The organism is Trinickia soli, from assembly GCF_002879855.1.
In the GTDB taxonomy this organism is placed as follows: Bacteria; Pseudomonadota; Gammaproteobacteria; order Burkholderiales; family Burkholderiaceae; genus Trinickia; species Trinickia soli.
In genome coordinates, this window is the sequence record NZ_PNYB01000002.1 from 1 (window position 1) to 55,654 (window position 55,654).

General features: G+C 63.9%; 55 protein-coding genes and 1 tRNA gene. 29 read left to right on the forward strand and 27 right to left on the reverse strand.

Annotated features, from left to right (window positions below):
- Positions 1-241: 241 nt before the first annotated feature.
- From C0Z19_RS02280 to C0Z19_RS02290, 3 genes are all read left to right on the forward strand, one after another.
- A complete protein-coding gene (locus C0Z19_RS02280) occupies positions 242-739 on the forward strand; it encodes a heme-degrading domain-containing protein (RefSeq protein WP_102608189.1) in 498 nt (165 codons plus the stop codon).
- Between the two features lie 3 nt (positions 740-742).
- Positions 743-1,081, forward strand: coding sequence for a DMT family transporter (locus tag C0Z19_RS02285; RefSeq protein ID WP_102608190.1), 339 nt, complete (start codon positions 743-745; stop codon positions 1,079-1,081).
- A gap of 181 nt (positions 1,082-1,262) precedes the next feature.
- On the forward strand, positions 1,263-2,429 hold the full coding sequence (locus C0Z19_RS02290; RefSeq protein ID WP_102608191.1) for an enoyl-CoA hydratase/isomerase family protein: 1,167 nt from the start codon (positions 1,263-1,265) through the stop codon (positions 2,427-2,429).
- A 35-nt stretch (positions 2,430-2,464) separates the two neighbouring features.
- Here C0Z19_RS02290 and C0Z19_RS02295 read toward each other — a convergent pair whose 3' ends face one another.
- Positions 2,465-2,899 (reverse strand): hypothetical protein, encoded by a 435-nt coding sequence (locus tag C0Z19_RS02295; protein WP_102608192.1) that lies wholly within the window; start codon positions 2,897-2,899, stop codon positions 2,465-2,467.
- A 192-nt stretch (positions 2,900-3,091) separates the two neighbouring features.
- Here C0Z19_RS02295 and C0Z19_RS02300 point away from each other — a divergent pair, with 192 nt between their 5' ends.
- Complete coding sequence (locus C0Z19_RS02300) at positions 3,092-3,289, forward strand: HAD family hydrolase (protein WP_102608492.1); 198 nt, start codon at positions 3,092-3,094, stop codon at positions 3,287-3,289.
- A 159-nt stretch (positions 3,290-3,448) separates the two neighbouring features.
- On the opposite strand, the gene C0Z19_RS02305 is transcribed toward C0Z19_RS02300, so the two are convergent.
- Both C0Z19_RS02305 and C0Z19_RS02310 read right to left on the reverse strand, forming a co-directional pair.
- Positions 3,449-4,702: an MFS transporter gene (locus tag C0Z19_RS02305; RefSeq protein ID WP_102608193.1), complete on the reverse strand. Its 1,254-nt coding sequence runs from the start codon at positions 4,700-4,702 to the stop codon at positions 3,449-3,451.
- Between the two features lie 11 nt (positions 4,703-4,713).
- Complete coding sequence (locus C0Z19_RS02310; RefSeq protein ID WP_158242936.1) at positions 4,714-5,691, reverse strand: PRC-barrel domain containing protein; 978 nt, start codon at positions 5,689-5,691, stop codon at positions 4,714-4,716.
- A 228-nt stretch (positions 5,692-5,919) separates the two neighbouring features.
- Here C0Z19_RS02310 and dusA point away from each other — a divergent pair, with 228 nt between their 5' ends.
- The 4 genes from dusA to C0Z19_RS02330 all read left to right on the forward strand — a co-directional run bounded on the left by dusA (position 5,920) and on the right by C0Z19_RS02330 (position 8,950).
- Entirely contained in the window at positions 5,920-6,918 is a 999-nt protein-coding gene (gene dusA, locus C0Z19_RS02315; RefSeq protein WP_102608493.1) for a tRNA dihydrouridine(20/20a) synthase DusA, read from the forward strand.
- A gap of 82 nt (positions 6,919-7,000) precedes the next feature.
- Positions 7,001-7,076: transfer RNA gene (locus C0Z19_RS02320), tRNA-His, on the forward strand.
- Between the two features lie 305 nt (positions 7,077-7,381).
- Positions 7,382-8,392, forward strand: a complete 1,011-nt coding sequence (locus C0Z19_RS02325) for a hypothetical protein (protein WP_102608195.1) — start codon at positions 7,382-7,384, stop codon at positions 8,390-8,392.
- Between the two features lie 135 nt (positions 8,393-8,527).
- Complete coding sequence (locus C0Z19_RS02330; protein WP_102608196.1) at positions 8,528-8,950, forward strand: hypothetical protein; 423 nt, start codon at positions 8,528-8,530, stop codon at positions 8,948-8,950.
- 40 nt (positions 8,951-8,990) lie between these two features.
- On the opposite strand, the gene C0Z19_RS02335 is transcribed toward C0Z19_RS02330, so the two are convergent.
- Together C0Z19_RS02335 and nodI are read right to left on the reverse strand one after the other, a co-directional pair.
- On the reverse strand, positions 8,991-9,836 hold the full coding sequence (locus tag C0Z19_RS02335; protein ID WP_102608197.1) for an ABC transporter permease: 846 nt from the start codon (positions 9,834-9,836) through the stop codon (positions 8,991-8,993).
- Positions 9,837-9,976: 140 nt separating this feature from the next.
- Positions 9,977-10,891 carry a nodulation factor ABC transporter ATP-binding protein NodI gene (gene nodI, locus C0Z19_RS02340; protein WP_102608198.1) on the reverse strand — a complete coding sequence of 305 codons (915 nt, stop codon included), beginning with the start codon at positions 10,889-10,891 and terminating at the stop codon, positions 9,977-9,979.
- A 247-nt stretch (positions 10,892-11,138) separates the two neighbouring features.
- On the opposite strand from nodI, the gene C0Z19_RS02345 reads away from it, so the two are divergent.
- Positions 11,139-11,639, forward strand: a complete 501-nt coding sequence (locus C0Z19_RS02345; RefSeq protein WP_102608199.1) for a universal stress protein — start codon at positions 11,139-11,141, stop codon at positions 11,637-11,639.
- Between the two features lie 19 nt (positions 11,640-11,658).
- On the opposite strand, the gene C0Z19_RS02350 is transcribed toward C0Z19_RS02345, so the two are convergent.
- The 3 genes from C0Z19_RS02350 to lexA form a co-directional block, all read right to left on the reverse strand.
- Positions 11,659-12,300, reverse strand: a complete 642-nt coding sequence (locus tag C0Z19_RS02350; RefSeq protein WP_102608200.1) for a DUF2939 domain-containing protein — start codon at positions 12,298-12,300, stop codon at positions 11,659-11,661.
- Positions 12,301-12,401: 101 nt separating this feature from the next.
- Entirely contained in the window at positions 12,402-12,731 is a 330-nt protein-coding gene (locus C0Z19_RS02355; protein WP_102608201.1) for a hypothetical protein, read from the reverse strand.
- 24 nt (positions 12,732-12,755) lie between these two features.
- Positions 12,756-13,403: a transcriptional repressor LexA gene (gene lexA, locus C0Z19_RS02360; RefSeq protein WP_102608202.1), complete on the reverse strand. Its 648-nt coding sequence runs from the start codon at positions 13,401-13,403 to the stop codon at positions 12,756-12,758.
- A 325-nt stretch (positions 13,404-13,728) separates the two neighbouring features.
- Between lexA and C0Z19_RS02365 the strand changes: the two genes are divergently transcribed.
- Positions 13,729-14,655 (forward strand): CysB family HTH-type transcriptional regulator, encoded by a 927-nt coding sequence (locus C0Z19_RS02365; protein ID WP_102608203.1) that lies wholly within the window; start codon positions 13,729-13,731, stop codon positions 14,653-14,655.
- 87 nt (positions 14,656-14,742) lie between these two features.
- Entirely contained in the window at positions 14,743-15,774 is a 1,032-nt protein-coding gene (locus C0Z19_RS02370; protein ID WP_102608204.1) for an asparaginase, read from the forward strand.
- Positions 15,775-16,146: 372 nt separating this feature from the next.
- Here the strand turns inward: C0Z19_RS02370 and C0Z19_RS02380 are convergent, their stop codons facing one another.
- The 3 genes from C0Z19_RS02380 to gcl form a co-directional block, all read right to left on the reverse strand.
- The gene (locus tag C0Z19_RS02380) at positions 16,147-17,052 is read right to left on the reverse strand and encodes a 2-hydroxy-3-oxopropionate reductase (protein ID WP_102608206.1); all 906 of its coding nucleotides are present in this window, start codon (positions 17,050-17,052) and stop codon (positions 16,147-16,149) included.
- 77 nt (positions 17,053-17,129) lie between these two features.
- Positions 17,130-17,924 carry a hydroxypyruvate isomerase gene (gene hyi, locus C0Z19_RS02385; RefSeq protein WP_102608207.1) on the reverse strand — a complete coding sequence of 265 codons (795 nt, stop codon included), beginning with the start codon at positions 17,922-17,924 and terminating at the stop codon, positions 17,130-17,132.
- Between the two features lie 100 nt (positions 17,925-18,024).
- The gene (gene gcl / locus C0Z19_RS02390; protein ID WP_102608208.1) at positions 18,025-19,800 is read right to left on the reverse strand and encodes a glyoxylate carboligase; all 1,776 of its coding nucleotides are present in this window, start codon (positions 19,798-19,800) and stop codon (positions 18,025-18,027) included.
- Between the two features lie 243 nt (positions 19,801-20,043).
- Between gcl and C0Z19_RS02395 the strand changes: the two genes are divergently transcribed.
- Complete coding sequence (locus C0Z19_RS02395; RefSeq protein WP_102608209.1) at positions 20,044-20,970, forward strand: LysR family transcriptional regulator; 927 nt, start codon at positions 20,044-20,046, stop codon at positions 20,968-20,970.
- On the opposite strand, the gene C0Z19_RS02400 is transcribed toward C0Z19_RS02395, so the two are convergent.
- Positions 20,967-21,686, reverse strand: coding sequence for a phosphatase PAP2 family protein (locus C0Z19_RS02400; protein ID WP_102608210.1), 720 nt, complete (start codon positions 21,684-21,686; stop codon positions 20,967-20,969). The two genes, C0Z19_RS02395 and C0Z19_RS02400, sit on opposite strands and share 4 nt — an antisense overlap.
- A 502-nt stretch (positions 21,687-22,188) precedes the next feature.
- Here C0Z19_RS02400 and rpsF point away from each other — a divergent pair.
- The 7 genes from rpsF to C0Z19_RS02435 all read left to right on the forward strand — a co-directional run bounded on the left by rpsF (position 22,189) and on the right by C0Z19_RS02435 (position 28,133).
- The gene (rpsF, locus tag C0Z19_RS02405; RefSeq protein ID WP_102608211.1) at positions 22,189-22,566 is read left to right on the forward strand and encodes a 30S ribosomal protein S6; all 378 of its coding nucleotides are present in this window, start codon (positions 22,189-22,191) and stop codon (positions 22,564-22,566) included.
- Between the two features lie 51 nt (positions 22,567-22,617).
- A complete protein-coding gene (gene priB, locus C0Z19_RS02410) occupies positions 22,618-22,917 on the forward strand; it encodes a primosomal replication protein N (protein ID WP_102608212.1) in 300 nt (99 codons plus the stop codon).
- Positions 22,918-22,919: 2 nt separating this feature from the next.
- On the forward strand, positions 22,920-23,195 hold the full coding sequence (rpsR, locus tag C0Z19_RS02415; RefSeq protein WP_102608213.1) for a 30S ribosomal protein S18: 276 nt from the start codon (positions 22,920-22,922) through the stop codon (positions 23,193-23,195).
- 27 nt (positions 23,196-23,222) lie between these two features.
- On the forward strand, positions 23,223-23,675 hold the full coding sequence (rplI, locus tag C0Z19_RS02420) for a 50S ribosomal protein L9 (RefSeq protein WP_102608214.1): 453 nt from the start codon (positions 23,223-23,225) through the stop codon (positions 23,673-23,675).
- Positions 23,676-23,831: 156 nt separating this feature from the next.
- A complete protein-coding gene (gene dnaB, locus C0Z19_RS02425; protein WP_102608215.1) occupies positions 23,832-26,246 on the forward strand; it encodes a replicative DNA helicase in 2,415 nt (804 codons plus the stop codon).
- A 231-nt stretch (positions 26,247-26,477) separates the two neighbouring features.
- A complete protein-coding gene (locus C0Z19_RS02430) occupies positions 26,478-27,104 on the forward strand; it encodes a DUF47 domain-containing protein (RefSeq protein ID WP_102608216.1) in 627 nt (208 codons plus the stop codon).
- A gap of 18 nt (positions 27,105-27,122) precedes the next feature.
- Positions 27,123-28,133, forward strand: a complete 1,011-nt coding sequence (locus tag C0Z19_RS02435; protein WP_102608217.1) for an inorganic phosphate transporter — start codon at positions 27,123-27,125, stop codon at positions 28,131-28,133.
- A gap of 26 nt (positions 28,134-28,159) precedes the next feature.
- Here C0Z19_RS02435 and C0Z19_RS02440 read toward each other — a convergent pair whose 3' ends face one another.
- The 11 genes from C0Z19_RS02440 to C0Z19_RS02490 all read right to left on the reverse strand — a co-directional run bounded on the left by C0Z19_RS02440 (position 28,160) and on the right by C0Z19_RS02490 (position 40,055).
- Positions 28,160-29,044, reverse strand: a complete 885-nt coding sequence (locus C0Z19_RS02440) for a C40 family peptidase (protein ID WP_102608218.1) — start codon at positions 29,042-29,044, stop codon at positions 28,160-28,162.
- 323 nt (positions 29,045-29,367) lie between these two features.
- Positions 29,368-31,188, reverse strand: a complete 1,821-nt coding sequence (locus C0Z19_RS02445) for a PhoH family protein (protein WP_102608219.1) — start codon at positions 31,186-31,188, stop codon at positions 29,368-29,370.
- A gap of 330 nt (positions 31,189-31,518) precedes the next feature.
- A complete protein-coding gene (locus tag C0Z19_RS02450) occupies positions 31,519-31,980 on the reverse strand; it encodes a peroxiredoxin (protein ID WP_102608220.1) in 462 nt (153 codons plus the stop codon).
- Positions 31,981-32,080: 100 nt separating this feature from the next.
- Positions 32,081-32,977: a polysaccharide deacetylase family protein gene (locus tag C0Z19_RS02455; protein WP_102608221.1), complete on the reverse strand. Its 897-nt coding sequence runs from the start codon at positions 32,975-32,977 to the stop codon at positions 32,081-32,083.
- A gap of 42 nt (positions 32,978-33,019) precedes the next feature.
- Entirely contained in the window at positions 33,020-34,096 is a 1,077-nt protein-coding gene (locus C0Z19_RS02460; RefSeq protein WP_102608222.1) for a bifunctional UDP-4-keto-pentose/UDP-xylose synthase, read from the reverse strand.
- Positions 34,093-35,091 carry a formyltransferase gene (locus tag C0Z19_RS02465; protein ID WP_102608223.1) on the reverse strand — a complete coding sequence of 333 codons (999 nt, stop codon included), beginning with the start codon at positions 35,089-35,091 and terminating at the stop codon, positions 34,093-34,095. The genes C0Z19_RS02460 and C0Z19_RS02465 overlap by 4 nt, the downstream gene beginning before the upstream one ends.
- A complete protein-coding gene (locus tag C0Z19_RS02470) occupies positions 35,088-36,158 on the reverse strand; it encodes a glycosyltransferase (RefSeq protein ID WP_102608224.1) in 1,071 nt (356 codons plus the stop codon). Before C0Z19_RS02470 ends, C0Z19_RS02465 begins: the two co-directional genes overlap by 4 nt.
- A 6-nt stretch (positions 36,159-36,164) precedes the next feature.
- Positions 36,165-37,319: a DegT/DnrJ/EryC1/StrS family aminotransferase gene (locus C0Z19_RS02475; RefSeq protein ID WP_102608225.1), complete on the reverse strand. Its 1,155-nt coding sequence runs from the start codon at positions 37,317-37,319 to the stop codon at positions 36,165-36,167.
- Positions 37,320-37,421: 102 nt separating this feature from the next.
- On the reverse strand, positions 37,422-37,793 hold the full coding sequence (locus C0Z19_RS02480) for an SMR family transporter (protein WP_102608226.1): 372 nt from the start codon (positions 37,791-37,793) through the stop codon (positions 37,422-37,424).
- A gap of 51 nt (positions 37,794-37,844) precedes the next feature.
- Positions 37,845-39,584 carry a glycosyltransferase family 39 protein gene (locus C0Z19_RS02485; protein WP_102608227.1) on the reverse strand — a complete coding sequence of 580 codons (1,740 nt, stop codon included), beginning with the start codon at positions 39,582-39,584 and terminating at the stop codon, positions 37,845-37,847.
- Positions 39,585-39,680: 96 nt separating this feature from the next.
- The gene (locus C0Z19_RS02490) at positions 39,681-40,055 is read right to left on the reverse strand and encodes an Mth938-like domain-containing protein (RefSeq protein WP_102608494.1); all 375 of its coding nucleotides are present in this window, start codon (positions 40,053-40,055) and stop codon (positions 39,681-39,683) included.
- A gap of 419 nt (positions 40,056-40,474) precedes the next feature.
- Here C0Z19_RS02490 and C0Z19_RS02495 point away from each other — a divergent pair, with 419 nt between their 5' ends.
- The 6 genes from C0Z19_RS02495 (at position 40,475) to moaE (ending at position 46,868) form a co-directional block, all read left to right on the forward strand.
- Positions 40,475-41,722, forward strand: a complete 1,248-nt coding sequence (locus C0Z19_RS02495; RefSeq protein WP_102608495.1) for a pyridoxal phosphate-dependent aminotransferase — start codon at positions 40,475-40,477, stop codon at positions 41,720-41,722.
- 80 nt (positions 41,723-41,802) lie between these two features.
- Positions 41,803-43,128: a homoserine dehydrogenase gene (locus C0Z19_RS02500; protein WP_102608228.1), complete on the forward strand. Its 1,326-nt coding sequence runs from the start codon at positions 41,803-41,805 to the stop codon at positions 43,126-43,128.
- Positions 43,129-43,162: 34 nt separating this feature from the next.
- The gene (gene thrC / locus C0Z19_RS02505; RefSeq protein WP_102608229.1) at positions 43,163-44,614 is read left to right on the forward strand and encodes a threonine synthase; all 1,452 of its coding nucleotides are present in this window, start codon (positions 43,163-43,165) and stop codon (positions 44,612-44,614) included.
- A gap of 169 nt (positions 44,615-44,783) precedes the next feature.
- A complete protein-coding gene (locus C0Z19_RS02510; RefSeq protein ID WP_102608230.1) occupies positions 44,784-46,040 on the forward strand; it encodes a molybdopterin molybdotransferase MoeA in 1,257 nt (418 codons plus the stop codon).
- Between the two features lie 40 nt (positions 46,041-46,080).
- On the forward strand, positions 46,081-46,338 hold the full coding sequence (gene moaD, locus C0Z19_RS02515; RefSeq protein WP_102608231.1) for a molybdopterin converting factor subunit 1: 258 nt from the start codon (positions 46,081-46,083) through the stop codon (positions 46,336-46,338).
- A gap of 47 nt (positions 46,339-46,385) precedes the next feature.
- The gene (gene moaE / locus C0Z19_RS02520) at positions 46,386-46,868 is read left to right on the forward strand and encodes a molybdopterin synthase catalytic subunit MoaE (RefSeq protein WP_102608232.1); all 483 of its coding nucleotides are present in this window, start codon (positions 46,386-46,388) and stop codon (positions 46,866-46,868) included.
- Between the two features lie 55 nt (positions 46,869-46,923).
- Here the strand turns inward: moaE and C0Z19_RS02525 are convergent, their stop codons facing one another.
- Positions 46,924-47,502: a group III truncated hemoglobin gene (locus C0Z19_RS02525; RefSeq protein WP_102608233.1), complete on the reverse strand. Its 579-nt coding sequence runs from the start codon at positions 47,500-47,502 to the stop codon at positions 46,924-46,926.
- 245 nt (positions 47,503-47,747) lie between these two features.
- Between C0Z19_RS02525 and C0Z19_RS02530 the strand changes: the two genes are divergently transcribed.
- From C0Z19_RS02530 to C0Z19_RS02545, 4 genes are all read left to right on the forward strand, one after another.
- Entirely contained in the window at positions 47,748-48,242 is a 495-nt protein-coding gene (locus tag C0Z19_RS02530) for an Rrf2 family transcriptional regulator (RefSeq protein ID WP_102608234.1), read from the forward strand.
- A gap of 156 nt (positions 48,243-48,398) precedes the next feature.
- A complete protein-coding gene (gene clpB / locus C0Z19_RS02535; RefSeq protein ID WP_102608235.1) occupies positions 48,399-50,996 on the forward strand; it encodes an ATP-dependent chaperone ClpB in 2,598 nt (865 codons plus the stop codon).
- A gap of 134 nt (positions 50,997-51,130) precedes the next feature.
- Positions 51,131-51,631, forward strand: coding sequence for a MerR family transcriptional regulator (locus C0Z19_RS02540; protein WP_102608236.1), 501 nt, complete (start codon positions 51,131-51,133; stop codon positions 51,629-51,631).
- On the forward strand, positions 51,541-51,957 hold the full coding sequence (locus C0Z19_RS02545) for a carboxymuconolactone decarboxylase family protein (protein ID WP_102608237.1): 417 nt from the start codon (positions 51,541-51,543) through the stop codon (positions 51,955-51,957). Before C0Z19_RS02540 ends, C0Z19_RS02545 begins: the two co-directional genes overlap by 91 nt.
- Before the next feature lie 6 nt (positions 51,958-51,963).
- Here the strand turns inward: C0Z19_RS02545 and C0Z19_RS02550 are convergent, their stop codons facing one another.
- From C0Z19_RS02550 to C0Z19_RS02560, 3 genes are all read right to left on the reverse strand, one after another.
- Positions 51,964-53,340 (reverse strand): MATE family efflux transporter, encoded by a 1,377-nt coding sequence (locus tag C0Z19_RS02550; protein ID WP_102608238.1) that lies wholly within the window; start codon positions 53,338-53,340, stop codon positions 51,964-51,966.
- Positions 53,341-53,358: 18 nt separating this feature from the next.
- Positions 53,359-55,113 carry an ArnT family glycosyltransferase gene (locus C0Z19_RS02555; protein ID WP_102608239.1) on the reverse strand — a complete coding sequence of 585 codons (1,755 nt, stop codon included), beginning with the start codon at positions 55,111-55,113 and terminating at the stop codon, positions 53,359-53,361.
- 208 nt (positions 55,114-55,321) lie between these two features.
- Positions 55,322-55,585, reverse strand: a complete 264-nt coding sequence (locus C0Z19_RS02560; protein ID WP_102608496.1) for a type B 50S ribosomal protein L31 — start codon at positions 55,583-55,585, stop codon at positions 55,322-55,324.
- Between the last annotated feature and the right edge of the window lie 69 nt (positions 55,586-55,654).

Sequence of the window (55,654 nt, forward strand, 5' to 3'; positions counted from 1 at the left end):
AGTCCACAGCCGGTGCTCAGGCCGTTCTATCGAACAGCCTGAGCACAAGCACTACCTAGTCTAGCCCGCCGCCAAAGGGGACATCTCTATCTTGGGCAAAAGGGGACATTTCAATTTTGGATTGACACCGAATTTGGCGACGCACGCCAAACACATGACGGGTTTGCCAACGCGTCGCTGGATCTGCGTACGCTAAAATCGGCGAGCACTTTTTCTCTCTTCGCGTTTTTCCTTCCCGCCTATGAACTTCGACCACGATCTGCAAGCTATCGCCAGGCAAGAACATACGCTCGTGTTTCCCCGTTTCGATGCGGCACGCGCCTGGAAGCTCGGGACGTTCTTGCGTGAGTTGGCTCTTGCGCGCAGCCACGCGGTCGCCATCGACGTTCGCACGTTCGGGCTGCCGCTGTTCTTTTGCGCGCTTGACGGCACCGCGCCCGACAACTCTGCCTGGGTGCGGCGCAAGAGCAACGTCGTCGCGCATTTCCGACGCAGTTCGTATGCCGTGGGCCTGCGTCTGCAGCAAACGGCCGCGACGCTCGTGGACAAATACGGGCTGCTCCCCGCCGAGTACGCGGCCGCCGGCGGCGCGTTCCCGATCACGCTCGCGGGCCTTGGCGTCATCGGCTCGGTCACCGTTTCGGGGCTCACGCAACGCGCCGATCACGAGTTGATCGTCGAAGCCTTGTGCGCCGAGCTCGAGCACGATTTCGCCACGCTGGCGCTCGACAAGGTGTGAGCGATGCGCGGCTCATCGTACATCTGGCTTGCGGTCGCGATCGTCGCCGAAGTGATCGGCACCTCGGCCCTGCGCGCCTCCGAGGGCTTTACGCGGCTGGTGCCGGTGCTCGTCGTCGTGGCCGGTTATGGGCTCGCTTTCTACTGCTTGTCGATGACGCTTAGGACGATGCCGGTCGGTATCGTCTATGCGATCTGGTCAGGGGTGGGCATTGTGCTCATCACCCTCGTGGCGATGGTCCTTTACCGGCAGGTGCCCGATGTGGCTGCCCTGGCGGGGCTGTCGCTGATCGTCGCAGGCGTGGTTGTACTGAACCTGTTTTCCGACATGAAGGCGCATTGACGATGGCTTGTTGGTGCGCGCGTCGGTAAGCTTGCCGGCAAATATCCGAGCATAGCGGCGGCGCTTGCGAGGCCGGCGGCCACGTGTCGTCCACGCAATAAATCGCGCTCGATCGGCGCGGTTCCGCGCGGCGGCCGCGCATGCTACCTTGTGCGCTCCTCGACCTTCTTGTGCCGCGCTCATGTCTACGCCAGTTCCGATGCTCGTCGAAAGTGACGAGGTGCGCACTCGTATCGTTAACCGCATCGGCTTGATCGAACTGAATCGGCCGCAGGCGCTCAACGCACTCTCCCGTCCGATGATTCAGGCAATGCACGCCGCGCTCGACGCGTGGCGCGATGATCCGCGCGTTCTTGCCGTCCTCGTTCGCTCGTTGCATCCGCGCGCATTTTGCGCCGGCGGCGACGTGCGGTTTTTCTACGAAGCCGGTCGACGTGGGGACGTCGCCGCACGCGATGGTTTCTTTACCGACGAGTACGCGCTCGACCATGCCATCTTCACGTATGAGAAGCCCTATATTGCGCTGATGGAGGGCGTCGTGATGGGCGGCGGAATGGGGATTTCGCAAGGTGCCCATCGTACGGGCGGCCTGCGCATCGTCAGCGAAACGACGAAGATGGCGATGCCCGAAACGCGGATCGGCTTGTTTCCCGATGTCGGTGCGGGATGGTTCCTCGCGCGCACGCCCGGTGCGATCGGCCGCTATCTGGCCGTGACGGGAGCGACGATCGGCGCGGCAGACGCACTCTATGCGGGGTTGGCCGACACCTATATCGATACGTCGGCGATGCCGGCGCTACTCGATGCACTAGGTGCGGAACGGTTTGCCGATGCAGCCGAAGTATTGGCTTGCATCAAGCGCCTGACGAGCCGCACGGCGCCCGCGCGTCAATCCGAACCGGCCGCGCGCGGCGCTCAGAGCGCCAGCTCTGCGCCTTCGCTTGCCACACTGCGGCCATGGATCGATCGGCATTTTGCGCACCCGGATGTCGCCGGCATCATTGCGTCGCTCGAAGCGGAGAGCGAGCCCGATGCGCGCGAGTGGGCGCAACAGACGATTCGTGCGATGCGAGAGCTTTCGCCGTTATCGATGGCGGTTTCACTCGAGGTTGTCGCGCGCGCGGAAGGCCCGATGTCCGATTGCCTGCGTCGCGATCTCGATTTGACTCGCTCGATGTTCGATCATGGGGATGTTATCGAAGGCATCCGGGCGCGGATCGTCGACAAGGACAATCGCCCGGTTTGGCGCATTGCGCGTATCGAGGATGTCACACGCGCCGAAGTCGAACACATGTTCGTGAGCCCCTGGACGCCCGAGACGCACCCGTTGCATGCACTTGTCGGATGAGGGCGGACGACTGACCGAGCGGGCCGGGTCGACGTTCAGTCGTCGTCTTCGTCTGGTGCGGCGCCCATGAACGCGCGCATGAATACGAGCGCACCCCAGCCCCACATCGCGTTGCCCGCAAAGCCCACGGCTAGGCGCGGCAGCATGTTTCCGCTCGGCCAGATGCCGCGCGCCGGGTCGACGCCGAAAATCCGGGCGGCCGTCAGCACGATGCCGCCGAACACGAACGCTTGAACCCACGGGGCCGCCCGTTCGGGCGAGATGCGCAGCAACCAGGCCATCAGGACAGCCCAGGCGGCGCTCCAAATCGCGTTGGCGATAAATTCGGGCATGCCTAGAGGCGCGAACGGTTCCGTGGAAAAGCCCGTTGCGTCGATCAATCCGGCCGCATGAAGCAGGGCGAGCGTGGCTTCGCGAAAAAACAACGCCGCGAGAAACCCGGAGACGAAAGGCAGAATGATTTTTTGCATGAAGTGCAGGGCGGGCGCGCGGCGATACGCTGCGCACGGCGCAGCACGCACCCACGCGGGCACGCTGAATCGGAACGAGCGACATTATAGGCGGGCTTCCCGCAAGTTCCGTTCGGCGCACGGCCGGGGACAGGCGTTGCGCCGCGAAAGTGCTACATTGAATTGGCGAACGGCATGCACAAGGAGGGGGCCATGTCCAAATCCCTGAGTCCTGAAGCGATCGAAGCGCTGCGGCGCTTGAACGAGGTCGGCATCGGCCAGTCGCCGCCGCTCGTCTCGACGTCGATTGCCGCCGAGCTGCTAGGCGCGGGCCTTGCCGACGAAAACGGCAACGGCGCGATCGAGATCACTTGCGACGGCCGGCGATATTTGTCCGGCGATTGCGATTGATGCATACGATGCGCTTCGCTGCGCCGCCAGGACGCTAACCTCGCGCGAGCGGGCGGGTCCGCGCGTAAGCCGTTTCGAGACGCGCATCGATCAGTGGGAGGTTGCCATGGAACCGAACGGTATCGACATGGGCGATTATGTCGAGCGTTATCGCGGATTTCATGTAGTCGAGGGCTCGCGCGCCGGTTCGGGGTCGGCCTCGGCGTCCTCGCGCGTTTCCGGCAGCGCAGCCCAGACGAGCATGACCGCAAGCGCACCGGCCGCGGCGAGTCCCATGAAACTCACGGTGTTGCCGAACCGGTCGGCCACGAACCCCGCCGCGAGCGTGCTCAGCGTCGCGCCAATGCCCGCCGTCAGACCGAACAACCCGATACAGAGGTTGTAATGTCCTTTCCCGCCGGCGACGTCGGCCGCGATGAGCGGCAGCATGACACCGAAGACCGCCGCGCTGATGCCGTCGAACAGTTGCACGGGCGCAAGCAGATAGGGGCTCGAGATGCCGGCGAACAGCAGCGCGCGGATCGGCAGCGCAGCAAATCCGAGTAGCAGCAACGGCCGCCGCCCCCAGCGCTCGGCCGAGCGCCCGACCCACGGCGACAGCGCGGCCACGACCATCTGCGGCACGATGATGCAGGCCGCGATGACGAGCTGCACGTTATCGCTCATGTGCGCCGTGACTTCGCCTGCGGCCAGATTCAGCATCGCGGCATTGGACAGGTGAAACAGCGCGATGCATGCGGCGAACACGAGCACGCGTCGGTCGCGCAACAATGAGCTGATGCTTTCGCGGTGCTCGGGCTCGGCGGCCGCCGCCCGTCCGCCCGGCTTACCGGATGGCCGCGCCGGATAGGTTGGGGCGCGCGCGGTGTGGTCGATCATCGAGAGCGCGATCAGCGCCGGCACTGTCAATGCAGCCGTCAGCCAGAAGACGGCGCGTGCAGACGAATATTCGCCGAACGCTCCCATCGCGGCGGCTGCGAAGGCGCTGCCGATCGAGGCGAAACGTGCATTGCGGCCGAGCCGGTCGCCCAATGCCCGGTGGCCGACGAGCGCGAATGAAATGGCTGCGATCGCCGGCGTAAGCATGCAACTGGCGAACCCGTGGAAAACTTCTGCGGCCAGCACGGGCAGCAGCGTGGGGCTCGCGGCAAGCAGCAGCGCGCATGCTGCGATGGCGATGATCGCGGCGGCACCGGCGGTTTTCTTGTCGCGCAGCGCGTCGATGAGCGCGCCGGCCGGGACCTGGCTCAACATCGCGGTGGCCGTGCCTACGCTCAGTGCGACGCCGATCTCGCCCTGTGTCCATTTGTTGGCGGTCAGATAGGACGCGATGAACGGCCCGAACCCGGTCTGCACATTGGCGAGAAAGAAGTTGAGCCAGTCGAGCGCGCGAAGACTTCGAGAAATTGCCATCTGCGCGTTCGTTACCTTGTTGGGGGCGCGGCGGAAGCCGCCGCAGTGGCCGAGGCGGGCGCAACGGCCCGCGCCGGTTCATTGGGGGTGTACGGCGGGGCCGCATTGACCTGGGCGTCGGATAGCTCGGTTTGCAGCGAAAACGCGTCGCCCTTGCTGACGATGCGCAGCGCCGACCACTGCGCCGCGATGCTGCGCCGCTCGTGAATCAAACTGCCGACGTCGACGACCGCGGCTTGCGGCTGGCCGCGATTGTCGATCAGCACGTCGATGACACGGCCCACACGCGTACCGTTGGCGCGCTCGGCCGTCGCATCGATCACGCCGAGCAAATGCGCATCGTCCGCCGCAGCGCCCGCCCCTTTGGCGTTCGGCTTGTCCTGGTGCTTCGCCGATGCGGCCGCGGGCGGTTCGCCGGGGGGAATCGCGAGTGTGATCGGCGCCTTTTTCTGCGCGGCATCGAATTTGAAGTCGGTCCAGGGAAAGCGCATCTTGCGATCGCCGATGCCCATGAAGCCCGCCAGGTTGACGAGCAGCTCGCGCGGCTTGCCGGCCGCGTCGACGAACATGTCGATGGCGCGACCGATGACGTGTCCATCCGGACGCTGGACGCGCGCATCGAGCAGGGCGTGCGTGTCGTTCACCGCGAGCGTGCGCGTCGTGATCAACGGCGGCGGCGCGGTCGGAGCCATTTGCGTCGGAGCCGGTGCGGGGCGCGGCTTCGATGGCCGCCGATAAGTCGGTTTCGGCGCGACGTGCCTGGGCTCCGGCGCTTCGCGCGGCGGAGCGGCGGCGATGGGCGCCGAGGCCGCTGCCTCGGAGGCGGGCGCCGGCGGCGCCTCCTCGACGGGGGCGGGCTCAGGGGCCGGTTGCTCGGGCTGCGGCGCCGGCGGCGGCGCGAACCAGGTGCTGCATCCGGCGAGCATCGCGAGCAGCGCGACGAGAAGGATGCGCCCGGTGAGGTACTGACGGGTCAATCCGCCGTTCATCGATTGGAACTCCTTAACCTTAAAGCGGACGCGGTGGCGCGCAGGCGCGCCGCGGGGTTTTTCGCGGCCTCCATTCTATCTGGGACATTCCCGCGCGCGCAGATAGATGTCATTACATTGCCCGTGGCGCACATGCGTATCGGGGCACCGTGGGTTGCCCGGCCAGCCGCGGCCGGCCGATGCGGTAAAATTGCGAACCTGCCGTTTGTGCCGTTTGCCTTGTTCGCCATGTCGCTACCCAACCCACCCAGTCCGCGCCGCCTGTCCGTGGCCCCCATGATGGACTGGACCGATCGTCACTGCCGTTACTTCCATCGGCTTATCTCGCGCCGCACGTGGCTCTATACCGAGATGGTGACGACGGGGGCGTTGCTGTTCGGCGATGTCGCACGTCATCTCGCGTTCACCGCCGAGGAGGCGCCCGTTGCGCTGCAGTTGGGTGGCAGCGAGCCCGACGATCTCGCGCGCGCCGCCAAGCTCGGCGAGCAATGGGGGTACGACGAGATCAATCTCAATTGCGGCTGCCCCTCCGAGCGCGTGCAGCGCGGCGCATTCGGCGCGTGTCTGATGAATGAGCCGGCGCTGGTTGCCGATTGCGTGCGCGCGATGCGCGATGCGGTTTCCGTTCCGGTGACGGTCAAGCACCGAATCGGCGTCGATGCCATGGAAGATTACGCTTTCGTCCGCGACTTCGTCGGGACAATCGCGGAAGCGGGCTGCGAAGTCTTCATCGTTCATGCGCGCAATGCGATCCTGAAGGGGCTTTCGCCGAAGGAAAATCGCGAAATTCCCCCGCTGAAGTACGAGTACGCGTACCGTCTCAAGCGTGATTTCCCCGCGCTCGAGATCATCATCAACGGCGGCATCAAAACGCTCGATGAAGCGCAGTTGCATCTGGAGCATGTCGACGGCGTGATGCTGGGCCGAGAGGCCTATCACAATCCGTTCGTGTTGGCCGATGTCGACGCCCGTTTTTACGGCGGTGAGGCGGCGAAGACGCGTGAAGAAGTGGAGGCGGCGCTCATCGACTACTGCGCCGCCGAACTGGCGCGCGGAACGTTCCTGGGTGCGGTCACCCGCCATGCGCTCGGACTCTATCGCGGCGTGGCGGGTGCGCGTGGGTGGCGGCGCGTGCTGTCGGACAACAAACGACTCGCGAAAGGCGAACTCTCGATTTTCGATGAAGCACGCAGCTACTTGCGCGAACCATCGGAAATAATCGACTAAAGGGACTAGGCAAGCCGCGTTTCTGTTCGTATAATCTCGCTTCTTCGTTGGTCACGCCGGCGTAAGAGCAAGCGGTACAGTGGTGGCTGTAGCTCAGTTGGTAGAGTCCAGGATTGTGATTCCTGTTGTCGTGGGTTCGAGTCCCATCAGCCACCCCAAAGCATTCAAGCACTTAGCCCAGCCCTAGCCGCTGGGCTTTTTGTTATCCGGCTGGCATCCGCATCAACACCGGCGAGCACGCCGCCGCGTCCCGCATACCGGGTCGCCGGCCCGTTCTTTCGTGCAAATTTTCGTGCATGTACGTTGTCCTGCGTCGACCATAAGCTTTCAGATGCGGTGCCAGGTGGCGTATGCGACCACTCGTCGATGTTGAGCGGCCATGTTTCGGTCTCGGTGAAACCGAGCGGCACCGAAGTTGGGCCACGCTAAGCGTCGGGCACCGCCTGTTGACCGGGAGTTGCCGATGTTCGATACCTTTGCTCGTCGTTCGGCTCGCACACGTCGCCAGTCGTCGAGCGGCCGCTGGCCGCGTGTGGGCTCGATCTTGCGCTCCTTCGCCCGCGCATTTCGCCGGTCCGGCGGCTATACGCTGCGCAGTCCCTATCCGGTCAATTCGGTGTTGACCGATGCCGCTCAATTCGAGGCGCTGGGGTTGCATCCGCGCGAGCCAGGGGCTTTTCAGCGGCTTGCCGATCGGCATCGATACGAGATCTTCGTTCGCACGAGCCACGTTTCGCGTGTGGCGAACGTCGGCCGCGTCGGCATGCGGCCCAAGCCTGAGGCGCTTTACCGGAAGACGGGACGCGCGGCCTCCGTGCCCGGAATGATCGTCTATGCGGATAGCGAGATCGAGCAGGCGGAGCGGGATCTGGCCGCTATCCATCATCCGGATCAGTTGCACGCATCGCTTGCGATGCGCGTACTCGCGACGGAAGGCCTGCGGTTGCGGCCTCTGGGCGACGGTATCCACGGCGTTCGCGACGGCGCCGGAAATTTCTTTTATGGCGACATCGATATCCATGGCGTTTATCAACGCACCGGGCCGAATCGCGCTCGACAGGTGAATGCAGGAACGTTCGTGCCGCTCTTTAACGCCGAGTTGGCCGCGACGGGACTGTACTCGGCTAATCTGCTCGAATACCGCACGCCGATGCTGGAGAAGGATTTCGGCGTGCTGCCGTACTTGCCGATTCAGCATGGCGCGCACGACGAATGGGCCCGGCGCAACGATCCCTTCTACGCGGGCGGCGTCAACATGGGACCGCTGCCCGGCGTCATTCATTTTCGGCCCGGCGAGAAGCCGCGCCACGTTTCCACGGTCGCTCATTACCGGGACATCCTCGCGTCGCTGGGACAGGAGAGGGTCTACTCGGCCGAGGCGTGGGACCACGGTCGCAATCGGTTGGCCGCGGTTCGGTACGTGCGACGCAATTCTTCGCCGATGCCGGAGGAACCCACCTCGACGCGTCTCTGAAGCGTCGCCGCGACGTGCCTCGTAACGGCAAGATGCGGCCCGACGCGATGCTGGTGGTACGATTCGCCCATAGGGCGGCGCATTCCCTGGGCGCCGGCGACGAACAACCGAAAATCGAGCCAACACCATTTCATCATGGGCACAAAGAAGACCCACCCCAAACTCGAGCAGGCGCTGACACGCGGCGACCTCGCGATCCGACAAGCCAACTCCGTGCGTGCTACGGCTGTCTTGCAGGCGCTCGGCAAAATGGTTGTCGATGCTTGCGCGACGATCGGTGTGGAAGCGTTCACGCTGATTCCCGACGGCGACCGCATTTACGACCCCGACGCAGGCATTTGGCCGCAGACGCTTTTGATTTCGCTCGACGGCCCCGTCGAGGATGCCGATCCCGATGAGATCCGCAAGGTGTGGCTGGTGGCGGATACGCCGTCGGTCGTCTTCCGTGTCGAATGGCAACGAGCGGACGGGAAGGTGGGGCGTCACGAGGCGCGTCCGTTCGCGACTGTCGCGTTTCTCAGCGACGTCGAGATTCCCTGGAGCGACGACGAGGAGTGAGCGCGGCGCGGCGCAGCGCGCACCCATCGGTGCGCTGCCGTCAACGCATTAATCGGCGTCTGAACAGCGCGGCGCAAATAAAGAACGGTGCGATCGCGTAGGCGACAAGGACAGCCACGTGTAGCGCAATGTTGCTGACGGGGCGCCCCAGCATCGCCGCTCGAATCAACTCCACCGCGTGCGCCAGCGGCAGCGCCATTGCCGCATGGCGTATGGCTTCAGGTAGCTGCGTCAGCGGGAAAAATACACCGGACAGCAACAGCATCGGCGTAAGCGCCAGTGTCTGGTAGAACATGAAAAAGTCGTACGAAGGAGCGAGCGCCGTCACGATCATCGCAAGGCTTGCAAAAGCGAGTCCCGCCAACGCAACGACGGGCAGCGCAAGCAGCATCGACGGGAACGTGGCATAGCCGAGTGCGCCGGCAACGAGCATGATCGCGGCGCCGGACAGCACCGCCTTGCTCGCGGCCCAAACGATCTCTCCCACCACGACATCGCCGAGCGTCAGCGGCGTATGCATGATCGCTTCCCAGGTGCGCTGCACGTGCATGCGCGAGAAGGCCGAGTACATCGACTCGAACGAGGCCGACATCATGACGCTCGATGCGACTGTGCCGGCCGCCAAAAATGCGATATAAGAGACGCCGTCGACGTGCCCGACCATGAGGCCGAGGCCGAAGCCCAGGCCGAACAGATAGATCATCGGATCCGCCAGGTTGCCCAGCATCGAAGCAGCCGCGAGCTTGCGCCAGACCAGATAGTTTCGACGCCACACCGCAATCCAGTTCGTTGCGTTGGCAGGGAGCGCCAGCAAGTGGCGGCGTGCGCCGTCCGTCGGGACGGCATGACGCGTCTGAGTGTGCGTGTCGTACGGCGGCGCATCCATCTTTCTTTGCCCTTGATTTCCGTGACGGCCGGCCCGAATTCCACGTTGCGCGGCATATCACGATGTTCGGCCCGGCATATGTGCGGCATTCGCCGCTTGCTTGCGTGCCTGCAGTTTCGGCACGTCGCTTCAATGGCGGTTCAGTCCTGCATCTCCCGCCCCGTGAGTCTCAAAAACACATCTTCAAGGTTGGCTGGCCGGTGCAAATAGCGCAGGCCCTGACGACCGGCCAGCCGTGCGTGTATCGGCTCCGCATCGCGCACGTAGCAGAACAGCGTTTCGCCGCTGATTTCGGTGCGCGTGGCGAACGGCGAGAGTTCATCGCGTAGCGCCGTCGGCGACGGGCCGTACACTTCGATGACGTCGCACCCGATTTCGCTTTCGACCAGTTCGCCCGGTGTGCCTTCCGCAATTTTGCGACCTTCTTCGATAATGCAAAGCCGATGGCAAAGGCGCTCGGCTTCTTCCATGAAATGGGTCGTCAGCAAGATCGTCTTGCCGCGCGCCAGCAGCGAGCGCAGCCGGTCCCAGATCAGATGGCGCGCCTGCGGATCCAGGCCGGTCGTGGGTTCGTCGAGAATCAAGACGTCGGGATCGTTGATCAGCGAGCGCGCAAGGGTAAGCCGCCGCCGCATGCCGCCCGACAGCTCGCCCACACGCGCATTCGCTTTGCTTTCGAGTCGAGCAAATTCGAGCAATTCAGGGACCATGGCGCGCGTCTTGCTGGCCGATAGGCCGAAGTAGCGGCCAAACACGAGCAGATTCTCGCGGACGCTGAAATCCGGGTCGAGGTTATCGAATTGCGGCACTACGCCTACGCGCTGACGCGCGAAGCGTGCACCGGAAGGGATTGCGTGCCCACATAGCGAGATCGCGCCCGCACCAGGTTCGACCAAGCCCAGCAGCATCCTCAAGGTGGTGGTTTTCCCCGCGCCGTTTGGACCGAGCAGGCCGAAACATTCGCCCGCGCGAACGTGGAATGACAAGGCATCAACGACGGTCTTGTCGCCGTACCGCTTGAAGACCTCGCAAAATTCGATCGTATTGTTGGACATGAAGACGAACGTGAGTGACCGCACAAGTTGCCAGCCGACGGCGCTTCATTCTATTGCATCGGGCGCCGACGCCTTGCCCAGCCTTGCAAGCCGTTGCTGGTGCGGTGCAACGTTCGAGAACGACGGGAAGTGTCGGGTGGCGGTCGAGGGGGCGCGGGCTAGGCGTTTTCCTAGCCTTGCGCGTCCGAGTGCGTCGCACCATGATGAAACGGATGAACCGCGATTGGCGCGGACTGGGAGGCCAACGATGGCAAGCTACAAAAAAATCCTGCTGTGCTACGACGGCACACGCGAGGGGCGCAAAGCGCTACGTTGCGGGGCCGACCTCGCTCTCGAGCTGAAAGCGGAGACGCACTTGCTGTCGGTCGTCGATATGCGCACGAGCATTGCGCAAAGCGCCGGGCTGCTGACTGACGTCGCATGCGGCCGTTTCGAAGACGCCGCCCGCGAGATCCTGCAAGAGGGTGTCGATTGGCTTACCGAGCGCGGGGTACTGGCGCACGGCCACTTCGCGTTCGGCCACCCGATCGACGAGATCACCAATCTTGCCGAGGAACTGAAGGTCGATCTCGTCGTGGTGGGCCATCGGTCGCGCAGCGGCCTGTCGCGCTGGTGGATGGGTTCTGGCAATACGCCATTACTCGACCGCGTCTCCTGCAGCATCCTCGTGGCAGTCTGCACCGCGCATGAGCAGGAACCTGCCGCGATCGCACCCACAGCGGCTGAGGAGGGCGGCGTCGCTCGCTGAAAGCGACGCTTGCGGTTCGCTAGGAAGGCAATTCGACGGCGTCGATTTGCCACGAAAACCAGCCGCGCCGGTGAAAGATGACGCTGTAGGGCAGGCTATCGCCGCTGCGCGCATACGTGACCTCGAACGTGTCCATATCGCGATAGCCGGCGCTGCTGGACGCACGCGGCGCGGGGGCTTGAGCGGCGCGTTGCGACGCGCCGGCAGCCGTGGACGATGGCGCTTCCTGCTGCGGCGCCTGGTCCGCCGGCTGCTCGCCGACAGGAGGCGGCGTTTCGCCCGGCGTACCTTGCGGCGGCATACCTGCGAGCAAAGCGGCTACGCCGTCTGGCGTTGCATAAGCATCGACAAGCGGATCGACGAGCGCCATGCCGACGAGTGCGCCCAGTGCGGCAAAAGGATGTTGTAGCTTTTGCGTTTCAACGCGCCGGCTCAGCATTTGCGTGACCTGCTGCTTGAGGCTCGTGCGCAACGCGGGATAGTCGACATAGCGGTCGATCATTTGCGCGTTACGTTGTTGCACGGCGTCTCGCAGCCGGCTCAACACAAGATAGGGCGATGCATAGGCCAGGACGATCAATATCAGGACGATGATCGCAATGCCCGAAGCGACAACGGCAGCGAGCGGTTTTCGGGCAGTCGGACGGTTTTGGGTTGTCATAAGAAGTCGGCCTTAATCGGTGTGTAATCCTAATCGACAACGATCGAGCCGAAACGATCCCTGGCAACGATAACAGTGGCCGCGGGCAGTCCCCGATCCCATCAAAGGGTTGCGCCCGCGCGCTCATCGGCAATGCATCGATCGATCATCTTGCAGACGGCGTCGATCGTCCCCACCAGAATGACACGCGATGCGCCATGATAGACGCGCACAGGCGCGCGCCGGGCAGGCTCCGCATGCAGTGCGCTATTGAGCGACACCCGGGCGAAGGCAGGCAGCGCCGCGGGCTGCATGCCGGCCCGCGAACCGGCGTCGCGCGGGAGCGCGGACGGCGCGCAGACCGTTTCGAGCGGGGGACAGGGGACGACGCCGCGCAGATGACGCAGACGGCCGAAAGTGCGAAAAGGCATGAGGCGGGCAAGGCGATCCATAGCGTCTCCTAAACGTATCCAGAGTCAGAATTCCGTCGGACGGATGAGCCCGACGGCAATGCCTTCAAGCGCGAAATCTGCGCTGCCGGCCTGCACGAAGATGTTTTCGTAATCCGGGTTTTCGGCGATGAGCTCGACACCGTTCGGGCGCCGTTTAAGGCGCTTGACCGTGACGTCGTCGCCCAGGCGCGCGACGATGATCTGCCCGTCCTTCGCTTCGCTGCGCTTCTGCACGGCAAGCAGGTCACCATCGAGAATGCCCGCGTCGCGCATCGACAGCCCGCGCACCTTCAGCAGATAGTCGGGCTTGCTCGAAAAGAGCGCCGGGTCGCACGCGTAGTGTTGCGAGATGTGCTCTTGCGCGAGGATCGGGCTACCTGCAGCGACGCGCCCTACGAGCGGCAGAGACAGTTGCATCAATGCCGGATGCGGCAGCGAAAACTGGTGCGGCATGTCCTCTGCCGCCAGCAACCGGATGCCGCGCGACGCGCCGGCGGCCAGCTCGATCACGCCCTTGCGCGCGAGCGCACGCAAATGCTCCTCGGCCGAGTTCGCCGACGAAAAGCCGAGCGCCGCCGCGATTTCAGCCCGGGTAGGCGGGAAGCCGCTGTGTTCGATCGATTGGCGGATCAGGTCGTAAACCTGTTGCTGCCGGGCGGTAAGTTTGGTCATTGGGCCACTGTATAGATAGACAGGTTGCTGTATTTTTATACAGTACCCGAAGGAATTCAAGTGCGACGTTGCGACCCCGCATCGTTCGGCTTAGCAGAAATTTGCATTAAAAAATGAAAAATCATTCTTTCGAGGAATAAGCGACGCCGGCTAGACTGGCCGGATCAACCAAAAACGAGCGCCGCCGCTCCGGCCGGGAGATATCGGTCGCAGCCGGCGCATACGTCCGCGTCCGCGTGACGGTGCGAGGCGGGCGAGGGTGCGTGGCACCGCTGCTTCGCGCCGACCGATCGCGGGCCGGGCCTTGTCGAAGAGAGAATCAGCGATGAATTTTCAGCAACTGCGCTACGTGCGCGAGGCGGTACGTCGCAATCTGAATCTGACAGAAGTGGCCAACACCCTGTTCACGTCGCAATCGGGCGTGTCCAAGCAGATCAAGGATCTGGAGGACGAACTGGGCGTCGATATCTTCGTGCGCCGCGGCAAGCGGCTCACCGGGCTGACCGAGCCGGGCAAGGCCGTGCATCAATTGATCGAGCGTATGCTGCTCGATGCGGAGAACATGCGCCGAATCGCTCGGCAGTATGCCGACGAGGACACCGGCCATCTCGTCGTCGCGACCACTCACACGCAGGCCCGATACGCGTTGCCCAAGGTGGTGCGCGAGTTCACCCGCGCTTTTCCGAAAGTGCAGCTCGCGCTGCGTCAAGGCAACCCGCAGCAGATCGCGCAGATGCTGATCGACGGCGAAGCCGACATCGCCATTTCCACCGAGGCGCTGGACCGTTTTGCGGAAATCGTCACGTTTCCGTGCTACTCCTGGCATCACGTCGTCGTCGTGCCCCGGCGGCATCCGCTCGCAGGCGCGCACAGCGTCGCGCTGGAGGATGTGGCCGAATACCCGATCATCACCTACGACCGCGATTTCACGGGGCGCTCGCATATCGACGAGTCGTTCGCAAGAGCGGGCCTGCTGCCCGACGTGGTGCTGACGGCGATCGACGCCGACGTCATCAAGACCTACGTGGAGCTCGGCATGGGCGTGGGCATCGTCGCAGCGATGGCGCACGATCCGAAGCGGGACACCGAACTCGTGGCCCTCGACTCGCAGCATCTGTTCGAAGGCAGCACGACGCGCGTGGGCTTGCGCAAAGGCGCATTCATGCGCGCTTACGTTTACCGCTTCATCGAGATGTTCGCACCGCAGCTTTCCCAGGCCGGAATGGCCGCGCAATTGCGCGAGGCGGCCTGAAGCGGCCCCGGCCGCCCGGAAGCAGCGATGGCTCACGGCGCCGTTGGCGCTGCATGAGCAGGTGCGCACGCGTGCGGCGCGGTTAGAATGGCGCCCATGACTACGACCCATTCTTCCGCTTCCCCCGCGGCCCTGCCGCGTATCGCCGTACTCGCCACGGGCGGCACGATCGCCGGCTCCGCCGCAGATGCCGCGCAGACATCGGGCTACCAGGCCGGCGTCGTCGGCGTCGATCGGTTGTTGGCGGCCGTGCCGGCGCTCGCCCACGTTGCCCGCATCGAGGCGCACCAGATTGCGAGCATCGATAGCAAAGACCTCGAGGTCGCGCTTTGGACGACGCTTGCCGAGCGGATCACCGAACTTGCGGCGCGCGACGACATCGACGGTGTCGTCATCACGCATGGCACTGATACGCTCGAAGAGACGGCCTATGCACTGCATTTGACGATCAAGACGGGCAAGCCCGTCGTGCTGACGGCGGCGATGCGCCCGTCGTCCGCGCTATCCGCGGACGGCCCGTTGAACCTGCTCGGCGCCGTCACGGTCGCGGGCTCGAAGGCCGCGCACGGGCAGGGCGTGCTCGTCGCGTTCAACAATCGCATCCACTGCGCGCGCGACGTCGTCAAGACCAGCACTTATGCCGTCGATGCGTTTCATTCGCCTGAAATCGGCGCGCTTGGGTGGGTGCAAGACGGTCGCGTGGAGTTTCAGCGTCGGGTCGTACGGCCGCATACGGCTGCGACGCCGTTCGTTGCCGGCGTGTCCTGGCCCGTCGTCGAAATCGTCGCGAGCTACGCGGGTGCGTCGCGCACGACCGTCGATGCGCTCGTGGCCGCAGGCGTCGGCGGGATTGTCGTCGCGGGCACCGGCAACGGCTCTATCCATACGGCCGTGCAAGCTGCGCTGGCCGACGCGCGCGCACGCGGCATCGCCGTCGTCCGTTCTTCGCGGGTCGGCTCCGGACATGTCATGCGCAACGGGGCGGCGCCTGACGACGCTTGCGGCTTCGTCAGCGCAGGCACGCTCAACCCCTACAAGGCGCGTGTCCTGCTCATGCTTGCGCTGGCCGCCGGCGAACGCGAGCCGGCCGCGCTGCAGCGGATATTCGACACATATTGATTTCGCGCGCGACGTTTCCGGTGCCGGGCGCACTGGCGATGCCCAGAGCGCGGACGTGGGACGTTAAGACGCTGGCGCCCCACGACGATTGATGAATTGGCAATCCGACAGACGGACACCCGACGACGACGTCTGACCGACCAAGGCTTCCCCGGCGCCGCCGGGTGCCGCTGCGGACCCCACTGCCGCTCTCAGCCCGAAAGCGGCTTTTTTGCCTCTCCCCCGATGCCGGCTTGACCGGGGCTGCGCTGCGCGTTTGACGATGCGGGCGCGGGCCGGTCCGGCGTTGCATGCGAGGGCGAGGCGCCCCACGTGCCGGTCGTCCGATTGCGGCTCGAACGACCGAATCCATTTGCATCGGCCTTGCAGGCTTTAGCGTGTACCTTCCCCGGCAGGTGCCTCGGCGATCTCGAAGCCGGACATGATTTCGAGCGCGCGCAACAGCGCCGAGTGGTCCCAACCGCCGCCGTCGTGGGCCGCGCATACGCTGAACAGCTGCTGTGCGCTGGCCGTGTGCGGCAGGGCGATCCCGAGCCTGCGCGCGCCGTCGAGGGCGAGGTTCAGATCCTTGCGATGCAGATCGATCCGGAAGCCCGGCTTGAAGGTGCGCTTGGTCATGCGTTCGCCATGCACTTCCAGAATGCGCGAAGACGCGAACCCACCCATCAGGGCACGACGCACGCGTTCGGGGTCGGCGCCCGAGCGTGCCGCGAACAGCAGCGCCTCGGCGACGGCCTCGATGTTCAGCGCGACGATGATCTGGTTGGCGACCTTGCAGGTTTGACCGGCGCCGTTGTCGCCGACGAGCGAGATGTTCCTGCCCATCAGCTCGAACAGCGGTTTTGCGCGTTCGAAGGCCTGCTCGGGGCCGCCGACCATGATCGAGAGGGTCGCCTCGCGTGCGCCGACTTCGCCGCCGGAGACCGGCGCATCGAGGTAGTCGCAGCCCAGCGCGTTGATGCGTTTGGCGAATTCCTGCGTATCGAGCGGCGAAATGGAGCTCATGTCGATGACGAGCTTGCCGGCCGACAGGCCCCTGGCCACGCCGTCGTCGGCGAACAGCACATTGGCGACGTCCGGCGTGTCGGGCACCATCGAAATGACGATTTCCGATGCACGCGCCACCGCCGTCGAGTCGGCCACGACCAGCGTGCGCTCGCGCAGATCGTCGGGTACCGGATAAGCGCCGTTGACGACGAGCTCGTGTCCGCCTTTCAGAAGGTTGCGCGCCATGTGCGCGCCCATGATGCCCAGGCCGATGAAACCGATCTTTGCCATATCTATGTTTCCGTTTAGCAGTGTGTCGTGTTTGAGTCGGGCGGAGCGCAAGTTGCCTGCTTTCCCCGCCTGCCGCGTCAGCGCGCGCCGTGCTGCCCCGCCACTTCGCGCAGCCACGTGAGCCCTTCGAGCGTGGTCGAACGCGGCTTGTACTCGCAGCCGATATAGCCGCTGTAGCCGAGCCGGTCGAGCCAGTCGAACAGGAACGCGTAGTTGATTTCGCCCGTGCCCGGTTCATGCCGTCCCGGGTTGTCGGCGAGCTGGATATGCGCGATGCGCGGCAGATGCTGTTGCAGCGTCGCTGCCAGTTCGCCTTCCATCCGTTGCATGTGATAGATGTCGTACTGCAGATAGAGGTTGTCCGACCCGACATCGCGCATGACGTCGAGCGCCTCGCTCGATCGATTCAGCGCAAAGCCGGGGATGTCGTACGAATTACAGGGTTCGACGAGCAGCTTGATGCCTTCCTTTTCGAGCGCCGTGGCGGCGAAACGCAGGTTGTCGACGATCGTCGAGCGCGCGTGCTCCGGCGAGATGTCGCGCGTTGGAATGCCCACGAGACAATTCAATTGCGGCACGCGCAACGCCTTTGCGTATTCGATTGCGCGGCCGACGCCGTCACGGAACTCGGCGATGCGATCGGGCAGGCAGGCGATCCCGCGCTCGCCGGCTTCCCAGTTGCCGGCGGGCAGATTGTGCAGAACGAGCCGCAAGCGGTTCGCTTCGAGTCGCTCGGCGAGAGCGGCGGGCGAGTACGGGTACGGGAACAGGAACTCCACGGCGGAAAAACCTGCGCGCGCGGCCGCCTCGAAACGTTCGAGGAACGGTACTTCATTGAACAGCATGGTCAGGTTGGCTGCGAATTTCGGCATGATGCGGTAGCTCGTCGGTCGGTCAGGGGGACGACGATCGCCGCGGTGTCGGCAATCGTCGGGGCGTACGATGTTTCGGGTAAGCAGCACGCAGCGAATGTCAGTCAAGCAGCGAAATCGCCGTCGGCGCGTCGTGCTTGGTATCCGCGAGCGGCTCGAATTCGTTGACGGCGTCGATTTCCGCACCCATCGCGATGTTCGTCACGCGCTCGAGAATCACTTCCACGACCACCGGTACGCTGAATTCGGCCGCCATCGCCTGCGCCTTTTGCAGAGCGGGAGCGATCTCGCCGGGTTCGAACACGCGCAGCGCCTTGCAGCCGAGGCCTTCGGCAACGGCCACGTGGTCGACGCCGTAGCCGTTCAGTTCCGGCGCATTGACGTTCTCGAACGCAAGCTGCACGCAGTAGTCCATTTCGAACGCCCGTTGCGCCTGGCGGATCAGCCCAAGGTACGAGTTGTTGACGACCACATGGACGTACGGCAGCTTGAACTGCGCGCCCACGGCCAACTCTTCGACCATGAACTGGAAGTCGTAATCGCCCGAGAGCGCGACGATTGGACGGCTCGGATCGGCGGCGCGCACGCCGAGCGCGGCGGGGATCGTCCAGCCGAGCGGGCCGGCTTGGCCGCAGTTGATCCAGTTGCGTGCCTTGTAGACGTGCAGGAATTGCGCAGCGGCGATCTGCGACAGCCCGATCGTGCTGACATAGCAGGTGTCGCGGCCGAACACCTTGTTCATCTCTTCGTACACGCGCTGCGGCTTGATCGGCACTTCGTCGAAGTGCGTCTTGCGCTGCATCGTCTTTTTGCGTGCGCGGCACGCTTCGCTCCAGGCGCTGCGGTCCGTCAGCCTGCCGGCGGCTTTCCATTCGCGCGCCACTTCGACGAACAACTCGAGCGCGGCCTTCGCATCGGAGACGATTCCCAGATCGGGCCCGAACACGCGGCCGATTTGCGTCGGTTCGATATCGACATGAACGAACTTGCGGCCCTTCGTATAGACCTCGACGCTGCCCGTGTGCCGATTGGCCCAGCGGTTGCCGATACCGAGCACGAAATCCGATTCGAGCATCGTGGCGTTGCCGTAGCGGTGCGACGTCTGGAGACCGACCATGCCGGCCATCAGCGGATGGTCGTCGGCCATCGCGCCCCAGGACATCAATGTCGGTACGACCGGCACACCGATCGTCTCGGCGAATTCGACCAGCAGGGCTTCGGCCCCGGCGTTGATGACGCCGCCACCCGACACGATGAGCGGACGCTGTGCGGCGTTGAGCATGTCGAGCGCCGCTTCGATCTGCTTGCGCGACGCCTTCGGCTTGTAGACGGGCAGCGGTTCGTACGTCTCGATGTCGAACTCGATTTCGGCCAGTTGCACGTCGATCGGCAGGTCGATCAGCACAGGGCCCGGCCGGCCCGAACGCATCAGATGGAAGGCTTGCTGAAACACGCGCGGCACGAGCGCCGGCTCACGCACCGTGACCGCCCATTTGGTGACAGGCTTGGCGATCGATTCGATGTCGACAGCCTGAAAGTCCTCCTTGTAGAGACGGGCCCGTGGCGCCTGCCCTGTGATAGCGAGAATAGGAATCGAGTCGGCCCAAGCCGAATAAAGTCCTGTAATCATGTCGGTGCCGGCGGGGCCCGACGTGCCGATGCATACGCCGATGTTGCCGGGCTCGGCGCGGGTGTAGCCCTCGGCCATGTGAGAGGCGCCCTCGACGTGGCGCGCGAGCACATGACTGATGCCGCCCGCGCGACGCAGCGCCGAGTAGAACGGGTTGATCGCGGCGCCGGGCACCCCGAACGCTGTATCGATGCCTTCTCTTTCCAGCACGAGCACAGCGGCGTCGACGGCTCTCATCTTCGGCATGGGTGTCTCCTTTCCTGTTCGTCCAATTCATAACCAGCGGGTTAGACGCACTGTAGAACTACAGGAAAGGTTTGATAAGATCGCTGAGAGTTCGTTTTTTAGATACGAAAAGTATCGAATCGAGGAGTGGGTGGCCGCGCCCGGCCTGAAGGGGTTCCGGTCGAATCGACGCAGGGCAGGGACCGCAGTCTCTCGACGCGGCGCGCGGCGGGCCGGACGGCCTGGGATCAAGGAAAAGCGAGGATGGACCGTTTCAAGCAGATCGAAACATTCGTACGAGTGGCCGAGGCCGGCAGCCTCGCGGCGGCGGCGCTGGAAGAGGGCGTCTCGCCCGTGATTCTTGGGCGTCGCATCGACGCGCTCGAAAAACGGCTCGGTGTGAAGCTGATGTACCGTTCCACACGCAGGCTCGTCGTCAGCGAGGCGGGGGCCGCGTTCCTCGAACGCTGTAAGGGGCTGCTCGCCGACTGGGATCAGGCTGAAAACGAGCTGGCCGTGGGACGTCAGGCCGTGAGCGGGCATTTGATCGTTTCGGCGCCCGCCGCTTTCGGCCGCATGCACGTCGCGCCGCTTGCGCCTGCGTTCTTGGCCGATAAGCCGGGGCTGCAGATGTCGTTCAACCTGACCGATCGCGTCGTCGATCTGGTACGCGAGGGCTACGATTTGTCGATCCGGATCGGCGGCGCCGTCGACCCCAATTTCGTGGCGGTCAAGCTCGCGACGAACCGCCGCGTCGTCTGCGGCACGCCTGGCTATTTCGCGCGGCACGGTCGCCCGCGCGCGCTGGAGGATTTACTCGCGCACAACTGCCTCGCTTTCAATCTGCAGGGCGGCCAAAACCGCGGGTGGTACTTCCAGCGAGGGGGCAAGCGCGTGACGATGCGCGTAGCCGGCTCGCTCGACTGCAACGATGGCGAGCTGCTGCATCGGTGGGCCTCGGAAGGGCTTGGACTCGGCTGGCGTTCGACCTGGGAGATCGCCGACCAACTCGCGCGCGGCGAGCTCGAGACGGTGCTCGACGAGTTCGCGCTGCCGGAATACGACATTTTGGCCGTCTACCCGCAGCAGCGATACGTGCCGGCCAAAGTGCGCTATTTCATCGATTACCTGAAGGAGGTTTATGCCCGGCCCGGTTATTGGGGGGGGCTCCACACCTCCCCGACCCGCTAGATTCCATGTAGCAGGCTGTGCGCCAACACGCGCGGCTCTTGGAACTGTGTCGCCAACTCGAAACTGAGCACGAACGCGGCGCCATAAAACACAGCGGGATAGTGCTGCGCGAGCGCCAGTACCGGTGCGGCGACGCGCGTGCGTATCGCCCCGGCGCTCATCACCCATGCGATGCCGATGCCGAGCGCCGCACCGGCCAGCACGTCCGTCGGGTAATGTACGCCGAGATAGATGCGCGGCAGGCCGATCAGCACCACGGCGTGCAAGAGCGCGTAGGCCCCCACGGGCCGCGAGGCGAGGAAAATGCCCATAGCGACTGCGCACCAGAGCATGGCGTGATCGCTCGGAAACGAACTCCACGTTCGCAGCACCGGCTCGTCCACGTTGGCCTCCGGAAAGAACGCACGCAACCCCGGTTCGTACATCGGCCGCAGGCGAAACGGCAGGTAGTGCGCAAGCAGGCGGCCGGCCACCAGCGCGACGAGACCGCTCGCGATGGCGATCACGACGAGTTCGCGATTGTGTCGCCGGACGGACTCGTCGCCCGGTGCTTCCGCGCGTTCGGGCCTGAACCAGACCCACCACAGCAGCGCAACCAACACCACACCCTTGGGCAAGTACGCGTTCACGACCGTCTCGACTATATGGGTGAAGTCTTGAGAGGGAATGGCCACATTACTTATGGATGGAATGGCCCACGTATCGATGAAGTTCATTTGTCTCTGCTCCCCTGGATGCGGCAATTGACATGACTTCATTGTTGGCCGCAGCCCTTGTCACGACGTCGCATCGCAAGGATCGCCAGTGCCTGGCTACGCCGCGAAGCGCTCGATTGCCGGTGACGACCATCATGGTATTGTTATGAACACGCGGTAAGTGCGCTAGCGCGTACTGTCCCAACTAATTATCGGATCCCTCGCGGCATTGGTGCATGGAGACGACGCTGGACGCACCGCGCCCCATACCAGCTGCGCGCTCGCTCGATCGCGGCGCAAGCACGAGCGACCGCCAGATGCAGCTTGGGCCGGGTACAACCGGATGACGATTCCCCACCGGTTCGACGTGGCCCGCCTGCCGCGCAGTGGGCCGCGGTGCACGGCATTGCGCGGCGAAGCTCTTTGCGCTACAATCTCCGGCTTCTCACTTGCCACACCGGTTGGTTTCGATCATCGAATCGACCATCGACGCCCGGGTGGCTTTAATCCATAAGGAGTGTGTATGCGTCATTACGAAATCGTCTTTGTCGTACACCCCGATCAAAGCGAGCAGGTGCCCGCAATGATCGAGCGGTACAAATCCACGATTACCACGCGTGGTGGCAATATCCATCGCATCGAAGACTGGGGCCGTCGCCAACTGGCCTACATGATCGAGAAACTCGCGAAGGCTCACTACGTTTGCATGAACATCGAATGCGATCAGGCCACGCTCGAAGAGCTCGAGCACGCATTCAAGTTTAACGACGCCGTGCTGCGTCACCTCATCGTCAAGATGAAGAAGGCCGAAACGGGCCCTTCGCCGATGATGAAGGAAGTGCAACGCGAAGAAGCCAAGAAGGCGGCTGCCTCGTCGCAACCGTCCGAAGCGCAGGCTTAACGGTATTTACGGTTTAAGCCACCTGGGTCTCGTCGGTTTTTCGCCGCTCTCGTGAACAGGCTGCAACTCGTAGCCAGCGTGATCGAGCGCGAGCCGCTGCGCTATACGCCGGCAGGCGTGCCGATCGCAACCTGTACGCTGCAGCATCGCGGGGAAGTCGTCGAAGCCGGCATCGTCCGGCAAGTCGAATTGACCTTGCCCGCGCTGGCCGCGGGCGCCGCGAGCGGAAAGCTGGAAACGTGTGAGATGGGCGTAGAGACGCTCTTCACCGGTTTCCTGGCGAAGAAGAGCCGCAATGCGAGAACCCTGGTGTTTCACATCACAGAATTGCAGGACATTGGAAAGGACTGAACATGCCCCGCCCGACTGGTAAGAAATTCGACAAGCGCCGTCAGCAACAAAACCCGCTGTTCAAGCGCAAGAAGTTTTGCCGCTTCACGGCTGCTGGCGTCGAGTACATCGACTACAAAGACATCGACACGCTGAAGGACTTCATCGGCGAAAACGGCAAGATCACGCCGGCGCGTCTGACGGGTACGAAGGCCCACTATCAACGCCAGCTCGATACGGCTATCAAGCGCGCGCGCTTCCTCGCGCTTCTGCCGTACACCGACCTGCACAAGGCCTAATCAGACGACGCGATAAGGAGAATCCGAATGCAAATCATTCTTTTGGAAAAAGTCGTCAACGTGGGTAACCTCGGCGACGTGGTCAAGGTCAAGGACGGCTACGCCCGTAACTTCCTGATCCCGCAAAAGCTGGCTCGTCGTGCAACGAAGGACGCGATCGCCGAATTCGAAGTGCGCCGCGCCGAGTTGGAAAAGGCTGCTGCCGAGAAGCTCGCCGCCGCTCAGGCGCAAGGCGGGAAGATGGAAGGCCTGACGGTCCAGATCGCTCAGAAGGCAGGCGTCGACGGCCGTCTGTTCGGTTCGGTCACGAACGCCGACATCGCCGCTGCGCTGACCAAGCAAGGCTTCGAGGTCGAAAAGGCGCAAGTGCGCATGCCGACCGGTCCGCTGAAGATGGTGGGCGACCACCCGGTGCAAGTGTCGCTGCACACCGACGTCCTCGTCGACGTCACGGTGTCGGTGCTGGGCGAGCACGCCTAAGCATCGCAACGCGATACCGGCCGTACCGGGCGTCGTTCCCGGTTCGGTCCAGAATATGAAGAGGGCAGGAGCCGAAACGTCGGTTCCTGCCTTTTTTGTTTTGGCCTCGTTTTGCCTGCTGGCTAACGCGCAGCCATTTCGCGATAATGCCTCCCCATGAACGCACCGTCGAACGATCCGCAACTCGAGTCGCTGAAAGTCCCACCGCATTCGATCGAGGCCGAGCAATCCGTCCTGGGCGGCCTGCTGCTCGATAATGCGGCCTGGGACCGTATCGCCGATTTCCTGTCTCAGAGCGATTTTTACCGGTACGACCACCGGCTCATCTACGAGCACATCGGGCGCCTCATCGCTGCGACGCGCCCGGCCGACGTCGTGACGGTGTACGAAGCGTTGTCCACCTCGGGCAAAGCCGACGAGGTGGGCGGCCTCGCTTACCTGAACGCGCTCGCGCAAAACACGCCGAGCGCCGCCAATATCCGGCGCTATGCCGAAATCGTCCGCGATCGGGCGGTGTTGCGCCGGCTCGTGTCGGTGGCCGACGAAATCTCCGCCGATGCGTTCAATCCGCAGGGCAAGGAAGTCCGGCAGCTGCTCGACGAGGCCGAATCGAAGGTATTTTCGATTGCCGAGGACGGTGCACGCGGCACGCAGGGCTTTCTTGAGATCGGGCCCTTGCTGACGCAGGTCGTCGAGCGCATCGATACGCTTTACCACACGGCCAATCCAAGCGACGTGACGGGCACGCCGACAGGCTTCGTCGATCTCGATCGGATGACGTCGGGCATGCACGGCGGCGAACTGATCATCGTGGCGGGGCGGCCGTCGATGGGCAAGGCGCAGCCGGTCGACGCGCGCGTGAAGACGTTGTCGGGCTGGAAGCGCATGGGCGAGCTTCAACGGGGCGACGCGTTGGCATCGGTGGACGGCGCGCCGTCGATGGTGACGGGCGTCTACCCACAGGGCGAGCGGCAAGTGTACCGGGTGCGGTTTTCCGACGGGCGCTCGGCTGAATGCTGTGACGAACATCTTTGGCGCGTGCATTTCCGCAGCTGGGCAAAGCCGCGCGTTGTCGATACGGCCGAACTGCGTACTCTGCTCACGCAGCAGCGCTATCGGAACCGCTTGTGGATCGACCTGCCTGGCGGCGAATTCGGTCACGCTGAAGCATTGCCGGTCGACCCGTGGGTGCTCGGCGCGCTGCTCGGCGACGGTGAAATCGATGGCACGTCGGTTCGCTTCAGCGTCAGGGCCGAAGGCGCCTTCGAGCGCATGCGCTCGCACGCCGGCGCAGCCGTGGAACTCCACTACGCGGGCGAAGGCGATGCGCGGATCGAACGCCGCGCCGCGGGTGCGAGCGTCGACCCGCTCAGACACGCGCTCGAGCGGCTCAGCCTGTGGGGCTGTACGGGGCGCGACAAATTCATCCCGCGTGCCTATCTGGACGCCGCCAAGCCTGCGCGCCTCGATTTGCTGCGTGGGCTGCTGGACACGAACGGTCGCGCCGAATCGTCGGGCACCGTGCGGTATTCGACAGTCAGCTCGCGGCTGGCGAGCGACGTCTGCGAGCTCGTGCGCTCGCTCGGCGGCTGGTGCTCGGTGTCGGAAAAGCAATCGTCGTTTGCAGACGACGGCGAGCGTCGGCAAGGTGCGATCACGTACCAATGCACGATCAGCCATCCCGACCCGCAAAGCCTTTTCTTGTTCGAAGGCAATCGTGAGCGTCTCGAGCGAGGGCGCGCCAGGCACAAGATGCCTGTGATCGTCTCGATCGAACCCACGCGCTGTACGCAGACGCAATGTATCTCGGTGTCGCATCCGTCGCGCCTCTACGTAACGGACGACTATGTCGTGACGCACAACACGGCATTTTCGATGAACATCGGCGAATACGTCGCCGTCGAGTACGGGCTGCCCGTCGCGGTGTTCTCGATGGAAATGCCTGGTACGCAGCTCGTGATGCGGATGCTCGGCTCGGTGGGGCGTCTCGACCAGCATCGGATGCGCACCGGCCGGCTGACCGATGAAGACTGGCCCAAGCTCACGCACGCCGTGCAGAAAATGAGCGAGGCGCAACTGTTCATCGACGAGACGGGCGGTCTGAATCCGATGGAACTGCGCTCGCGCGCGCGACGTCTCGCGCGCCAGTGCGGCAAGCTCGGTCTCATCATCGTCGACTACCTGCAGCTGATGTCCGGTTCGTCGTCCGGCGAAAACCGCGCCACGGAAATCTCTGAAATCTCGCGGTCGCTCAAGAGCCTGGCGAAGGAACTCGACGTGCCGGTGATTGCGCTGTCGCAGCTCAATCGTGGTCTCGAACAGCGGCCGAACAAGCGGCCCGTGATGTCGGACCTGCGCGAGTCTGGCGCTATCGAGCAGGACGCGGACGTCATCCTCTTCATTTACCGCGACGAAGTCTACAATCCCGACAGCCCCGACAAAGGCACGGCCGAGATTATCATCGGCAAACAGCGTAACGGTCCGATCGGCCCCGTTCGGCTCACCTTCCTGGGCCAATACACGAAGTTCGATAATTTCGCCGGCGCCCAGAATTTCTACGGCGGCGAGTAGGCGCTTGCAACGAGCGCCGCGGCAGGGGTGTTGCATTCCGGTGTAGCGGGTGCAACCAGTCGTTGGGCGCGCTCCCATCACCCGGTACAATGTTGCAGTTTTATGTCAGCCCCGAAGAGGCGCTGCGCGGGACTGCCTCTCTGCCCCCCGCCCGGCGCAATCTTGCCTGGCCCAGCGGCACAGGCCGCCGCGGCGTTGGGGCGCCCAATATGACCACCTATCGGGATCTCAATGTTCGGTCGTTTCATGCCCACCGAGGGCAAGTTCTTTGAAATCTTCAACGAGCACGCAAAGTGCATCGTTTCTGCGAGCGAAGAGCTCGAACACCTCGTCGACAATCTCAGCGAAGCCGAAGTGCATAAACAGCGCGTTCAGGCCAACGAAAAGGCCGCGGACAAACTGACGCACGAGACGATCGACCTGTTGCACAAGACGTTCATCACGCCCCTCGATCGCGACGAGATCCACAAGCTGATCACGACGATGGACGACATCCTCGACCTGATGGAAGACGTTGCGACGGCTGTCTCGCTTTACGACGTGCAAGCGATGACCTCGGAAGCGAGCCAACTCGCGCACATCTGCACGCAGACGGCCAAGCATGTGCAACAAGCGGTCAATATGTTGTCCGACATGAGCCAGGCGCGCCAGATTCTCGCGGCCTGCGAGGAGATCGACCGTCTGGAATCCGAAGCCGATCGCGTGCTGCGCTCAGCCATGTCGAAGCTGTTCCGCGAAGAGGACGACGTCAAGACGCTGATCAAGCTCAAGGCCGTGTACGAGTTGCTCGAATCGATCACGGACAAGTGCGAGGATGTCGCGAACATCATCGAAGGCATCGTGTTGGAAAACGCGTAAAGCGGACGGACTCAACTGATGCAATCGATCCAGATCGCCATTTGGGCGCTCGCGACGCTGATCGCCGTCGCGCTCGTCTTCGACTTCATGAACGGCTTTCACGACGCGGCGAACTCGATCGCGACCGTCGTCTCCACCGGGGTGCTGAAGCCGCAGCAGGCCGTCGTGTTTGCGGCTGCCTGCAACGTCATCGCGTACTTCATCTTTCATTTGAAGGTCGCCTCGACGGTCGGGAAGGGGACGATCGACCCAAAAATCGTCGATCACTACATCGTATTCGGCGCGCTGTTCGGCGCGATCATTTGGAACATCCTGACCTGGCGCTTCGGCATCCCGTCGAGTTCTTCTCATGCGCTGATCGGCGGCCTCGTCGGGGCAGCGCTGGCCAAATCGGGCTGGTGGGCGCTCAATATCGACGGGATCATGAAAACCGTCGCCTTCATCTTCCTCTCGCCGCTGCTCGGCTTCGTCCTCGGCTCGTTTTTCATGACAGCCGTGTCGTGGATCTACTTCCGAACGCCACCGAGCAAGGTCGACCGCCGTTTCCGGCGCCTGCAGCTCATCTCGGCCGGGCTTTATAGTCTGGGGCACGGCGGCAACGACGCGCAAAAGACGATCGGCATTATCTGGATGCTGCTGATCGCGACGGGCTTTGCTTCGGCTACGGCTGCGGCACCGCCGGTCTGGGTCGTGGGCGCCTGCTACATGTCGATGGGCCTCGGAACGCTGTTCGGCGGCTGGCGCATCGTCCGCACGATGGGACAGAAGATCACGAAGCTCAAGCCGGTCGGCGGCTTTTGTGCGGAAGCGGGTGGGGCGATCACGTTGTTCCTGGCGTCGGCCATCGGCGTGCCCGTGTCCACGACGCATACGATCACCGGCGCGATCGTCGGGGTGGGCGCGACGCAAAAACTGTCAGCCGTGCGCTGGGGCGTTGCCGGCAATATCGTCTGGGCCTGGGTGCTGACCATTCCTGCGTCGGCGGTACTCGCGGCGATCGGCTGGTGGCTCGGGCATCGGTTCTTCTAAGCGCGCATGGTATAGCCGCGGGTGCTCTATTCGCGGGCGTTGGCGAATTGTGCGATCGGGTCGTCGGCAGTGGCGCTCGGGGCGGCTTGGAACGGCGGGAGCGTTGAAGCACGCATGATCGGGCCATTCGCTTCGCTGGCCGGTGCCTGCACCGGCACCGGCAGCGCGCCGATACGCTTGGCCTGCCGCTGCGCTTGAGCGGCAGCAGGCGGCGGTGGTTCAAAGGCGTCGGCAGCCGCGTCGATCGGATCTTCGACCGCCGCCGTGGCGGACGGCGCCGATGACGAGCGCGACAGGGCGGGCGGGCTGATCGGCGCCGTCGGTGTTTCCGTTGCCGCCTGCTCTGTGGGCGCATCGAACGGCGAGGGGCGTGCAAGCGGTGGCGCGACGCGCCGAATGCCGTCGAAGTGTTTCGCCCAGTACGGGTTTGTCAGATAGTCAATCCGAACGGTGCCTCCTGTAGACGGCGCGTTCACGAAGCGCAGCTTGCCGACATAGATGCCCACGTGCGAATGCGGTCGCCCCGTCGTGTTGAAGAAAATCAGGTCGCCGGGCGCCACCTCATCGGGCTCGATCGATTCCCCGCGATGGCTGATGTCGGCGGTCGTACGTGGCAGGTCGACGTCGGCAGCGCGCGCGACGACGTACCTCACGAGCCCGCTGCAATCGAACCCGCTGTCCGGCGTATTGCCGCCCCACCGATAGGGGACGCCGACGAGGCTCATGGCCTGGATGGAGATTTCTTCGCGCCCGATACTGTGATCGACAAAGCGGGGCGAACCCGGCGGCATCGTGCGCAGCGCGTTGTTGCCGTACGCTGACCCGCCTCCCGTGCGTCCAGCCTTTGGCGGCGCACTCGAGCACGCAGCCAGCGACAGCACGACAAGAATGACAGACCAGGATCGCAGCATGGCATCGAATACCCTGCGCACGCGGCGCCGGGCATGAAAAGAACCGTCGGACGGCCGGTCGGATAACAGTCTTGATTCCGAACGCCGTTGCGGCCGATGGTAGTCCTGCTGGCGGGGCTTCGGCAAGAATTCTTCATAAATTACTTGAAGTGTGTCGCCCAACTGTTGCCCGGCCGACACGGGCAGACACGGGCAGATGACCGGTAGCGCTCTCGGCTCTCGCTCCGCCCCCAAAAGAAAAACGCCCGGCGAGCCGGGCGTGGTTAGCAGCAGTGGAAAGGCGTGGAACTGCGTCGTCGCGGGGCGCGCCGCGGCGAACGCGCTCAGAGAATGTCTGACGCGTAGTCGGCCAACCGCGAGCGTTCGCCGCGTGCGAGCGTGACATGGCCGCTGTGCGCCCATCCTTTGAAGCGATCGACGACGTACGTGAGCCCCGAGCTACCCTCGGTCAAATATGGCGTGTCGATCTGCGCGATATTGCCGAGGCAGACGATCTTCGTGCCGGGGCCCGCGCGCGTGACGAGCGTCTTCATCTGCTTAGGCGTCAGGTTTTGCGCTTCGTCGATGATGAGGTACTTGTCGACGAACGTCCGCCCCCGCATGAAATTCATGCTCTTGACCTTCAGGCGCGAGCGGATCAGCTCCTGTGTGGCGGCGCGGCCCCATTCGCCGGCACTGTCGTCGGTCCGTTGCAGCACTTCGAGGTTGTCATCGAATGCGCCCATCCACGGCTGCATCTTCTCTTCTTCAGTGCCCGGCAAAAAGCCGATGTCTTCACCGACCGGCACCGTCGCACGCGTGACGATGATCTCGTTATATCGCTTCTCGTCGAGCACTTGCGCGAGTCCGGCCGCCAGTGCCACCAGCGTCTTGCCTGTGCCGGCTTGTCCGAGCAGCGTGACGAAGTCGATGTCGGGATTCATGAGCAGGTTCAGCGCGAAATTCTGCTCGCGGTTGCGGGCCGTGATGCCCCAGACGTTGTTCTTGTGGTGGCTGTAGTCGCGCAGCGTCTGCAGCACCGCCGTCTTGCCATTGAGCTCGCGCACGATCGCCTGGAACGGCGGCTCGCCCGTTTGCGGTTCCAGGTAGAGGAACTCATTGACGAGCAGCGACGGACACACCGGTCCTGTTACACGGTAGTAAGTCGTACCCGTCTTGTTGTCCTGCCAGCTTTCCATGCCCTTGGCATGTTTGGTCCAGAAGTCCTGCGGCAGCGGGCGCACGCCCGAGAACAGGAGATCCTTGTCCTCGAGCACCTGATCGTTGAAATAATCCTCGGCCGGCAACCCCAGCGCGTGGGCCTTGATCCGCATGTTGATGTCTTTCGACACCAGCACCACCTGACGATCTTCGCGATCGCGTTGCAGCGCGCGCACCACGCCCAGAATCTGGTTGTCCGCCTTACCCTGGGGCAGTCCCTCGACGGGCTCGATGTCGGCGAGCTTCGTTTGGAAGTAGAGCCGGCCCAGCGCTTCGCGGCTGCCGAGGCGAGCGAGCGGCAGCCCCTCGCTGATCGGCCCTGCGTTGGCGACGATCGCATCGAGCGTGCGGCTGACCTGGCGAGCGTTGCGCGCGACTTCCGACATGCCCTTCTTATGATTGTCGAGTTCTTCGAGCGTCATCATCGGCAGATAGACGTCGTGTTCCTCGAAACGGAAAAGGCAGGTCGGGTCATGCATCAGCACGTTCGTGTCGAGCACGAACAGCTTGCGCACTTCGGCCTCGCCCGCGACGACCTTGCGCGTGCGAGGCCTGACGGCGGGTGCCGCCTGCGCTTGGACTGCGGGCGCCGGAGCAGCGGGCGTCTGGCTGCGCGCCTGCACAGGTGCGGCGGGTGTGGCAGGTGCGGCAGGGGTGAGCAGCGCTGCCGTTTGCTTCGGCTTGCGGCCGCGGGCGGGCGTTGCGCTCTGGTTTTCGACGGCGGGCGAGGGCGGCATCGAACTCAGCGTGGCGCCCGCATTGGCGGCGGACCCCATCGGCGCGGCGACGGAGGTGGCGCCGCTTACCGCGTCATACTCGGCCGCTTCTGCTTGCTCCCCAATCGTCCCTTGTTTTTTGGCGCTGCGCGCCGGTCTGGCTTTCGCCTTGAATTCATCGGGCGGCAATAAGCTGCCGAGCTTGCTGGGCGGGGTAGGCAAAGGCATGGTTTCCCTCAAAGAATCGGGTCGCATCTCATGCGCTGCCGAGCAGGCAGCCCCAGGTCGTGGGGCCGGCGCTCGAGCAGCGCGTTTCAGGTTTCGGTTCGCCGGTTCGCCTAGATTTCGATCAGCTCCTTAGCAAGAGAACGGCTGAGGGGCGCGCCCACCCGCCGAAAAACAAAAAAGCCGCCGCTCCGGTTGCGATGGAGCTAGCGGCTCGATTGCGAGCATTGCACGGCGCCTGACGGGTAAAGCGTCTGCCTTGGCGACGACGCCGGCGCGGCTGCGAACAAGACGAAGTGAACGGGAACTCATTGCAATGCAATATAACGCGCGTCAAAGTCCTTGTACAGCCTCCAGCGTGTCGTCGACATGGCCGGGCACTTTTACGCCACGCCACTCCTGGCGAAGCACGCCGTCGGCGTCTATCAGAAAGGTGGAGCGCTCGATGCCCCGCACTTCCTTGCCATACATCTTTTTCATTTTGATGACGCCGAACAGCGAGCAAAGCGCTTCGTCCGGATCCGAAATCAACGGAAACGGCAGTTCGAGCTTCGCTTTGAAATTCTCGTGCGAGCGCAGGCTGTCGCGCGATACGCCGATGATTTCGGCACCGGCCTTCTGAAATTGGGGGTAAAGATCGCGAAACTGCAGACCTTCGGTCGTGCAGCCCGGCGTGTTGTCCTTCGGATAAAAGTACAGCACCACCTTTTTGCCCCGAAGGCCGGACAGCGTGATTTCGCCGCCGGTAGCGGCGGCGGAAAAATCGGGGACGGGTTGGTCGACTGCAATAGGCACGTGGTTCTCCTGTTTTTATCGCGCAAATTGTTCGGCGGCCTGACGGGCCTGGCCATTTGGCCATTTGGCCGCGCGTGCACTGCGCGGCGGCGGCGGGCGGTCAGTCCGGCTGGACGATCAGTTCGCCCGAGCGGCCGGGAATCGCACCCCAGGTGACAGGGTACGATGGCAGCAGGTTGCGGTCCAGCGCAGCATGGTAATCGCCCATCGTCGCAAAAGTGTGACCTTGGGCGTGCCAGCCCGCGAGCAGTTGCTCGAAGACGGGCGCAAGCTTTTGCCCTTCGAGTTCGGCGTGCAGCGTGAAGACTTGGTCCTGCGGGCTGTGGGCCGTGGCGGCGAGCAGCCGCTGCGCGACATTCGTTTCGTCGCACCCGTCGACGCCGATCAACTCGTCGAGCGTGGGCAGCGTCGTGGGCAATTGCACGTGCTCGAGCGTCCTGCCTTGGACGACGGGCCGATACGGGGAATGACCCCGCCCATCCGACGCGTAAGACATGCCCCAAGCATCGATCTGCTCGAAGGCATGCTCGTTCATCTGCCACCCGGCCGAGCCGTGGGTGGCGGGCGGTGCGCCGAATACATCGACGAAGCGCGCGAAGCTCTTTTGCATTTCGCCGATCGTCCAGTCGCGCCCGCGCGAGCGGACATTGTCCTGCCAGTACACGTGGTCCCACGTGTGGATGCCGCATTCGAAGCCGGCTTCGTGGATTGCACGCATATCGGCCACGCCGCGCCGGCCGATGTCAGGCCCTGGCAGCAGCACGCCATACATCAACTGTTTGACCCCGTAGTGCTCGAGCACCGATGTGCGCGACACCTTCTTCAGGAAGCCGGGCCGCAGGACCCTGCGCAGCGCCCAGCCCGTGTGATCCGGGCCGAGGCTGAACAGAAACGTGGCGCGCGCCTTGAAGCGGTCGAGCATGCGCGCAAGATTGGGCACGCCTTCGCGGGTGCCGCGCAGCGTGTCGACGTCGATTTTGAGAACGATGCGGGGCAAAGGCAGACCTCGAAGCGTGGCGGCGGCGCAGCGAAGCCGTGCTTACTGCTGCTCGACGAGCGCGCGGGCGTCGCCGACGTGTCCACGGTACGCTTCGAAAATCTTGCGCAGCGCGTCGTCGAACGTGGTCGTGGGCGCCCAGGCGAGCTCGGCCATCGTATTGTCGATTTTCGGGACGCGGTTCTGGACGTCTTGATAGCCCTTGCCGTAGTACGCGCCCGACGACGTTTCGACGAGTTGCACTGCCTTGGCCGAATCGGCGTATTCAAGATATTCGGCGGCCAGCGCCAGCATCTTGTGAGCGAGTTCGCGCACCGAAAAGTTGTTCTTCGGATTGCCGATGTTGTAAATCTTGCCCGACGCGATGTCGTCCTTGTTCTCGATGATCTTCATCAAGGCGCTAATGCCGTCGTCGATATCGGTAAACGCGCGCTTTTGCGAGCCGCCGTCGACGAGGCTGATGTTTTCGCCGCGCACGATGTGGCCCAGGAACTGCGTGACCACCCGCGAGCTGCCTTCCTTCGGCGTATAGATCGAATCGAGGCCCGGCCCGATCCAGTTGAACGGGCGGAACAGCGTGAAATTGAGGCCCTCCTGCATGCCGTAGCCCCAGATCACGCGGTCCATGAGCTGCTTCGAGCAGGCGTAGATCCAGCGCGGCTTGTTGATCGGACCGTAGGTCAGGGCCGATGCCTCGGGATCGAACTCCTCGTCGGCGCACATGCCGTAGACCTCGGACGTCGACGGAAACACGAGGTGCTTGCGATACTTCACGGCCGAACGCACGATCGGCAGGTTCGCTTCAAAGTCGAGCTCGAACACGCGCAGCGGCTGTTGCACGTACGTGGCGGGTGTAGCGATCGCCACGAGCGGCAGGATCACATCGCACTTCTTCACGTGATATTCGACCCACTCCTTGTTGATCGTGATGTCGCCTTCGAAGAAGTGCATCCGCTCATGCTTCGTGAGATCGCCCAGGCGGTCCGTCTGCATGTCCATGCCGAACACTTCCCAGTCGGTCGTCTCGAGGATGCGCTTGGACAAATGGTGGCCGATGAAGCCATTGACGCCGAGAATCAGGACTTTCTTGGCGGAACGTTCGGTTTTGGCGGAATTCATGAATGACGAGAGCTGGAACTGTGAGTGAGCTGGACGAACTGCGCGGGGGTGACGACGGTTTCGTGCCCGTCGCGCTGATGCCGCAATTCGAAGATGGCGATTGCGCGCGCATCGCCGCAGACGCCGAAACACGCATTATCGCTTACGTACAGACCCGGGGGCAAATCGGTGGGGCCGCCATCGGTGGGGCCGCCATCGGTGCGTTCACGATACGCCGCGCCGAGCCGCGTCATCGCATCGAGACCGGCCATGCGCGCGCGCGCGATCACGAAGCGTTCCCCGGCGACATCGGTGAATGCGCCCGGGTACGGCGGAGCGACCGCGCGGATGAGGTTGTAGACCTCTTGCGCGGGCTTGGACCAATCGATGCGGCCGTCCTCGGGTTTGCGCCCGCCAAAGTAGCTGCCGCGGGCGAGGTCGTTCGGCAAGTGAGGCGCCTCGCCGGCGATGAGCGCCGGCAGCACGCGCCAAAGCGTTTGCTCCGCCGCGACTGTCACCTTGTCGAAGACTTCCTGAGCCGTATCGTCAGGCAAAATCGGCACGGCCGTCTGTCCGACGATCGCACCGGCGTCCGGCTTGAGCGCCATTTCGTGCAGTGTCGCGCCAGTCTCGGTCTCGCCGTTCAGCACGGCCCAGTTCGTCGGCACGCGGCCCCGATACTTTGGCAGCAGCGAGCCGTGCATGTTGTAGGCGCCGCGCGGCGCGAGCGCCAGCAGTGCCGCCGGCAACATATGACGGTAGTAGAACGAGAAAATGAAGTCGGGCCGCGCGCGCGCGACCGCGTCATGCATCTGCGCGCCGGTGGGGTCGGCGGGCGTGATCGTTTCGATCCCGTGCTCGGCTGCCACTTGCGCGACGCTGCCGAACCAGATGCGCTCGGCCGGATTGTCCTCATGGGTCACGACGAGCGCGACGTCGACGCCGCGCGCGAGCAACACGCGCAGGCAGCGCACACCGACGTTGTGGTACGCGAAAACGACGGCGCGCGGCTTCATCGATCGCGTTCCTGCGTTTGTGTCGGCCACGCGGCATCGGGGGCCGCCGTGCCCGGAGCCGCTTGAGCCGCAGGAGCGGCGCCGGTGGCCGGGATCGGCGGCACATCGCCGGGACGCGCCTCGAGCACTGTTTGCACGAGGTAGCGGGGGCGCGCGCGCACCTGCTGGTAGATGCGCCCGATGTATTCGCCAAGCAGGCCCAAGGCGAAGATGATCACGCCGAGCATGAAGAATGTAATGGCGAACAGTGTGAACACGCCTTGAACCTCCGCGCCGATGACGAAGCGCCTGACGACGAGCAGCAGAAACAATCCCGCCGAGCCCATCGACAAAATCACGCCGATGAACGAAAGCCATTGCAGCGGCACGACGGAGAAGCCCGTCACGAGATCGAAGTTCAGGCGGATCAGGCTGTAGAGCGAATACTTCGACTCGCCGGCGAATCGCTCTTCGTGCGCGACTTCGAGTTCGATCGGGTTCTGGGCAAAAGTGTAGGCGAGCGCGGGAATGAAGGTGTTCACTTCGCCGCAGCGGTTGATCGTGTCGATGATCTGGCGGCTGTATGCGCGCAACATACAACCTTGGTCCGTCATCTTGATATGCGTGATCCGTTCGCGCAGGCGGTTCATCGCGCGCGAGGCCTTGCGCCGCCAAAGCGTGTCCTGGCGCTGCTTGCGGATCGAGCCCACGTAGTCGTAGCCTTCGCGCATCTTGGCGACGAGCTTGCCGATTTCCTCGGGCGGGTTTTGCAGGTCGGCATCGAGCGTGAGGACGATGTCGCCGCGCGACTCCTCGAAGCCGGCAAGGATCGCCATGTGCTGCCCGTAATTGCCGTTCAGCAGCACGACGCGCGTCGTGTCGGGCCGCGCGCGAAACTGCTCGGCGAGAATCGCGGCCGATTTGTCGCGACTGCCGTCGTTGATGAAAATGATCTCGTAGCGCGTGCCCAGCGCGTCGAGCGCCGGGTATAGACGCGCAAACAGCGCGCGCAACCCGGCCTCCTCGTTGTAGACGGGGATGACGACCGAGACCTCCGGCAGGCCGGAGCGGTGTTCCGTGTAACTCATGTCCGCTTATTTCCCATTTTGTTCGCAGATTTCGTTGACGGCGTTGCACACGCGCGCCACGTCACGCTCGGTCATCAGCGTGAACATCGGCAGCGTGACCGTCGTCGCGCCGAAGCGCTCGGCATGCGGGAACATGCCGGGCGCGAAACCGCGCGCGCGGTAAAGCGTGAACAGGTGAATCGCCGGGTAATGCACGCCGGAACCGATCCGATAGACGTCGTGCAGCTTCTGCATGAACGCCGCGCGATCGATCGACAGGCGCTCCAGGGGCAGCGTGATCTGGAACATGTGCCAGTTGCCGTTATCGAAGTCGGCTACGGGCAAGCCTACGCCCATCTCCACCGCCGCGCCGCCTTCGAACCCCGCGAAGTAGGCGCGTGCGAGTTGCTTGCGGGTAGCCGTGAACCTTTCGATCTTTGCAAGCTGACCCAGGCCGACGCGCGCCGCCACATCGGTCAGATTGTACTTGCCGCCGAGCACATCGCAGTCCATGCCGTCGTATCCCTTGCGCGTGATGCCCTGCAAGCGGTACTTGCGGGCCAATTCGGCCTCGTCTTCGTCGTTGAGCACGAGTGCGCCGCCTTCGATCGAGGTCAGGTTCTTGTTCGCGTGGAAACTGAACGAGACGAGATCGCCGAGCTTGCCGATGCGCTCGCCGCGCCACGTGGCGCCGAACGCTTGCGCGGCGTCTTCGACCACGCGCAGCTTGTAGGCCCGCGCGATGGCATAGAGCCGGTCCATGTCGACGGGCAGCCCGGCGAGAAACACGGGGATGATCGCCTTCGTGCGCGGCGTGATCGCTTTCTCGAGCAGATTCAGATCGATGTTGCGCGTGAACGGATCGATGTCGACGAAGACGGGCGTCGCGCCGACTTCGAGAATGACGTTCGCCGTCGAGACCCACGACGCGGGCGTCGTGATGACTTCGTCGCCCGCGCCCACCCCGGCGATGCGCAAGCCGATTTCCAGCGTTGCCGTGCCCGAATTGAAGGTGCGCACGGGGCGCCCGCCGCAAAACGCCGACAGTTCCTGCTCGAACGCCTGATTCTGCGGGCCCGTCGTGATCCAGCCGGAGCGCAGCACATCGGCCACGCCCGCTATCGTCTCTTCATCGATTTCGGGACGTACGAAAGGCAGGAAGGGAAGGGAGTCTTCGGTCATGGGCTTCGCTCGAGTACGAGAGTGTTAGGTTCGCAGCGGCGCCGATGGCGCCGGCCTTTTATGAGTCGCCGTGAAAGCGGGTTGCGTGGGGCGCTGTGCCGCTCAACTGCGGGCCAGCACGAACACGCCGATCAGAATGATGCCGATGCCGATCAGACGTTGCAGGCTCAATGCTTCTCCGAAGAGATACCAGGCGGCGAAAGCATTGACCACGTAACCGAGCGAGAGCATCGGATAGGCGATCGACACGTCGACGCGGGACAAACCGACGATCCAGACGGCGACGCTGATCACATAGCAGGCCAGCCCGCCGATGATCGGCGCCTGCATCGCGAGCTTCAGGCCGATCGGCAGAATGTTCGCACGGGTGAATTCGAAGTGTCCAACGGCGTTGACGCCGGCCTTGAGCAGCAACTGCGCGCAGGCGTTCAGGGCAACGCCCGACAGAATGCAAAAAAGCGAAATCGGGTTCATCGAATCGGGATCAGTGGCGGTTGCTGGATGGGCGGCGGGAACGAGCCGCCATCACGGTTTTTCGACGACGACGCGACGCGCATCGCGCGCGATCACCCGCATCGGCAGTTGCGTGGCGGCCAACGCGGCGTAGCGGTCGGGCCGCATGACGGCCAGCGCATGCGGAGCTGCGTTCCAGCGCGCAATCCATTCGCCCACTGTGGGCACCCATTTGGACGGTTCTTGGGCTACGCCAAAGCCCAGTTCGTCAGGGCTTTCGACCATGATGGTCGTGTGGCCGACGTAAAACGGCAGCGTATGGTCCAGGTAGCCGACCGAATAAAAAGGCGTATCGGCGGGCAGCCGCGCGAGGGCCGCTTTGACAGCCGGTGCCAGCAGGGCTCCCGAGCTTTGGCGCCCGAAAGCGTCATGCCCCGTGCCGGCAATCGTGCAGAGCATGATCCAGCCAGCGCCAAAGACCGCGGCCGACGACAACACACCGCGCTCGGTGCGCCTCAGCACGAACAGCGCGGCGAGCGTCAGGGCGAGGGCCACGCCGATCGCGGCGAACACCCAAATGCGAAACTCGCGGTAGAGCACATTCGGGGTGCGAGCGTCGCCAAAGCGGGCGATGAAGATCGCGCCAACGGCCGCGACGACGAGAAACACGGCATAGCCGATCAGATGCCCGCGCCACCTGGTGCGCGAGACGTGCGGCAGGTAGGCTCCGATCACGAGCGCAAGCGCCGGGGCGACCGGCAGCACATACGACACGAGCTTCGAGTGCGACGCGCTGAAAAACACGAAGATGAACGCCGACCAGACGATCAGCAGCGTGCCGGGCGAGAAACCGTTCAATGGGCGCGGCTGGGCAAGCATGTGCCGAAGGCTCTGCCAGCCGATCGATAGCCAGGGAAGCAGTCCGACCAGCAGCACTCCGACGAAGTAGTACACCGGCCCCGGCCGATTCTGCGCGGGCGTCAGATACCGGTCGAATTGCTGAACGATAAAGAAGAAATTCAGGAATTCGGGGTTGCGTTGCTGGACGAGGACGAACCAGGGCGTAGCGATCGCGAAGAAGATGATGAGGCCGCTTGGCAGGTAGAGCCGTCGCCACAAGGCCCAGTCGCGCGTGATCAGCGTATAGAGCACGAGCGCGGCGCCGGGCAGGATGAGGCCGACGAGGCCTTTGGACAGTACGGCGAGCGCCATCGACGCCCAGCAGAGCCACATCCAGCGCCGCGCCTCGCGCGGCGCGACGCCTGCACGCTGGGCCAGGAGCATCGAGCACAGCGTGAGCTCCATCCAGAACGACAGCCCCATATCGAGCGTGTTGAAGTGTCCCATCAACTGCCAATAGGGGGCGCTGGCCAGCACGAGCGCGGCGGCAAAGCCCGCCGCGGCGCTGAAAACGCGGGAGCCCGTATAGCCGACGAGCAGCACGCCGGCAAAGCCCGTGAGCGCCGTATAAAGGCGCGCTTGCCATGCGCCGATGCCGAACCAGGCGAACGTGAGCGCGTTCATCCACGTCTGCAGCGGCGGCTTTTCGAAATACTTGTAGCCGTTGTAGCGCGGCGTGATCCAGTCTCCTGTCACGAACATCTCGCGCGCCATTTCGGCATAGCGGCCCTCGTCGCTGGGCACGAGGTGCCGCCATCCGAGCGGGACGAACCAGATGACGGCGAGCGCCAGCACCAGCAGGGCGAGTGCGACGGGGCCGACAGGCCAGCGCTGCGCGGCGCTCTCCGACTGTACGGATGCGCTGGCGGACCGAATCGCGCCATCGGCGCGCGAGTAGCGTTGAAGCGGCATGAAATTGGCGTCAGTGTTTATCGTTCGTCTATCGGGTCGGGTCGAGCCGCGCGCGGCTGAAGCCCGAGGCTTGGCGCGACGGAGCGGGCCGGCTGCTCATCGTTCGATGAGCAGCGCGGCGGCCACGCGCCGGCCTTCGGCCATCAGAATGTTGTAAGTTCGGCATGCGGCCATGAAATCCATCGTCTCGACGCCGATGCGCCGTGCTGACAGCGCAGCGGTCAGGCGCGGATGCGGAAAGCGCAGGCGCGCGCCGCTGCCGAACACGACGAGTTCGGGGGCTTGGCTGAGCAGCAGCTCGAAATGTTCCGGCCCGAGCACGTCGAATGACGACACGGGCCAGTCGCTGACGGGCACGTCGGGCAGCAGTACGATGCTGCTTTCATGACGTACGAGGTTGACCTCGACGTAATCGGCGCCGTAACCCGTCACAGTGTTCAGCGCGCCGCTGGAGTCCTGGTGTAATTTCAAATCCGTTTCCGTAAGTCGATCGGACGCGGCGTGGACGGCCACGACCGCATCGGGGCCGAAAGGGCTTGCGCAGCGATTGTGCATTGCGAAAGTCGGCCAAAATCCGCTAAATTATAACTTTTTAGTCGCCAGCGGCGGCCGCCATCGTGCAACTGCGGTACAACTGCGGTGCAACTTCGATACACCGGGGTACAACTGCGGCGGCTCAACTGCGCCGTGCAAGTGCGCGAGCGAACTCCAACCATCGCCGGGCGTGCGCCAAAAGCGCGACGCCGATCAGGCGGTTTTGCAGCGCACGTTTCGTCCGGCCCACCCCACGCCGCCCGTGCGCAGCAACGCTTCGAAGCGTACCGATGAGCGGTGCGCCGATCGCCGTGAGGCGGCCCGTCGTGGCCGCGTCCGGCTCTCCCCAGGAAACAGTGTCCGCCGTGAAACCGATTCTAAAATCGAACAAGCTGCTCAACGTCTGCTACGACATCCGCGGGCCTGTGCTCGAACACGCCAAGCGACTGGAAGAAGACGGGCATCGCATCATCAAGCTCAATATCGGCAACCTGGCGCCGTTCGGGTTCGATGCGCCCGACGAGATCATTCAGGACGTGATCCGTAATCTGCCGGCGTCCGCGGGCTACTCCGATTCGAAGGGCGTGTTCGCCGCGCGCAAGGCGATCATGCACTATTCGCAGCAAAAAGGCGTGGCCGGCGTTGAACTGGACGACATCTATATCGGCAACGGCGCTTCCGAACTCATCGTGATGGCGATGCAGGCGCTGCTCAACGACGGCGACGAGGTGTTGCTGCCGGCGCCCGACTACCCGCTGTGGACGGCGGCGGTCAGCCTGTCCGGCGGCACGCCCGTGCATTATCTTTGCGACGAATCGAACGGCTGGATGCCCGATCTCGACGATCTGCGCTCGAAGATCACGCCGCGCACGCGTGCGCTCGTCGTCATCAACCCGAACAATCCGACGGGCGCGCTCTATTCGGACGAGCTGCTGCTCGATCTGCTCGAAATCGCGCGTCAGCACGGGCTCGTCGTGTTTGCGGACGAGGTCTACGACAAAATCGTCTACGACGGCAAAAAGCATACGTCGGTTGGCGCGTTGTCGGACGACGTCCTGACCGTCACGTTCAATAGCCTGTCCAAGAGCTACCGCTCGTGCGGTTATCGCGCCGGGTGGATGTATGTGTCCGGCCTGACGGGAGAGAACCGCCGCCGCGCCAAGGACTATTTCGAGGGTCTCGGCATCCTCGCCTCGATGCGCCTGTGCCCGAACGTACCTGGCCAGTACGCGATTCAAACGGCGCTCGGCGGCTATCAGAGCATCAACGATCTGATCGCTCCGGGCGGACGCCTCTACAAGCAGCGGCAGATCGCCTACGACATGCTCAACGCGATTCCGGGCGTGAGTTGCGTCAAGCCTGAGGCGGCGCTGTACATGTTCCCGCGGCTCGACCCGGAGATCTATCCGATCAAGGACGACCAGCAGTTCATCCTCGATCTGCTGCTCGAAGAACGCGTCTTGCTCGTGCAGGGCACGGGCTTCAATTGGCCGCGTCCGGACCATTTCCGCGTCGTGTTTTTGCCGAACGTCGACGATTTGACCGATTCGATCAACCGGATCGGGCGCTTTCTCGAAGGTTATCGCAAGCGTCATGGCGGTTAGCCGTGACGCGGGCTCCGGCCGCGAGCGGCAGCGGGACAGGCGTTTCCTTTTCAACGATTTATCTCACTAGAACACGCTGCATGGAACCGATCAAAGTAGGCTTGTTGGGCTTCGGGACGGTCGGCAGCGGCACCTTTACGGTGCTGCGCCGCAACCAGGAAGAGATCAAACGTCGCGCGGGCCGCGGGATCGAGGTGGCGCGCATTGCCGTGCGCAATCCGGCGAAGGCGCGGGCCGCGCTCGGCGATTTCGTCAACACGGTCGATGTCGGCAGCGACTTCGAATCGGTCGTCGACGACCCGGCTATCGACATCGTCGCCGAGATGATCGGCGGCACCGGCATTGCACGCGAACTCGTGCTGCGCGCGATCGCGCACGGCAAGCACGTCGTGACGGCGAACAAGGCGTTGCTCGCCGTGCATGGCACCGAGATCTTCGAGGCCGCGCGCGCGAAAGGCGTGATGGTGGCGTTCGAGGCGGCGGTGGCGGGCGGCATTCCGATCATCAAGGCGCTGCGCGAGGGGCTGACGGCCAACCGCATTCAATCGATCACGGGCATCATCAACGGCACGACGAACTACATCCTGTCGGAGATGCGCGAGCGCGGGCTCGACTTTGCGACGGCGCTGAAGCAGGCTCAGGCGCTCGGCTATGCCGAAGCCGATCCGACCTTCGACGTCGAAGGCGTCGACGCCGCCCACAAGCTCACGATCATGAGCGCGATCGCATTCGGTATTCCGATGCAGTTCGATCGGGCGCACATCGAAGGGATCAGCAAGCTCGCTTCGATCGACATCAAGTACGCCGAAGATCTCGGCTATCGCATCAAACTGCTGGGCATTACGCGTCGCACGGAGCGCGGCATCGAGCTGCGCGTGCATCCGACGCTGATCTCGGCCAAGCGCCTGCTCGCCAACGTCGAGGGCGCGATGAACGCCGTCGAGGTGCATGGCGACGCGGTGGGCGCGACGCTCTACTACGGCAAGGGCGCGGGCGCCGAGCCGACGGCTTCGGCCGTGGTCGCCGATCTCGTCGACGTGACCCGTCTGCACACGGCCGATCCGGGCCACCGCGTGCCGCATCTCGCGTTCCAACCGCAAAGCGTGTCGGATACGCCTGTGCTGCCGATCGACGAAGTCATGAGCGGCTACTACCTGCGCCTGCGGGTGGCCGACGTCACCGGCGTGCTGGCCGACATCACGCGCATCCTTGCCGATGCGGGCATCTCGATCGATGCTTTGTTGCAAAAAGAGTCGGAGCAGATCGCCGATAATGGCGAGACCGACGTCGTCATCATTACGCACGACACGCTGGAGAAGAATGTCAACGCGGCGATAGCGCGCATTGAAGCGCTGTCGACGGTCGTCTCGAACGTCACGAAGCTGCGGATTGAAGCGCAGAGTTGAGCATTACACCGAAATCGAAGCCACGAAGCCGACCATGAACTACATTTCGACGCGGGGCGCCGGCATCGGCGAGCGCCATACGTTCTCCGACATCCTGCTCACAGGCCTTGCCAAGGACGGCGGGCTTTACCTGCCGGCCGAGTATCCGCGCGTCAGCGCCGACGAGTTGGCCCGGTGGCGTACGCTGCCTTATGCCGATCTGGCTTTCGAAGTGCTGAGCAAATTCTGCGACGACATCGCGCCGGCCGATCTGCACGAGCTCACGCGTCGCACGTATCGCGCGGACGTCTATCGCCACGTGCGCGCAGGCGAAGATGCGCGCGAAATTACGCCGCTGGCGCCGCTTGGCGTCGAGAGCGGCGCGCCGTTGTCGCTGCTCGCACTGTCGAACGGGCCTACGCTAGCCTTCAAGGATATGGCGATGCAGTTGCTCGGCAACCTGTTCGAGTACGCGCTTGCCAAACACGGGCAGACGCTCAACATTCTCGGCGCGACGTCGGGCGATACGGGCAGCGCTGCCGAGTATGCGATGCGCGGCAAGGCCGGCATTCGCGTGTTCATGCTGTCGCCGCATCGGAAGATGAGCGCGTTTCAGACGGCGCAGATGTACAGTCTGCAAGAGCCGAACATCTTCAACCTGGCAATCGAAGGGGTGTTCGACGACTGCCAGGACATCGTCAAGGCCGTCTCGAACGATCATGCGTTCAAGGCACAACATCGCATCGGCACGGTGAACTCGATCAACTGGGCGCGCGTCGTGGCTCAGGTCGTCTATTACTTCAAGGGCTACTTTGCGGCGACGCGTTCGAACGACGAACGCGTTTCGTTCACGGTGCCGTCGGGCAACTTCGGCAATGTCTGCGCCGGCCACATCGCCCGCATGATGGGCTTGCCGATCGAAAAGCTCGTCGTCGCCACCAACGAGAACGACGTACTCGACGAGTTCTTCCGCACGGGCGCCTATCGCGTGCGCGGCGCCGCGCAGACGTACCATACGAGCAGCCCGAGCATGGATATCTCGAAAGCGTCGAACTTCGAGCGGTTCGTGTTCGATCTATTGGGCCGCGATCCGGCGCGCGTGTTGCAGCTGTTCCGCGACGTCGAGGAAAAAGGCGGATTCGACCTCGTCGCCAGCGGCGATTTCTCGCGCGTGCGCGAGTTCGGCTTCGTATCGGGCCGCAGCACGCACGACGATCGGATCGCGACGATTCGCGACGTGTTTGCGCGCTACGGTCAGATCATCGACACCCACACGGCCGATGGCCTGAAGGTCGCGCGCGAGCATCTGGACCCGGGCGTCCCGATGATCGTGCTCGAAACGGCCCAGCCGATCAAATTCGGCGAATCGATCCGCGAGGCGCTCGGGCGCGACCCGCAGCGTCCCGCCGCTTTCGATGGGCTCGAAGCGCTGCCGCAGCGCTTCGACGTGCTGCCGGCCGATGCCGCGCACGTCAAGGCGTTCATCGCCCAGCACACCACCGACTGAACGGCTCGCGGACGAGGCGGGCGTCGTCGCGTCTCTCGTCCGCCGGGTTGTCCCTCTGCTTGTGCCCCTGTTTGTCCGCTCGCGCTCATGGGCGACTTGCGTCGCGGCATATGCCGTATCGGCGGGGCCTCGCTACAATGACGGTTTTCGCAGCGAGAATCGCCTGCCGATGCCTACGCCCACCTCATCCGCTTCCCGCGCGCCATTGTTGTCCACCGCCGAGGCGCTGTCAGCGCTGCTGGCCGCCGCGGTTCCCATCGCCGAAACCGAATCCGTCCCGACGCGGGACGCGCTAGGGCGCGTGCTATCCGCCGATGTCGTATCGGCGCTCGACGTACCGCCAGCGCAGATGAGCGCGATGGACGGCTATGCGGTGCGCGTCGCGGATCTGACGCATGGCGATCGGCGCTTGCCGGTATCCCAGCGTGTGGCGGCTGGCCAATCGCCGCAACCGTTGGCCGCTGGCACGGCGGCCCGCATTTTTACGGGCGCGCCGGTGCCGCCGGGCGCAGATGCCGTCGTGATGCAGGAGCAAACCGAAGCGGACGGTGATGCAGTGGCGATTCTGCATACGCCGAAAGCCGGCGAATGGATGACGGCGCAGGGAGCGGACATCCGTCGCGGCGCCGTCGTTCTGCCGGCCGGCACGCGGCTTTCGCCGCAAGCGTTGGGGCTTGCGGCATCGATCGGCTGCGCCAGGCTGGATGTCACGCGGCGCCTGAAGGTGGCGGTTTTCTTCACGGGCGACGAACTGACGATGCCGGGCGAACCGCTTGCCCCGGGCGGGATCTACAACTCGAACCGCTTTACGATCGGCGGGCTGCTGGCACGCCTTAACTGCGAAGTGACCGATCTGGGCATCGTGCCCGATCGCCTGGAAGCGACGTGCGATGCCCTGGCTGCCGCTGCGCGCGGGCACGACCTGATCCTGACTTCGGGTGGCGTGTCGGTCGGCGAGGAAGATCACGTGAAACCGGCCGTCGAATCGTTGGGGCGCCTCGCGCTTTGGCAGATCGCGATGAAACCGGGCAAACCGCTCGCCTATGGCGCCGTGCGCAAATCGGCGGCCGCGGGCCCGGCCGAGGAAACGCATTTCATCGGTTTGCCGGGCAACCCCGTGTCGAGCTTCGTGACGTTTCTCATGTTCGTCCGGCCGTTCTTGTTGCGACTGTCGGGCGTGCGCGACGTTGCGCCTCGCGCACTGTCGCTGCGGGCCGATTTCACGCAGGAGAAGGGCGATCGTCGCAACGAATTTCTGCGCGCACGCATCAACGCGGCGGGCGGCCTCGATCTGTTCCCGAACCAGAGTTCCGCGGTGCTGACATCGACGGTCTGGGGCGACGGTCTCATCGACAATCCGCCGAATCATGCAATCAGCGCAGGCGAAACGGTACGGTTTCTTCCCTTTTCCGAATTGCTTGGCTGACAGCCACACGCAATTACCACTCGTCGAGTGCGATGCCGACATGAAAATAGAACTCAGGTACTTTGCAAGCGTGCGCGAGGCGCTCGGAACTGCCCAGGAAACCGTGGAAGTGCCCGAAGGCGTCGCCACAGTCGGGGACGTACGCACGTGGCTCTGCACGCGCGGCGGTGCGTGGGCCGACACGCTGGCGCAGGGGCGGGCGCTGCGCATGGCCTGCAACCACGCGATGACCGAAGCAGGAACGCGATTGACCGACGGTTGCGAAGTCGCGTTTTTCCCGCCCGTCACCGGCGGTTAAGCGCACGCCATCTGCCCCGATTTCTGACCGATCGCCCGGAGGCCATCATGACCGTTCGCGTTCAAACTGACGATTTCGACCTGTCGACCGAAATCGGCTTGCTGCGGGCCGAGAACCCGAAGGTCGGGGCCGTCGTCGCCTTCGTCGGCACCGTGCGCGACCTGAACGACGGCGAAGACGTCGCCGCGATGGAGCTCGAACATTATCCGGGCATGACGGAAAAGGCGCTCGAAGCGATCGTCGTGGAGGCGAGGCGCCGCTGGCCCGGCTCGGAGATTCTGATCGTCCATCGCGTCGGCAAGCTCCATCCGCGCGATCAGATCGTGTTGGCGGCGGCTACGTCAATGCATCGACACGACGCGTTCGATGCTTGTTCGTTCGTCATGGATTATCTGAAGACGCAAGCGCCGTTTTGGAAAAAGGAGACGACGCCGGGCGGAGAACGATGGGTCGACGCCCGGGTCTCGGACGATGTCGCACTGGCGCGTTGGGGGCTGGCCTCGACCAACGTCGCGCCGAGCGACGAGTGAGTGCCGCAGGCTCGTGCGGCGGGCTTCAGCGGCCGCGGCCGGCCGCGGGGGGGCGTCAACGGCCGGATTGACCCGATTCCGGGTCCGCGTCGGGTGTCGAGCGGCCTATGATTCTGGTCGGAAACGGCTCGCGGCGGCGGCCCCCAGAGGGGCTCTCGATCGACGCGTCGGCGTTGCGTCTCGGTGCGATCCGGTCGAGCAGCGCCTGTTGTTCGGGCGGGATGGCATAGTCCCAGCCGAACCGGCTCAATTGCAGGCTTTGGGCGATTCGCAGTGCCGGTTCCATGAAGCGGACGGCGGCCGCAGGTTCGTAGCGGTCGCAGACGGTATCCAAAAACAAGTGCAGCCAGCGGCTGAAATGGCGCGGCTCGACGCCTTCGAGCGGCTGATGGGCTTGCTGAATGTTGCCGCGATAGCGCTTGTCGCCCAGCACGAGGCTGCCCCAGAACACGCACATTTTGGGCAAATGGGTATCCCAGCGGCCTTCGAGCACTGCGTCAAAAACGGGTCCAAGCAGCGGATCGGCCCGCACGCGATCGTAAAAGGCATAGACGAGTTCGCGAATATTCGCTTCCGTCGGCTCGGCATAGCGCTGTGGGAGTGTCCCGGCGCCGGTGTCAGTAGAGGTGGCCATCGAATTTACCGTAGCGCGCGCTGCGATCGCGGCGCGCTCGTGGAAAACTGCGCGTAAAGCAGACTAAAAGCAGACTAAATTAAGAGAAGGCGCAAATTGCCGCAGCAGTCGGCATACCTGCGTGCTCGATGCATGTTATGGTCAAGCCGCCGTCTATACAACCCTTCGCCCGGTGCGGTATTGCCGTCGGACACGATCCGCTGCCCGACCCCGTACCTGGCTTTATTCGAGCTGTTGCGTGCCAGATGAGACTTACAGACTACACCGACTACGCCCTGCGCGTGCTGCTGTTCCTGGCCGTGCGCGACGAGGGACTCACGACGATCCATGACATTTCCGAAGCGTACGGGGTGTCGAAGAACCACCTGATGAAGGTGGTGCAGCGGCTCGGCGAACTGGGTTGGATCGACACGGTGCGGGGCCGGAACGGTGGCCTACGCCTGAATTCACGCTCGCTCTCGCTGACGATTGGCGAAGTCGTGCGCGGGACTGAAGGTGATTTCGCGATCGTCGGCTGCTTTCCGCGCGAGGGCGCCGAACCACGCAGCTGCGTCATAGAGCCGCAGTGCCGGCTGAAGCATGTATTCGAGGCGGCCCGCGCCGCATTCCTTGCGGAACTCGATAGGCATACGCTGGGCGAGCTCGCCAGTCCGGCCGCGCCGCTGGCTGCTTTGCTGGGCCTGGGCACCGTTCCGACGGGTGCGCCGGCTCGACCGGTGGTGCCGATCACGGCTGCGTAGTTCCGGTCGGACCGCGGCGGGGCGACGGGTCGCGCAGGATGCCCGGCTCGGCCGTGGGTCGACGGCGGCGAAATGTGTGTGTCTTTCGCCAGAATCTGCTTGAAACGCGCCGAGAGCGCCTCATTTTGGTGATAGTCAAAAGTTGGAGGTCTCTTCATGAGAATCGACAAGCTCACCACCAAGTTTCAAGAAGCGCTCGCCGATGCCCAAAGTCTCGCGGTCGGCCGCGGTCAACAATACATCGAACCCGTCCATGTGCTGGCGGCGCTCGTGGCGCAGGAGGACGGCTCGGCGCGGTCGCTGCTCTCGCGCGCCGGCGTGCATATTCAGGCGTTGCAAACGGCGCTGAACGAGGCCGTTTCGCGCTTGCCGCAGGTGCAGGGGACCGACGGCAACGTGCAGATCAGCCGCGAGCTCAACGGCTTGCTCAATCAAGCGGACAAAGAAGCGCAGCAGCTGAACGACACCTTTATCGCGAGCGAAATGTTTCTGCTGGCCGTTGCCGACGACAAAGGCGAGGCGGGGCGGCTCGCCCGGCAGTACGGTCTCACGCGCAAATCGCTCGAAACGGCGATCGCCGCCGTGCGTGGCGGCGGGCAGGTGCATAGTGCCGATGCCGAAAGCCAGCGGGAGGCGCTCAAGAAATACACGATCGATCTGACCGAGCGGGCTCGCGCGGGTAAGCTCGACCCCGTGATCGGCCGCGACGACGAGATTCGCCGCTCGATCCAGATTTTGCAGCGCCGCACGAAGAACAATCCCGTGCTGATCGGCGAGCCAGGCGTCGGCAAGACAGCGATCGTCGAAGGGCTCGCGCAACGTATCGTCAACGGCGAGGTGCCCGAATCGCTCAAGAGCAAGCGCGTGCTGTCGCTCGACATGGCGGGATTGCTGGCGGGCGCGAAGTATCGGGGCGAGTTCGAGGAGCGGCTCAAGGCCGTCCTGCAGGACATCGCGCGCGACGAGGGACAAACGATCGTCTTCATCGACGAGCTTCACACGATGGTCGGTGCGGGCAAGGCCGAGGGCGCGATCGATGCGGGCAACATGCTCAAGCCGGCGCTCGCGCGCGGCGAGTTGCACTGCATCGGGGCGACGACGCTCGATGAATACCGCAAGTACATCGAAAAGGACGCGGCGCTCGAGCGGCGCTTCCAGAAGGTGCTCGTCGACGAGCCGTCGGTCGAGGCGACCATCGCCATCCTGCGCGGGCTGCAGGAAAAATACGAGTTACATCATGGCGTCGAAATCACCGACCCGGCGATCGTCGCCGCGGCGGAGCTTTCGCATCGCTACATCACCGATCGTTTCTTGCCCGACAAGGCCATCGATCTGATCGACGAGGCCGCCTCGAAAATCAAGATGGAGATCGACTCGAAGCCCGAGGCAATGGATCGGCTCGACCGCCGCCTGATCCAACTGAAGATCGAGCGCGAGGCCGTGAAGAAGGAGAAAGACGAAGCCTCGCAAAAGCGCCTGCAATTGATCGAAGAGGAAATCGAGCGTTTGAACCGCGAGTATTCCGATCTCGACGAGATTTGGACGGTCGAGAAAGCTGCGGTGCAGGGCAGTGCGCAATTGAAGGAAGAGATCGAGAAGACGCGCGCGGAAATCGTGCGGCAGCAGCGCGAGGGCAAGCTCGAAAAGGTTGCCGAGCTTCAGTACGGCAAGCTGCCGGAGCTCGAAGCGCGCCTGAAGCAGGTCACCCAGGCGGAAGCCCGGGAGCAGCATAACCCGACGCGTCCGCGGCTGTTGCGTACCCAGGTCGGCGCGGAAGAGATCGCGGAAGTGGTCTCGCGCTCGACGGGCATTCCGGTGTCGCGGATGATGCAAGGCGAGCGCGAAAAGCTGTTGCAGATCGAAGAGAAGCTGCACGAGCGCGTGGTTGGGCAGGACGAAGCGATCAGCGCGGTGGCCGATGCAATCCGACGTTCGCGCGCGGGGCTGGCCGATCCGAATCGCCCTTACGGCTCGTTCCTGTTTCTGGGCCCGACCGGTGTCGGCAAGACGGAATTGTGCAAAGCGCTGGCCTCGTTCCTATTCGATTCCGAGGAGCACCTGATTCGGATCGATATGAGCGAGTTCATGGAAAAGCACAGCGTTGCGCGGCTCATCGGCGCACCGCCGGGCTACATCGGCTATGAGGAAGGCGGCTACCTGACCGAAGCCGTGCGCCGCAAGCCGTACAGCGTGATCCTGCTCGACGAAGTCGAAAAGGCCCATCCCGACGTCTTCAACGTGTTGTTGCAGGTGCTCGACGACGGACGCATGACGGACGGCCAAGGCCGCACTGTCGATTTCAAGAACACGGTCATCGTGATGACGTCGAATCTCGGTTCGCAGATGATTCAGGCGATGTCGGGCGAGCCGCAAGAATCGGTGCGCGAGGCCGTCTGGGTCGAAGTGAAACAACACTTCCGTCCCGAGTTTCTGAACCGGATCGACGAGGTCGTCGTGTTCCATGCGCTCGATCGCAGCAATATCGAGGCGATCGCGAAGATCCAACTGCAACGTCTGTACGAACGGTTGGCCAAGCTCGACATGCAGCTCGTCGTCTCCGATTCCGCGCTCGAGCAGATCGCGAAGGTCGGCTACGATCCGCTGTTCGGCGCACGGCCGCTCAAGCGGGCGATCCAGCAGGAGATCGAAAATCCGGTCGCCAAGCTGATCCTTGCCGGACGGTTCGGGCCGAAGGATGTGATCCCGGTCGACATCGAAGGCGGCCGATTCGTCTTCGAGCGCGTGGTCCACTGACGCGTCTGGCCGGGACCGGAGCCCGGTGTTAGTCTGCGAAGGCCGAGCATTTCCATGCTCGGCCTTTTTCTCATCCGGGTGGTTCATAGGCGCTTGACTTCGAGTGCGCTCTAAGTCTTAACGTTGAGGTTGTCATGTCGGAAGCACTCACGATTGGTCGGATGGCCGGGGCGCTCGGCGTTACTGCGCATACGTTGCGGTACTACGAACAGGCCGGGCTGATTCGGCCGGTTTCACGTTCGCAAGCAGGGCACCGTCTTTACTCGCCCGCCGATATCGAATGGCTGCGGTTCGTGATGCGTCTGAAAGCGACGGGGATGCCGATTGCGAAAATGCAGGCGATCGCGGCGCTGCGAGCCAAGGGCGCGGAAACGGCGGCTGAGCGGCGCGCGTTGCTGATCGAACACCGCGAAGCGGTGCTTGCGCAGTTGCAGCAGTGGCAGGCGAACCTCGCCGCGATCGACGAGAAAATCGTCGCCTACGACGCGATGGTGCGAGACATGACGAACGACAAAACCAACCCTCAATCGTCAAAGGATCGGCCATGGCCCACGAAACGAACGCAAACAACGACCGCTACGCACGCGGATGGGACAAGCTCAAGGAAATCGACGGAGAGGCCGGCGAGCGCGTGATCGAAGCGCTGGCGCCGATCGCCCCGGACTTCGCGCGCTACCTGATCGAGTTTCCGTTCGGCGATATCTACAGCCGCCCGGCGCTCGATCTCAAATCGCGCGAAATTGCGACGATCGCCGCACTGGCAGCATTGGGCAATGCGCAGCCGCAATTGAAAGTCCACATCGAGGGCGCGCTCAACGTCGGCTGCACGCGAGAAGAGATCGTCGAGGTGTTCATGCAGATGGCCGTGTATGCGGGCTTTCCGGCTGCACTCAATGCGCTGTTTGCCGCGCGTGAAGTGTTCGCGGCGCGTGATGCGGCGCAGGCCGCCGCGATGGCTTGAGCGCCTTCAGACGACGTCGACGTGCGCCGCCTGGGCGGCGCGCGCGTGACGCTCGCTGACGACGCGCCAATGCAGGAACAAGCCGCCGCCGGCCACCGCGAGGCTGGCAGCGCTGGCGGCCCAGAAGCCGCGTGCGCCCGTCAACCAGTGCGGTGCTGCGCCGCCGACATCGAAGCCGAGCAGATAGCCGCCGCCGAGGCCCACGCCCCAGAGCGCGAACGCGTAGATCACCGTTGGGCCGACGGCGACCTTATAAGCCCGCAACACGAAGGCCGTCACTGTCTGGAACGTGTCGAAGACGTGATAGACGAGCATGATCGGCAGCAGCGGCATCGCGGCTGCGATGACGGCCGCGTTGGTCGTATAGCCGGCCAGGATCGCGGGCCGCAGCAGGTATCCAGCCAGTGCATAACAAAAGCCGATCGCACACGCCATGACGATCCCGTGCAGCGCCAGCGTGCGAGCCGCCTCATGGCGTTGGGCGCCGAGCGCTTGTGCGACGAGCGTCGAAGTTGCAATGCCGATCGACATCGGCGTCATGTACAGCACGGCGCCGAAATTGCCGGTGATCTGATGACCGGCCAGCGTCGTCGTACCGAAGCGGGCGATAAACAGCGCCATGAACGTGTACGAGGTGACTTCGATCAGGTACGAAAGCCCCATCGGCACCCCGAGCTTGAGCAGCGCGAGCTGCCTGCGCTTCACGGGCCAGCAAAAGTGTTTGAAGATTTCGAATGGGGTGAAGAGATCGAGCTTGGCCAGTAGCGTCAGGCCGACCGCCGCAAATGCCCAATTGATGACGGTGCTGGCGAGCGCACATCCGGGGCCGCCGAGCGCCGGCACGCCGAGTCCGCCGAAGATGAACCATAGATTGAGCGGGATCTTCAGCAGCAATGCGCTGACTTGCAGGACCATGACGAGGCGCGGCTTGCCAATGCCGTTTGCGATCGCCGTGTAGACGCGAAAGGCAAGACTCGCAGGCAGACCCAGCGCCGCGATGCGCAAATAGGTTTCCGTGCGATCGTGCAGCGCGGGCGGTACACGTGAAATGTCGAGCAACGGACCCGGGAAGAACATCACGAAGAAGCCCAGCGCGGCCATGCCCGCCGCCAGCCAGAACCCCTGGCGAACTTCTTCGCCGATCTCCGTGTAGCGCCGCGCGCCGTAGAGCTGACCCGCGATCGGCTGCAAGGCAAGGATGACGCCGGTCAAGCCAACGAACACCGAGACATAGACGGAAGATCCAAGCCCCAGCGCGGCAAGATCGACCGCTGAATAGCGGCCGACCATCACGGTGTCCATCACGCCGAATGCGATGATGGCCAGTTGTCCGATCAGCACCGGCCATGCGAGGCCGGCGATCTTGCGCATGTCTGCAAACATGGCGTCAGGGTCAGAGGCTCAACGTTTGTGTTTGGGGCGCCGGTGTCGTTCTACTGTCGGCGCGGGACGGTTGACACGCACGTACAGACGGAAGCGTTCGTCGCGGTCAGCCGCACGGCGGCCTTCCCAGACGAGTTTCCATGCATAGTTCAGCATCGGGCTCGGCGCGCTGAAATCGGCGGCATCCTGCCGTAGCAGCACGTCGCAGTCCTCGTTGAACGAAAACTGCATATCGGCGAAATAAGCGAACGAAGCAAGCTGCGCATCGCCCAGCCGTACCGGGGAGATACAGAGGTAGTCGTCGGGCAGGTGTTCGGCGATTTGCAACGCGACGTCGCGATAAGTCCGGCTGTAGTTGACCATCGGCAGCCAAAGCGTCATCAACAACACCCACATCAACGTCGTGCCGGCGCTCGATAAGACGACGCTGCGCCAAAGCACCTTGGGGTGCCGCGCGATGCGCCAGCGCACGAGCGCGAGCCAGCAAACCGTCGCCGCGATCGCACAGAGCACCGATGGGATGCTCAGGTGCGGCACGAAGCCGGGGATCAGACGGGCCAGATTGCGTGCGAGAGGATGGGGGAAGCCCGTTTGCGCCGCCAGCCAAACGAGCCAGACGAAGATGCTCAGAATCGAAAAGCTGAGCACGGCGAACCAATCGAACGCGTTGATCGCGCCGCGCTTGAGCGTCGGCAGTGCGAACGCGGCCAGTGTCGCGAGGGGCGGCAACAGCAGAATATAGAGCCGATTCGTTTGATGGCTTTGCAGCACCGCCAGCACGAGCAGCGGGATGGCAACGAACACGGGAATGGCGACGTGCGGCTTGCGGCGTAGCCCGCCCCAACTGACCCAGGCCCAAAGCGCGAGCGGCCAGGCCGGCCACGTGAATAGCGGAAGATTCTTGAACGCATACAGCCAGACATGCCCGGACGGCGCCGTGAATCGGTTGATGCTGCCGTTGACCCATTGCTCGAGGAACCAGGGGGCGTCGTCGGGATAAACGTGCAGGATGACGAGCGGCCACGCGAGCGAAAGCGCGACCGCGAGCGGTAGCCCGAGCAAGGGCAGCCAGACCGAGCGGATCTCGGAGACGACGCTGAGCATGACGATGGTGCTGGCAACGAGCGCCAGCACGAGCAACGGATTGGCCGACAACGCGAGCAGGCCGATCGCGAGCGCCCACCACAAGGCGCCTTGCACCGGTTTGTCGATGCCACGCACGAAGGCGTAGCCGAGCATCGCGACGCCCATGAACTGCGAGAGCTGCGGCGTGGATTCGTGCCCGCGTTCGGCAAGACCGAAGCAGGCGACGAGAATCAGCAAGGCGCCGTCGGCGAGCGTGCGCCCGTAATCGCGCGGCTCGGGTTCGCCCCCGAAGGCGTACTTGAACGGTTGAACTTCCGCGCGCCGACCCAGCAGATACGCTGCGTACCAGACAAACGCGCAGGTCGCGCAAAAGAGGATGCCGGTGGCGAGCCGCGAGGCGTCGGCCGCGTCGACCCAGGGCGCGAGCGCGCGGATCGAGATGGCGCCCAACCAGTAACCGAATGGGCCGTCGTCGGTAATGAATTTGCCGACGAGATTCGGGAGCAGCCAGTCGTGCGTATCGCCGCCGGCCATGGTCCACATGACGCCGAATCCCGCGGCGTCTTCATTCTTCCACGGGTCCCGGCCGAAGAGCCCGAACGCCGCGTAGACGATACATAGCGTGAGCAACAGCCAGCGCGGCAGCGCGCGCGTGGCGGAGGCGGTAAGGCGGACGACAGGTCTCATGCAGGCGGAGCAGCTCTCGGACGGCGGTTGTCATGCTGATGGGGCGGGCGCCTCGGCGCGCGCGATCCGGCATTGTAGTCGCGCGCCGTGCCGCCTGCCATGTGTTGCGCACGCGCGCCGCTGGCGCCAATGAAAAAGGGCAGCCGAAGCTGCCCTTTGACTCGGTCCGGCGCGAGGGCCGGGCGCATGTGCGTGTTTCGGCTGCGACTTACTTCGCCGCCTTGCCGCCGGCGCGAGCACCGAACTTCTTGTTGAACTTTTCGACGCGGCCGGCCGTGTCCATGATCTTTTGCTGGCCCGTGTAGAACGGGTGCGATTCCGACGAAACTTCGATCTTCGCGAGCGGGTAGGTCTTGCCGTTGTGTTCGACCGTTTCGCGCGTTTGGATCGTGGAGCGCGTCACGAACATGAAGCCGTTCGACAGATCGTGGAAAACGACTTCGCGGTAATCGGGGTGAATGCCTTCTTTCATGATGTTTCCTTTAGTCTGGCGGTAGCCAACCCACGCTGCATCGCCACAGAGCGCCGCTCTGAGGAGAGC

What these genes read in the sequence shown, in the direction of transcription:
- C0Z19_RS02380 (WP_102608206.1), bottom strand. Translation starts at nt 17,052, where the DNA reads ATGGCAAAGATCGGTTTCATCGGCCTGGGCATCATGGGCGCGCACATG.
- C0Z19_RS02290 (WP_102608191.1), top strand. Translation starts at nt 1,263, where the DNA reads ATGTCTACGCCAGTTCCGATGCTCGTCGAAAGTGACGAGGTGCGCACT.
- C0Z19_RS02550 (WP_102608238.1), bottom strand. Translation starts at nt 53,340, where the DNA reads ATGTTTGCAGACATGCGCAAGATCGCCGGCCTCGCATGGCCGGTGCTG.
- dusA (WP_102608493.1), top strand. Translation starts at nt 5,920, where the DNA reads ATGTCGCTACCCAACCCACCCAGTCCGCGCCGCCTGTCCGTGGCCCCC.
- C0Z19_RS02480 (WP_102608226.1), bottom strand. Translation starts at nt 37,793, where the DNA reads ATGAACCCGATTTCGCTTTTTTGCATTCTGTCGGGCGTTGCCCTGAAC.
- dnaB (WP_102608215.1), top strand. Translation starts at nt 23,832, where the DNA reads ATGAACGCACCGTCGAACGATCCGCAACTCGAGTCGCTGAAAGTCCCA.
- C0Z19_RS02545 (WP_102608237.1), top strand. Translation starts at nt 51,541, where the DNA reads ATGGCCCACGAAACGAACGCAAACAACGACCGCTACGCACGCGGATGG.
- C0Z19_RS02465 (WP_102608223.1), bottom strand. Translation starts at nt 35,091, where the DNA reads ATGAAGCCGCGCGCCGTCGTTTTCGCGTACCACAACGTCGGTGTGCGC.
- C0Z19_RS02540 (WP_102608236.1), top strand. Translation starts at nt 51,131, where the DNA reads ATGTCGGAAGCACTCACGATTGGTCGGATGGCCGGGGCGCTCGGCGTT.
- C0Z19_RS02430 (WP_102608216.1), top strand. Translation starts at nt 26,478, where the DNA reads ATGTTCGGTCGTTTCATGCCCACCGAGGGCAAGTTCTTTGAAATCTTC.
- C0Z19_RS02560 (WP_102608496.1), bottom strand. Translation starts at nt 55,585, where the DNA reads ATGAAAGAAGGCATTCACCCCGATTACCGCGAAGTCGTTTTCCACGAT.
- C0Z19_RS02555 (WP_102608239.1), bottom strand. Translation starts at nt 55,113, where the DNA reads ATGAGACCTGTCGTCCGCCTTACCGCCTCCGCCACGCGCGCGCTGCCG.
- C0Z19_RS02285 (WP_102608190.1), top strand. Translation starts at nt 743, where the DNA reads ATGCGCGGCTCATCGTACATCTGGCTTGCGGTCGCGATCGTCGCCGAA.
- C0Z19_RS02365 (WP_102608203.1), top strand. Translation starts at nt 13,729, where the DNA reads ATGAATTTTCAGCAACTGCGCTACGTGCGCGAGGCGGTACGTCGCAAT.
- C0Z19_RS02310 (WP_158242936.1), bottom strand. Translation starts at nt 5,691, where the DNA reads ATGAACGGCGGATTGACCCGTCAGTACCTCACCGGGCGCATCCTTCTC.
- C0Z19_RS02460 (WP_102608222.1), bottom strand. Translation starts at nt 34,096, where the DNA reads ATGAATTCCGCCAAAACCGAACGTTCCGCCAAGAAAGTCCTGATTCTC.
- C0Z19_RS02280 (WP_102608189.1), top strand. Translation starts at nt 242, where the DNA reads ATGAACTTCGACCACGATCTGCAAGCTATCGCCAGGCAAGAACATACG.
- C0Z19_RS02370 (WP_102608204.1), top strand. Translation starts at nt 14,743, where the DNA reads ATGGCGCCCATGACTACGACCCATTCTTCCGCTTCCCCCGCGGCCCTG.
- C0Z19_RS02350 (WP_102608200.1), bottom strand. Translation starts at nt 12,300, where the DNA reads ATGACAACCCAAAACCGTCCGACTGCCCGAAAACCGCTCGCTGCCGTT.
- C0Z19_RS02485 (WP_102608227.1), bottom strand. Translation starts at nt 39,584, where the DNA reads ATGCCGCTTCAACGCTACTCGCGCGCCGATGGCGCGATTCGGTCCGCC.
- nodI (WP_102608198.1), bottom strand. Translation starts at nt 10,891, where the DNA reads ATGTCCAACAATACGATCGAATTTTGCGAGGTCTTCAAGCGGTACGGC.
- C0Z19_RS02335 (WP_102608197.1), bottom strand. Translation starts at nt 9,836, where the DNA reads ATGGATGCGCCGCCGTACGACACGCACACTCAGACGCGTCATGCCGTC.
- C0Z19_RS02445 (WP_102608219.1), bottom strand. Translation starts at nt 31,188, where the DNA reads ATGCCTTTGCCTACCCCGCCCAGCAAGCTCGGCAGCTTATTGCCGCCC.
- C0Z19_RS02510 (WP_102608230.1), top strand. Translation starts at nt 44,784, where the DNA reads ATGCCTACGCCCACCTCATCCGCTTCCCGCGCGCCATTGTTGTCCACC.
- C0Z19_RS02435 (WP_102608217.1), top strand. Translation starts at nt 27,123, where the DNA reads ATGCAATCGATCCAGATCGCCATTTGGGCGCTCGCGACGCTGATCGCC.
- C0Z19_RS02525 (WP_102608233.1), bottom strand. Translation starts at nt 47,502, where the DNA reads ATGGCCACCTCTACTGACACCGGCGCCGGGACACTCCCACAGCGCTAT.
- C0Z19_RS02530 (WP_102608234.1), top strand. Translation starts at nt 47,748, where the DNA reads ATGAGACTTACAGACTACACCGACTACGCCCTGCGCGTGCTGCTGTTC.
- C0Z19_RS02325 (WP_102608195.1), top strand. Translation starts at nt 7,382, where the DNA reads ATGTTCGATACCTTTGCTCGTCGTTCGGCTCGCACACGTCGCCAGTCG.
- clpB (WP_102608235.1), top strand. Translation starts at nt 48,399, where the DNA reads ATGAGAATCGACAAGCTCACCACCAAGTTTCAAGAAGCGCTCGCCGAT.
- moaD (WP_102608231.1), top strand. Translation starts at nt 46,081, where the DNA reads ATGAAAATAGAACTCAGGTACTTTGCAAGCGTGCGCGAGGCGCTCGGA.
- rpsR (WP_102608213.1), top strand. Translation starts at nt 22,920, where the DNA reads ATGCCCCGCCCGACTGGTAAGAAATTCGACAAGCGCCGTCAGCAACAA.
- C0Z19_RS02295 (WP_102608192.1), bottom strand. Translation starts at nt 2,899, where the DNA reads ATGCAAAAAATCATTCTGCCTTTCGTCTCCGGGTTTCTCGCGGCGTTG.
- hyi (WP_102608207.1), bottom strand. Translation starts at nt 17,924, where the DNA reads ATGCCGAAATTCGCAGCCAACCTGACCATGCTGTTCAATGAAGTACCG.
- C0Z19_RS02500 (WP_102608228.1), top strand. Translation starts at nt 41,803, where the DNA reads ATGGAACCGATCAAAGTAGGCTTGTTGGGCTTCGGGACGGTCGGCAGC.
- gcl (WP_102608208.1), bottom strand. Translation starts at nt 19,800, where the DNA reads ATGCCGAAGATGAGAGCCGTCGACGCCGCTGTGCTCGTGCTGGAAAGA.
- C0Z19_RS02345 (WP_102608199.1), top strand. Translation starts at nt 11,139, where the DNA reads ATGGCAAGCTACAAAAAAATCCTGCTGTGCTACGACGGCACACGCGAG.
- thrC (WP_102608229.1), top strand. Translation starts at nt 43,163, where the DNA reads ATGAACTACATTTCGACGCGGGGCGCCGGCATCGGCGAGCGCCATACG.
- rpsF (WP_102608211.1), top strand. Translation starts at nt 22,189, where the DNA reads ATGCGTCATTACGAAATCGTCTTTGTCGTACACCCCGATCAAAGCGAG.
- moaE (WP_102608232.1), top strand. Translation starts at nt 46,386, where the DNA reads ATGACCGTTCGCGTTCAAACTGACGATTTCGACCTGTCGACCGAAATC.
- lexA (WP_102608202.1), bottom strand. Translation starts at nt 13,403, where the DNA reads ATGACCAAACTTACCGCCCGGCAGCAACAGGTTTACGACCTGATCCGC.
- C0Z19_RS02400 (WP_102608210.1), bottom strand. Translation starts at nt 21,686, where the DNA reads ATGAACTTCATCGATACGTGGGCCATTCCATCCATAAGTAATGTGGCC.
- C0Z19_RS02330 (WP_102608196.1), top strand. Translation starts at nt 8,528, where the DNA reads ATGGGCACAAAGAAGACCCACCCCAAACTCGAGCAGGCGCTGACACGC.
- C0Z19_RS02395 (WP_102608209.1), top strand. Translation starts at nt 20,044, where the DNA reads ATGGACCGTTTCAAGCAGATCGAAACATTCGTACGAGTGGCCGAGGCC.
- C0Z19_RS02305 (WP_102608193.1), bottom strand. Translation starts at nt 4,702, where the DNA reads ATGGCAATTTCTCGAAGTCTTCGCGCGCTCGACTGGCTCAACTTCTTT.
- C0Z19_RS02355 (WP_102608201.1), bottom strand. Translation starts at nt 12,731, where the DNA reads ATGGATCGCCTTGCCCGCCTCATGCCTTTTCGCACTTTCGGCCGTCTG.
- C0Z19_RS02440 (WP_102608218.1), bottom strand. Translation starts at nt 29,044, where the DNA reads ATGCTGCGATCCTGGTCTGTCATTCTTGTCGTGCTGTCGCTGGCTGCG.
- C0Z19_RS02300 (WP_102608492.1), top strand. Translation starts at nt 3,092, where the DNA reads ATGTCCAAATCCCTGAGTCCTGAAGCGATCGAAGCGCTGCGGCGCTTG.
- rplI (WP_102608214.1), top strand. Translation starts at nt 23,223, where the DNA reads ATGCAAATCATTCTTTTGGAAAAAGTCGTCAACGTGGGTAACCTCGGC.
- C0Z19_RS02475 (WP_102608225.1), bottom strand. Translation starts at nt 37,319, where the DNA reads ATGACCGAAGACTCCCTTCCCTTCCTGCCTTTCGTACGTCCCGAAATC.
- C0Z19_RS02470 (WP_102608224.1), bottom strand. Translation starts at nt 36,158, where the DNA reads ATGAGTTACACGGAACACCGCTCCGGCCTGCCGGAGGTCTCGGTCGTC.